A 57,671-nucleotide genomic window follows, 5' to 3' on the forward strand; every position below is an offset into this window, starting at 1 on the left:
CTTCGACCTGCTGCCCTCCTCCATCTCGCTGGCGGCGACCGACCGGGAGCTGCTGCGCCAGCCCAACGGCACGCTGATCCTGCGCGCCAAGATCGCCCAGCTCGCCGGCCAGTACGACTTCGTGGTGCTGGACTGCCCGCCGCATCTGGGCGAGCTGACCGTCTCGGTGCTGAACGCCGCCGACCAGCTGCTGATTCCGACCCAGACGGAGATGCTGTCGATGATGGGCATCCCGCAGCTGTTCGAGACCATCGCCGGCGTGCGCGAGCTGGTGAATCCGCGGCTGCAGATCCTCGGCGTCCTGCCGACCATGTACAGCCCGCGCCGCCTCCAGGACGAGACGGTGATGAGGGAGCTGCGCGAGCTTGCCGCGGCGGAGCAACTCCACCTCTTCTCCCCGGTGAAGCGGGCCGCCGACTACTCCAAGAGCGTGATGGCCGGGCGTCCCGGCCTCGCCTACAACCCGAACTCCGCGGGCGCGGAGAGCTACCGCGAGATCGCCGACGCCCTGCTGGCCCTCGCCGGGGAGGAGATGCGCCATGGCGCGTAAGCTCGACACCTCCAACGCCGGCCTGTTCAAGCGGGCGCTCAGCCGCACCGGCAGCGGCGGGGGCAGCAACGCCGCCCTGTTCGGCCTGTCCGGCAAGATGCGCCACCGCGAGATTCCGCTGGAGCAGGTGGAGCCCAACCCCGACCAGCCGCGGCGCAACGCCCGCGGGGCCGACATCGCCGCACTGGCCGCCTCGATCGCCGAGCGTGGGCTGCTGCAGCCGATCAACGTGCGGGAGGTCGCCCCCGACCGCTTCCAGATCGTGGCGGGAGAGCGGCGCTACTGGGCCTTCCGCACCTTGGAGCGGGAGACCATCCCGGCGCTGATCATCGACACCGACGATGTGCAGGCGCTGGCGCTGATCGAGAACGCCCAGCGCGTCGACCTGCACCCCATCGACCTCGCTTTGACGCTCGCCAGGCTGATCGGCGACAAGGGGCTGACCCAGGAGCAGGCCGCCGTCCTGATCGGCAAGTCGCAGGAGTATGTGGCCCGCCTGCTGGGCATCCTGCGCCTGCCCACCCGCATCCTGGAGGAGGCTCCGGACCGGCCCGCCGTCTCCGTCTCCCTCCTCATGGAGCTGGCCGAGCTGCCCGACGAGGCGATCCAGCTCGCGCTCTGGAAACGGGCCGGCGACGGCCTGACCGTCAAGGACGTGCGCAACGCCAAGCAGGAGCGCAAGGCGGCCCTTCCGGCCACCCCGTCCGCGGCCCCCGCATTACGGGCGCTCCGCAGCAACGTTGACAAAATCCACAGCCTGCGCGCGTCGGGCCATGCGCTGGCCGAGGATCAGCGGAGGGAGCTGCGCGATCTGCGCGACGCCATCGACGCGCTGCTGCGCGAGTGAGGGGCAAAGGAAAAATCACCTGAACGGGAGAATTTTTATCACACCCCCGCTCCGATAGCGGTCATTGGACAGAATTCGACTCTTGCGCGATGCTTGGCGGTGTTCCGCCATCCGTCTCCAGAAGGGTGCAACCATGTCCGATACCGCTGTCGCCAATCCGACCGCCTCCACCGCCCAATTGCCGGCCGTCCAGGCGCCCGCGGCTCCATCCGCGCCGCCGCCGAGCGGTGCCGCCGTCATCCAGAACGAGCAGGGCAAGGCGAACTCCCTGCTGAACACCATCGCGGACAAGCTGGACCGGCTGGTCACGCTGACGGTGGTGACCGCGATCGCCGACATCGACGTGGTGCAGGATGACCCCAATCAGGTGGGCTTCACCTGCCGTCCGAAGTCCGGCACGACCATCGAGGCGTTCCAGACCCAGGTCAATCTGGTCACCGGCGACATCGAGAACCTGATCAGCCGCGATTTCGCGACCAACACCGCCTACCACAGCCTGACCGAGTTCCACCTCGCCCAGGTGACCAAGAGCAGCGACATCGTCAGCACCAACCTGAAGGCGATCCGCGATCTGGCCGTCCAGATCTCAGGCCGCCCGAGCTGACCCGCCGGCGGTCCGGCGGGGGGCGTTCCTTCCCCCGCCGCAGCCCGCCCCCACGCCCTTCCCGAACCAGCAAGGTGGCCGATGTCCCAGTTCGTCGATCTGGCGCGCAACCTTCTCGCGCTCGAAATCAACACCGTGCTGAAGACCGGCATCTCGGCGGAGAAGATGCCGCTGGCGGGAGACGCCCTGATCGATCTGGCGCAGGAATATTATGTCTTCCTGTGCGAGCAGCTGGACACCTTCGGCAGCCGCGAGACGGCGATCCTCGCCCCTTGGGCCGGCCGGATCTCGGAAACCTTCCATTGGGGGCTGGCGCCGTTCGTCCCGCCGTCCGACGCCGCCCGGCCCGACCGCTACGACCCCTTCTTCTTCAGCCGCGACCTGCCGGGCAACGACCCGGCGCGCGGCACGACGCTGAAGGTCTTCGACGACCTGCGCGAGGTGGCGAGCTGGTTGCGCGAGATGACCGACCGCACCCTGGACGCCGCCCGGCAACCCGGCGCCGGCGCCGACGTGGTGTCCGCCGCGGCGACCATCGACCAGGACGCGCCGCCGATCCTGATGCGCATCCAGCGCAACTCCGACCAGATCAACGACGTGCTGCGGCGGCGCGGCCTGGACACCGTCAGCTATCTGCGCGGGATGGACGAGGAGATCCGCCGCATGCCGGCGCTGAAGACCGCGGACGTGGTGACCATCCGCAAGGCGTGGGACGTGGGGACCGAGCTGGTGGTCATGCAGTCGACGATCCAGATCGACGGCGATGTGGTCACCCGCCTGCTGAAGGGGCGGGACAACGCCGGCAACAGCGTCATGATCGGCGTCCACAAGGACGCGGTGGACGTCTCCTTCCGCTATTGGAGCTTCCTGATCGACGCGCTGGGGCGTTTCGCCGGAAAAGCCGTGAACACGCTGGTGGGAGACACGGGGTAGCCCGCTGCGCCGGCGCCTCCTGGGCGACCTTCCGCACGGACTCACCTGGCGGCGCGACGCCCTGGCCGAGCTGGCGGGACGGTTGCGCCGGGGCAAGGCCGGGCTGATCCCGCGGCGCGGGCATGGAATCGCCCTGGCTCTTCAGTTCTTCGCCCAGGGCGGACGGACGATCGGCCTGCGCGTGCCGCTGGCCCCGCCCTCGCCCGGCAACGGGGGCGGGCGCGACGGCAGCGGGAGCGGCCTGCGCACCGTTCCGGTCCGCGTGTCGATCCAGCCCGACGGCGACGTCCTGGTCGCCCTGCCCCGCGACGCGGTCGACAGCGGGCGGTTCGACGCCGTATCCGCGGCACACCTGACCGCACAGTTGCGCCGGCTGGTCGGCCGGGTCACCACGGCGAACCCGCTGTGGGAGATCGACGCGCTCCAGGCGCTGGGGGAGGCCGTGACCGCCGTGGCCGGGCTGTGCAGCGGCGCGGTCCTTCTGTGCAACGGGTTCGAGCAGATGACCGCCGGCCAATGGGCGCACAGCGGTGCGACGCTCGTCCTGCTGGCGGCGCCGGCGGCTCTGGCGAAGCTGCGGCCCTGGCTTCTGGGGGCGGTGGCGCCCAGGCTGTTCCCGCTCGCGCTCAAGGCCGGCGGACGAATCCTGCGGATTTGAGCCGAATCCGACTGGCTACCCCGCTTGGTGCGTTGCAGTAAGGCTCTGAAAACTCATTTCTTATTGACATTCCTGTGAAAAATCGCACCCGCTCGCATCTGCGATGTTGCAGCGCATTGGCCCGGAGGCGGACTTGTTCTATGTTATGCCTGCCGCCGCGGTTGATGGGCACCCCGCAGGGACCATCGGCACGACAGCATCCGTAACAAGAAGCAACCCCTTTGCTTCTGCGGTTCACCAGCGGGCTTGCCTCACCAGGAGCTGGCCGTTTCTATTACTGGAGCGATTGTAATGTCTCAGAAGATCGCGCTCGTCACCGGTGCCATGGGCGGTCTCGGCACCGCCATCTGCCAGGCCCTGGCCAAGGACGGTTACATCGTGGCGGCGAACTGCCTGCCGAACTTCGAGCCGGCCGCCGCCTGGCTGGGCCAGCAGGAAGCCCTCGGCTTCAAGTTCTACGTGGCCGAAGGCGACGTTTCCGACTTCGAAAGCTGCAAGGCGATGGTCGCCAAGATCGAAGCCGACCTGGGCCCGGTGGACATCCTGGTGAACAACGCCGGCATCACCCGCGACAAGTTCTTCGCGAAGATGGAAAAGGCGCAGTGGGATGCGGTGATCGCCACCAACCTGAGCAGCCTGTTCAACGTCACCCAGCAGGTGTCGCCGAAGATGGCCGAGCGCGGCTGGGGCCGCATCATCAACATTTCCTCGGTGAACGGCGTGAAGGGCCAGGCCGGCCAGACCAACTACTCGGCCGCCAAGGCCGGCGTGATCGGCTTCACCAAGGCGCTGGCCGCCGAGCTGGCGACCAAGGGCGTCACCGTCAACGCCATCGCGCCGGGCTACATCGGCACCGATATGGTCATGGCGATCCGCGAGGACATCCGTCAGGCCATCACCGACAGCGTCCCGATGAAGCGCCTGGGCCGTCCGGACGAGATCGGCGGCGCGGTGTCCTACCTCGCCTCGGAGATCGCCGGCTACGTCACCGGCTCGACCCTGAACATCAACGGCGGCCTGAACTACCAGTAAGCCACTGGCAGCAAACGGCTCGTTGAACCACACGGCCCGTTCCCGGTTGCTACGCCGGGAGCGGGCCGTGTGCCATTCGCTCTTCGGAGCATCCCTTCAAAGTAAAACGCCCGGGATCGGATGGACCGTTCGCGCCGCACACCTCCCCTTTGTGCCATGGCTTCGGTAACGGCCGGTCATCTGAACAGTATACTCCCGCAGATGTCCTGTTGAATCCGTTCGGGCCCCTGTATCCGCGCCCACCAGCGAGTATGCTCCGCAGCAGCACGCAAGTTGCGTCCTGAGGCCGCATCGCGCTCGTCTTCCGGAATCAACAGACGTCGAGAACCTGCACGTGGGCGCATCCCATGCAGGAAGGGAGGAATCGTGCCTGAAACGCCGATAACGCACACTCTGCCAGGAGACGGGCACGCCCGTCGGATGTCCGGGGCCGATTACGTCTATGGGATCGACATGGTCCGGTTCGCCGCGGCCCTGCTGGTCACCGGCTTCCACCTGACCTGGCGCGACCCCGCGGTCGCCGACGCCATGTGGTCCGGCTGGGCCGGGGTGCAGGTCTTCTTCGTGGTGTCGGGCTTCGTCATCGCCAATTCGGCCAACAACGCCACCCCGGTCGCCTTCATCCGGTCGCGCCTGCTGCGCCTCTACCCGGCGGCCTGGGTCTGCACCATCCTGTGCCTCGTCGCCCTTGTGCTCATGCCCGGTCCCGACCCGGATCTGGCGCGGCGCTTCATCGCCTCCTTCACGCTGGCGCCCGCCGGCCCCTTCATCGCGTCGGCCTATTGGACGCTGCCGGTCGAGATCGCCTTCTACGGCGCGGTCTTCCTGCTGCTGCTCAGCGGCAATTTCCACCGGCTGCCGCAGTTCGCCCTGGCGCTCACCGCCGCCAGCTCGGCTTATCTCGGCGTCTACAGCCTGCACGTCTTCGGCGTCGTCCACCTGCCGTTCCTGGAGTTCGAGTACGGCATGCTGAACATGACGCTGCTGCGCCACGGCGTGTTCTTCGCGCTGGGCATCTTCCTGTGGCTGTGGTCGCGCGGCAAGCTGACCCGGTCGGGCATGGCCGCCGCCCTGCTGGCGCTGGTCGCCGCCCCGCTGGAGATCACCGCCCGGTCGGTGGAGTTCGTGGAACGCTCGCCCGTCCCGCTGAACCTCGCCGATCTGTGGATGAACCCGCTGCTGATCTGGGGCGTGTCGCTTCTCGCCATCGCCGCCTCGGCGCGCTGGCGGGCGGAGATCGCCGCGCTGCCGCAATCCCTGCTGTCCCTGCTGCGCGTGGTCGGGCTGGCCACCTACCCGCTCTACCTGCTGCACGAGGTGATCGGCGGCTCGGCCAAGACGCTGGCGATTCAGGCCGGGGCCTCCTCCATGGCCGGGGCGGTGACCGGCGGTGCCCTGTCCATCGCCGTCGCCCTGCTGGTCGCCGCAATCCTCGAACCGGCGGTGCGCGACCGGCTGCGCCGCCTGCTCGACATCCCGCAGGCCGCCTTCTCGGCCCGCCCCGCCTTCAGCACCTTCTACCGCTCCGGCGGAACCGTCTGAAAACAGACGCCTGACCGTTACCAAACGCTTCCACAAAAACGATCGCCGTGAATTCCAGGGGAGAATCCTGAATGTACACCGACGCGCTTGGTGGCGATGTCCTGTGCCCCGCGTCCTCCATCGAGATCGACCGGGTCGATCGAAGCGGCTGGTACGCCATCCTCGATTCCTTCGACGACGCCAACATCTTCCAAACCTGGGATTATGGCCGCATCGCCCACGCCGGGCGGGAGCTGAGCCACCTGGTCGTGCGGCGCGACGGACGCCCGGTGGCCGCGGTGCAGGTCCTGCTGCGCCGCGTGCCGGGCATCGGCGGCCTGGCGCTGGTCATGTGGGGGCCGATGTGGCACCCGCGCGGCCAGGAGCCGGACCACGCCGCCCTGATGACCGCCCTGCACGCGCTGAAGGCGGAATACACGGACCGGCGGGGCCTGCTGCTGCGCCTTCTGCCCCATGTCTCGCAGGCGGACGGCGCGGCGGTGACGGAGGCCCTGGCCGCGCTGGGGATGCGGTTCCGGGAGGAGAAGGCCCCCTACCGCACCTTCATCACCGACCTGAACGCCGACGAGGCGGGTCTGCGCTCCAACCTGTCCCACCACTGGCGGCGCGGCCTGAACAAGGCCGAGCGGATGGGCATCGAAGTCGTCGAGGGTTCCCACGCCGAACTGCTCGAGACCATCGACGACATCTTCGTCGAGACGCAGCGCCGCAAGGGCTTCAAGGCCTATGACAGCCGCACCTTCACCCGCATCAACGAGGCGCTGCCGCCGCGGCGCAAGATGCGCGCCTTCCTCGCCATGCATGAGGGGCGGCCGGTGGCCGGGGTCGTCGTGTCGCTGTTCGGCACCACCGGCCAGATGCAGAACTCCGCCACGCTGGAGGCCGGGTTGCGGGTCAACGCCGCCTATCTGCTGCAATGGCGGGCGCTGCTGTGGATCAAGGCGAACGGCGGGCTGCGCTACGACCTGCACGGGGTGAACGCCCAGACCAACCCCGGCGTCTACCAGTTCAAGCGCGGCCTCGCCGGCAAGCATCCGGTCGAGACGCTTCACATCGGGACCTTCGAGACGCCCGGCCCCCTGCCCAGCCGCCTGCTGGTCCAGGGCGGCGAGTCGATGCGCACCCACGCCGACCGCTGGAAGACCCAGGCCGGCGCGATGGTCAGCCGGCTGCGCAACTGGAAGCCGACCCAGGCCGAACCCACCCCGGCGGAAGAGATGGACCCCGCCGACGCCGCCGTCCTGGCGAAGGCCCCGACCGGCCCCGCCTGAGGCGGCCCCACCGCAAGGTTGTCCCACCGTGAGATTGAGGGGGAGGGCGTGTTATGATCGGCCTGGAACGGAGGCCGCCCCATGACCAGCGCTCCCCTGATGATGCAGGAGGCCGCAGCCGCGCCCGCGGCGGTGCGTCTCCTGCTCAACTCCGACACCGCGGCGGTGACCGCCCTCGCCGAGCGGCTGCGGGCCGTGCCGCCGCCCTTCGCGATGACCATCGCGCGGGGCAGCAGCGACCACGCCGCCGGCTACGCCCGCTACCTGTTCGAGACGGCGCTGGGGCTGGTCACCGCCTCGGCGGCGCCCTCGGTGGTCACGGCCTATGGGGCAGTGCTGCGGGTGAAGGACGCCTTCGTCCTGGCCATCTCCCAATCGGGCCAGAGCCCCGACCTGCTGCGCGTCGCGGACGCGGCGCGGGCCGGCGGCGCCCTGACGGCGGCGCTGGTCAACGCCGGGGACTCGCCGCTCGCGGAGCGCGTCGCTCATCCCCTGCCCCTTCACGCCGGGCCGGAATTGAGCGTCGCCGCGACCAAGAGCTTCGTCGCCAGCCTCGCCGCCATCGCCCGGCTGACCGCCCTCTGGACGGATGACCGGACGCTTCTCGACGCCCTTCCCCGGCTGCCCGATTGGCTGGAGCGGGCCGGCGCCGCCGACTGGTCGGCGGCGCAGCCAGTGCTGGAGACGGTGTCCAGCCTGCTGATCGTCGCGCGGGGGCGCAGCTATCCCATCGCGCAGGAAATGGCGCTGAAATTCAAGGAGACCGCCGCCGCCCACGCCGAGCCCTTCAGCGCGGCGGAGGTGATGCACGGCCCGATGGCGCTGGTCGAGCCGGGTTTCCCCGTGCTGGTGGTCGCGGTGCGGGACGAGACGCTGGACGGCGTGCTGGACACCGCCCGCGCGCTGAAGCGGGCCGGCGCCCATCTGCTGGTCGCCTCCGCCGATGAGCGGGCGCTCGCCCTGGCCGACACGCCCTTGGCCCTGCCGCCGCCGCTGCACCCGGTGCTGGACCCCATCGCGGCGATCCAGGCCTTCTACCCCTTCATGGCCCGGCTGGCGCTGGCGCGCGGCTTCGACCCCGACCGCCCCCGCCATCTGCGCAAGGTCACCCGGACAGTTTAGGAACGGCCGCGAATCCGCGGCGGTCTTTTCGGCGCCGCCTGCTGCGCGCCATCGCTCCATCACCCCGCACCGCTGCCGGATTGTGAGCCGTCTCCCAAACGAGACGGCATTCTCGTGGCACGACCGAATAATGCAATTAGGAATCACTTGCAACTTCAATTCCAGATTGGCAAAAACTGATATCATCAACCAAATCGGATTGGCGCCCCATGATTGGAAACGCATCGATAGCGGAAACCGTCCTGCACGCGCTGGCTTTGGCTGCGACCGTGGTCGGAATCGTCGGGTTCTACCTTTCGGCTCCGCGCCAGCAATGGCTGAGCCATCCGCTGGCCGGCCGGCGCAGCCGCATGATTGGAGCGCTCGCTCTGCTGGAAGGGTGGCTGCTGTGGTCGGTGGCGATGCATCCGGTGACCGCGCTGTTCACCAGCCTCACCGTCGCGATGCTGCTCCTCACCATCCTGCCCTTCGCCGCTGCCGCCCGCGGAGCCGTGCTCGCGCGCCGGGAGGGCTGAGCGATGACCGACACCTCCTCCACCCGCAACCCGCAGGCCCCGATCCGCGCTGACTGGTGGAGCAAGAGTGTGGCCGGGGTGGTCCTGGGATTCGCGCTCGCCATAGCCCTGTCGGGGCTGTTCGCCTGGATCGGCCCCGGCGGGCCGGCGGCGGTGAACAAGCTGCAATTCGTCATGTGGCTCGTCGTTCCGATCTGGCTGGGGGTGGTCAGCCTCTGCTTCCTGTTCCGCAGCGGGCGTCAGGCCTGGCTGTGGCTGGGCGGCGCCACCGTCCTGGCCCACACGGCGCTGCTCGCCGCGCGCAGCCCGCTGCTGAACTGACTCTCCGCCCCCTCTCCCGCCCTCACAGCCGCGAGCCGAGCCATGGCCATCCGCACCGACGTCGTGCGCCTCTACCGACAGGTCCACACCTGGACCGGCATCCTGACCGGGCTGATCCTGTTCGTCTGCTTCTATGCCGGCGCCCTCACCATGTTCAAGGAACCGCTGGAACGCTGGATCACACCGCCGGCGGCGGTGACGCCGGCAACGCTCGACCGGGCGGAGGATCTGGTCGCCGCCACGCGCGCCTTGCGGCCGGAGGTGCGGGACTTCACCCTGGCGGTGGAACCGGCGCTGGCCGGGGAGGCGCCGCTGCGCCTGACCTGGACGGAGGAACGCTTCGATCCCGCCCCCTGGGCCGCCACCCTGGCGCCGGACGGCAGCGTGACGGTGGAGCAGCTCAACCCGTCCGGCATCGGGCTTCTGGTGGATTTCCTGCACCGCACCGCGGGCGTTCCCGGCGATCTCGACATCGGCACGACGGTGACCGGCATCGCCAGCGCGCTCTACGTCGTGGCCCTGGTGTCGGGCGTCATCATCCTGCTGCCGTCGCTGGTCAAGGATTTCCTGATCCTGCGCGTCACCCGGAACGTGAAGCGGATGTGGCTGGACGCCCACAACCTGCTGGGGTTGATCAGCCTGCCCTTCCACCTCGTCATCGCCCTGTCGGCGGTGGTGTTCGGGCTGCACGACCACATCTACGACACGCTGGACCGCGTGGTCTATGGCGGGCAGATGCGCGCCGTGGCGGCGGCCAGCAGCCCCTTCCGCACCGTGTCGAAGGACATGGGCCCGGCGGGCATGCTGCCGCCGAAGGAGTTCCTGACGCGCGTCCACAGTCTCGCCCCCGGTTTCCGGCCGGTCAGCCTGGAGTATCACGACGCCGGCACGGGGGCCGCCACCGTGCGCGTCTGGGGCCATGATCCGCGCTACCTCGTGCGACGGGAGGGCTTCGTGCTGATGGGGGCGGTGGACGGTCGGATCATCGACACCGAATACATGCCGGGGCACCAGAACGGATGGTCGGCCACCGTCTCCGCCTTCTTCGCGCTGCATTTCGGCAGCTTCGGCGGCGGCATTGTGCGCTGGTCCTACTTCCTGCTCGGGCTGGCCGGGGCGGCGCTGTTCTACACCGGCAACCTGCTGTGGATCGAATCGCGGCGGCGGACGGAGCGGCAGGCGAAGGGCCCGGTCGAGCAGAGCCGCGCCACCCGCCTGCTGGCCGCCGGGACGGTCGGGGTCTGCCTGGGCTGCGTGATCGGCCTGTCGCTGACCATCGCCGCCGGGAAGTGGCTGAGCGGGCTGGTGGACGACCTGCACGCCTGGCATTGGGGCATCTATTACGCAACCTTCCTGGGCGCCTGCGCCTGGGCCTTCCTGCGTGGGGCGTCGCGCGCGGGGGCGGAGCTTCTGTGGGCCAGCGCCGCGGCCAGCGCCGCCATCCCGGCGACCTCGCTGCTCGGGCTCGTCCTGCCGGGCCTATGGCTGTCGGATGGGCTGATCGGAGTCGATCTGGTGGCGCTGGCCGGTGCGCTGGTCTTCGCCGCGATGGCCCGCAGCGCGGAACGGCGCGCCCTGACCGGCTCACGGGACAGCGTCTGGGCCGCCCCGGTTGAGCACCAAGGCTCTGCGATGGGCATCCAGCCGCTGGCCCACCCGGCGGAGTGATTCCCCGCCGACGGCCTGCCCGCTGGGGTGGGAGGCGCCCCGCCCGAAAAACAACCCCGCCGAGTCATAGCCCTTGCAGCGAGAAGGGATATGCCCTAACAATCGAAAGGCGTAATTGAGAATGAATCTCATTATCAATTACTGATTTGCCTAATCAGGGGATATGAGCATGACCAGTCGCACATCGGGGGCGTGTGCAGAGGAAGGAGCGGCGGCGGGCCGTTCCGTGACGTCGATGAAATCCGCAACCATGGTGGGTGCGGCTCTGGCGGCCGCGCTGGCGGGGGGAACGCCGGCGCTGGCCCAGCAGGCCGCCACGGAGGGGACGACCGCCGGGGTCCAGACTTTGGGGCCGGTGACGGTCACCGCGACCGGCACGCCGCAAAGCACGCTGACCGCCCCCGCCTTCACCACCGTCATCACCTCGGAGGATTTGAAGAAGGAGGGCGTCGCCTCCTCCGGCCTGCCGGAGATCCTGAGCCGCTCGGTGGGCGTGAACGACCGCACCGACGCCACCGGCCGTGACGAGGTGGTGATCCGCGGCATGGGCGCCAACTATTCGCTGGTGCTGGTGAACGGGCGCCGGGTGTCCACCTCCGACGCGCTGTGGCGCGGCGGCGACTTCGATTACCACTCGATCCCGATGTCGGCCATCGAGCGGGTGGAGGTCGTGCGCGGCCCGTTGTCGTCGCTCTACGGATCGGACGCCATCGGCGGCGTGGTCAACATCATCACCAAGAAGCCGACCGACAAGTGGTCGGGCGAGATCAACGGCGACTACCGCGTCGTCGAGCCGGGCCGCGGCGGCACCCAGTACCGCACCGGCCTCTACGCCGCCGGCCCGATCGTGGACAAGGTCTCGGCCTCGGTCTCCGCCGAATACTTCAACCGGCAGGCCTGGTACGACGATTCCCGCTATAACGGCGTCGTTCCGGTCCTGGAAAAGAAGAACCTGGCGAACCTGCTGACCACGCTGGCCTTCGACGTGACGGAGAACCAGACGCTGGAGGCCAACTACGGCCTGAACCGCGACAACCGGCCCCGCGGCTATTACGACCGCTGGCTCTCCTCCCAGAAGCAGGAGATCGTCCGCAACACCTTCGGCGCCGCCCACCGCGGCAACTGGGGCTGGGGCGACACGCTGGTGGAGGCCAACTACGAAGACGGCCGCATCGACGACTTCAACTCGTCCTTCAACGCGCCGCAGCAGCGGCACCTGAAGGAGAAGAACCTGTTCCTGCACGGCCGCTCCAACTTCCGGCTCGGCTTCAACCGGCTGACGGCGGGCGCGGAATACCGCAAGCAGACGGTGGAGGACCCCAACACCTTCCTGCAGTCCGGCAAGTCGGAGATCGGGCAGAAGGCGGTCTACCTCCAGGACCAGATCGGGCTGATCGACGGGCTGACCCTGACGGTCGGCACCCGCTACGACCACCACGAGATCTTCGGCGGCGAGTTCACCAGCCGCGCCAACGTCGTCTACGCGCTGACCGACGCGCTGTCGCTGAAGGCCGGCGTCAGCCAGGGCTACAAGGCGCCGGACGCCTACCAGCTCAGCCGCGAATACCGGATCGTGAGCTGCGGCGGCCGCTGCTTCCTGTCGGGCAACCCGGACCTCGAGCCGGAGACCAGCACCAACTACGAGATCGGCCTGGAAACCCGCTATGACCGCTGGGACGGCAGCGTCGTGCTGTTCCACAACAAGGTCAAGGACATGATCCAGGCGGTCTACAACGCCGGGCCGCCGCCCTCCCGCAATTGGAGCAACATCAACAACGTCGACATCTCGGGCGTCGAGGTGACCGGCTCCGTCAGCCTGACTCCGAAGCTGCTGCTGTCGGGCAACTACACCTACCTCTACACCGAGCAGAGCAACGGTGCGGAGTTGGACTACCGTCCGCGCCACAAGATCAACGCCTCCCTGACGTGGCAGGCGCTGGACAATTTCAGCACGTCGGTGTCGACCAGCTACACCGGCCCGCAGTTGCAGGGCACCAGCAAGATGCCCGGCTATACCCTGCTGAACTGGGGCGTCAGCGCCGACGTCACCGAGGCGCTGACCGTCGGGGCCGGCGTCAAGAACATCACCGACGTCATCCTCAGCGAGAAGAACGTCAACTTCACGTCGGTGGAGGTGGGGCGCAACTACTACGTCTCCGCCAACTACCGCTTCTGATCCGCCGCCGCCCGTCCCCGGCTTGCGCCAGGGGCGGGCGCGCCCGCTTATCAAAGACGCCTTCGGTCCCGTTGCCGCGGGCGCCGGTGCCGGAAAGGCCCGCTCTATGACCCTGTCGAACCTTTTCGTCGATGTCAGCCTCCTGAAGACCAACCCCGATTTCCGCCGCGTGCTGATCGCCCGGACGATTTCGCTGATGGCGCTCGGCCTGCTGGCGGTGGCGGTGCCGCTCCAGGTCTACGCCCTCACCGGGTCGAGCCTTCAGGTCGGGATCGCCGCCGCCTGCGACGGCACGGGCATGTTCCTGGGGCTGCTGCTGGGCGGCGTGCTGGCCGACCGGATGGACCGCCGCCGGCTGATCCTCTTCGCCCGCAGCGTCTGCGGCCTGGGCTTCCTCGGGCTGGCGGCCAACGCGGCGCTGCCCTCCCCGTCCCTTCCGGCGATCTACGCCCTGTCCTTCTGGGATGGCTTCTTCGGAGCCATCGGCGTCAACGCGCTGCTGGCGGCGATGCCGCATCTCGTCGGGCGCGCCAATCTGGTGCAGGCCCGCGCGCTGGGCATGCTGTCGATGCGCGTCGCCACCATCCTGTCGCCGGCGCTGGGCGGCCTGCTGATCGCCGGGCTGGGCGTCGGCTGGGTCTATTTCCTCACCGCGCTGGGCACCGGGCTGACCGTTCTGACGCTGCTCGGCCTGCCCCGGATGATGCCGCAGGGCGAGGTCGGGGAGAATCCGCTGCGCGCCATGGCACAGGCCTTCGCCTTCCTCGCCGGCCACAAGGTGATTTTGAGCGTGGTCGCTCTCGGTTGCCTGACCACGGTCGCCACCTCCATCCGCATCCTCTTCCCCGCTCTGGTCGAGGAGGTGTTCGGCGGAGGCGCTTTCGAAACCGGGCTGATGTACAGCGCCGTTCCCATCGGGGCGACGCTGGGCGCCGCGCTCAGCGGCTGGGCCGCGCGGCTGGAGCGTCCGGGACTGGTGATGGGCGGCGCCTGCATGGGCGCCTTCGCCTGCGTCGCCCTGATCGGGGCGGCCGGAAGCCTGTATGTGGCGCTGCCCGTGCTGGTGCTGTTCGGCTACGCCACCTCCATCGCCTCGCTTCTGGAATACAGCATGGTCCAGGGCCACACGCCCGACCGGCTGCTGGGCCGCGTCAACAGCCTGTGGACCGCGCAGGACGTCTTCGGCGACAGCGCCGGCACCATCGGCATGGGCCTGCTGGCGACGCTGCTGAGCCCCGCCGTGGGAATCCTGGCGCTGGGCCTGGGCGCGTTGGCGCTCGCCGCCGCCGTGACCGCCACCGCCACCACAATGCGCGGAGCGCCGATGAGCGATCCCGCCCTGGAAGGAACCGGATGATGGGGAACCGGATGATGACCCGCGCCATGCCGATCCTGCTGACCGCTGCCTTGCTCGCCGCTGCCTATCCCGCCACCGCCCAGACGCGGGTGAAGGTGACGGCAGTGGTCGCCGCCCCCGTCCGCCAGACGCTGCATCTGCCCGGCACGCTGGTGTCGCCGCAGAGCAGCGCCCTGTCCGCCCAGGTCGAAGGCCGGGTGGACGACCTGCTGGTCGAGGCCGGCGACCGGGTTGAGGCCGGGCAACCCCTGCTGCGGCTGGACGACACCGTCGCCCGGCTGGAACTGGAGCGGCTGGAGCATTCCCTGGCCGAGGCCGAGCACCTGCAGCGCGACGCCCTGCGGCTGGCCCGCGAGGCCGAGGCGCTGGCCGGCGTGCAGAGCGTCTCGCAGTCCCGCTACCGCACGCAGCTCGCCCAGGCCGCCATCGAAGAGGCCAAGGTCCGCCAGCTCCGCGCCGCCGTCGCCATCCAGCGGGAGCAGGTGGCGCGTCACGGGCTGACCGCACCCTTCGCCGGGGTGGTCACCGAACGGCGCACCGAACGCGGGCAATGGGTGGGGTCCGGCGGCTCGGTGCTTCAGCTCGCCGCCACCGACCCGTTGCGCGTCGTCGTCGATGTGCCGGAGCGCCAGCACGGGCGCATCGCCGCCGGCACGCCGGTCACCGTTCTGGTCGCCGACGCGCCGGACGGAGTCGGCATCGCCGCGACGGTCGAGCGGGTGGTGCCCGCCGCCGATCCGGTCAGCCGCAGCTTCCGCGTTCATATCGCGCTTCCCAACCCCGAGGGGCGGCTGATGCCCGGCATGTCGGCGCGCGTCGGCGTTGCGCTCGGCCCGGCGCCGGGAACGGCGGAGATCGCGCTCCAGGTTCCGGCGGACGCGGTGCAGCGTCATCCCGACGGCAGCGCCCGCGTCTGGGTGGTGCAGCGTGGTGACGACGGGGCGGTGGCCCGCCCGGTGGCGGTGCGCACGGGCCGCCATTCCGGCGACCATGTGGAGGTTCTCAGCCCCGAGCTTCGCCCCGACGATCTGGTGGTCGTCCAGGGCAACGAGGGCCTGCGCCCCGAGCAGCCGGTGGTCCCGGACATGGTGGGGTGAGGAGTTCAGCCCTCTCCCCTCCGGGGAGAGGGTGCCCGCGAAGCGGGCGGTGAGGGGGTTGCGCTCGGCGGAACGTCCGGCACAAGCGCATCCCCCTCACCCTAACCCTCTCCCCAGAGGGGAGAGGGAAAAAAACGCAAGTATCCTACCCGGAGTCGCGATGACCCGCCTGATCCTGCGCAACCCGCTGGCCGCCTTGGTGTCGGTCCTGATCCTGTGCCTGCTGGGCGCGGTGTCGGTCTTCCGCATTCCGGTGCAGATGATCCCCGACATCAGCCCGCGCCGGATCATGGTGGAAACCAACTGGCCCGGCGCCACCCCGCAGGACGTCGAACAGGAAATCCTGATCGAGCAGGAGAAATACCTGCGCGCCATCCCCGGCCTCGTCCGCCTGTCCTCCAGCGCCGAGTTCGGCGGCGGTCAGGTGGAGTTGGAGTTCCCCTCCGGCACCTCCGTCGACGAGGCGCTGATCCACATCGACAACGCGCTGTCCCAGGTCACCGACTATCCGGAAACGGTGGACCGCCCGCGCATCGTCGCCGAATCCGCGACGGCCGAGCCCTTCCTGTTCTTCGGCGTCGAGCGGCTGGACGGCTCCACCGAGGCAGAATCCATCCAGCGCGAGACCAACTGGATCGAGAACGTCCTGCGCCCGCGGCTGGAGCGTGTGGCCGGCGTGGCGAAGGCCGAGGTGATCGGCGGAGCGGCGCAGGAAATCCACATCCTGCTCGACCCGCTGAAACTCTCCGCCCGCAACCTGAATGTGGGGACAGTGCGCGACGCCGTGCGGGCGCGCAACCGCGACGTCTCCGGCGGCGACCGCGACTTCGGCAAGCGCCGCTATTTCCTGCGCACCATCGGGCGCTTCGCCGACCTGGAGGATCTGGCCGACCTGATCGTCGCGCGCGAGAACGGCACGGCCATCCGCCTGCGCGACGTCGGCTCGGTGACCATGGCGACCCAGGAGGCGCGCAGCGTCGCCTTCGCCGACGGGCGCCCCACCCTGCTCGTCACCATCGGCAAGCGGGCCGGCGCCAACGTCATCGCCGTCAAGGAAGCGGTGACCGAAGCGGTGGAGGAGTTGAATCGCCACGCCCTGAAGGAGCGCGGTCTGTCCATGCGGCTGCTGTCGGAGGACGTGCGCTACATGGAGCGGTCCATCGACAATGTGCTGAGCAACCTGATCGCCGGCAGCGTCCTGGCCGCGGTGGTGCTCCTGCTGTTCCTGCGCTCCATCCCGGCAACCGCGGCGGCGGCGGCGAGCATGCCGGTCTGCACGCTGGCGACCCTGCTGGTCCTGGCCGCCGCCGGGCGCAGCATCAACGTGATCTCGCTGTCCGGCGTCGCCTTCGCCATCGGCATGACGCTGGACAACAGCGTGGTCGCGCTGGACGCCATCGCCCGCCATCTGCGCATGGGCAAGTCGAAGGCCGCCGCGACCGAGGACGGCATCGCCGAGGTGTGGCCGGCGATCCTGTCCTCCACCCTGACCACCGTCCTGGTCTTCCTGCCGGTGCTGTTCATCACGGCGGAGGCCGGGCAGCTCTATTCCGACATCGCCATCGCCATCACCGGCGCCGTCGTCATGTCGATGTTCGCCGCCCTGGTCCTGGTCCCCGTCGTCGCCGGGCGCTGGTCGGTGGCGTCCGCCGCCCCCTCGCACGGGCCGGCCAGGGAGGGCGCTCTGGGCGTCGCGGTGCGCTGGATGCTGCGCAGCGCCCGGCGGGAGCTGGCGATCCTCGCCGCCTCCGCCGCGGCCATGATCGCCGTCATGCTCACCATGGTGCCGCCCGCCGAATATCTGCCGGAGGGCGAGGAGGCCACCGTCTTCAGCTTCATGTCCGCCCCGCCCGGCTACAGCATGGACTCGATGCAGGAGGTCTGGCGGCAGATCGACCCGCTGCTGAGCCGTCAGGTGGGCGCTTCGGACACCGACGCCGAGACCGGCATCCCGCCGCTGCGCGTCAATCTGAGCTTCATCCGGCCCGGCTTCATCCGCTTCGTGACGGAGCCGCTGGACCCCGCCGACACCGACGCGCTGATCGCCAACGTCACCAAGCGGATGCGGGCGATTCCCGGCATGCGCGGCTTCGCCGCGCGCGGGTCGATCTTCTCCGGCAACAGCGGCGGCGCCCGCGCCATCCGGCTGGAGCTGAGCGGCGGCGACCTGACCACGCTCTACGCCACGGCGCTGACGGTGCTCGACCGCGCAGGCGATCTTTTCCCCGACGGGCAGGTCAACAGCGATCCCTCCCCGCCCACGCTGGCCATGTCGCAGCCCTTCCTGGAACTGCATCCGAACTGGGAGCGCGCGGGCGAGATGGGCATCGGGCTGGCCGAGCTTGGCTACACGCTGCGCGCCTATTCGGACGGCGCCTTCGCCGACGAGTATCTGCTGAACGACGAGACGCTGGACATCCAGCTGCGGGTGGCCGGGGGCCTGGGCCGCGACCGCCAGAGCTTCGCCGATCTGGTGCTCCACACCGGCCGCGGCGCCCCGGTGCCGTTGTCCAGCCTCGCCGAGCTTAGGGAAACCGTGGGCTCCTCCAGCATCGCGCGGATCGACGGGTTCCGGACGGTCACCCTGACCATCATCCCGCCGCGGTCGGTGGCGCTGGAATCCGGCATCGCCGCGGTGCGGACCGATCTGGTGGACCGGCTGCGCGCCGAGGGCGTGATTCCCGACGGGATGAGCACCCGCATCACCGGGGCCGGCGGATCGCTGGACGAGCTGCGCTCCGCCCTGACCGGCGGGTTCCTGCTGGCGCTCGCCATCACCTATCTGGTTCTGGTCGCCGTCTTCTCGCACTGGGGCTATCCGCTGATCATCATGGCGGTGGTGCCCACGGGGATCGGCGGCGGGCTGGTCGGGTTGTGGCTCTACAACCTCGTCGCCGGCCTGCCCGGAGGCTTCGGCCCGCCGCAGCCCTTCGACGTTCTGACCATGATGGGCTTCCTGGTGCTGGTCGGGACGGTGGTGAACAACCCCATCCTGATCGTCGAACAGGCCGCCGTGAACCGACGGACGCACGGCATGTCCGGGGCGGAGGCCATCGCCGACGCCTTGCAGAGCCGGTTGCGCCCCATCCTGATCACCACGGTGACGACCATCGCCGGCCTGATCCCGATGGTGGCGGTGTCCAGCGCCGGGACGGAGCTGTACCGCGGGCTGGGGCTGGTCGTGCTGTGCGGCCTGCTGATCTCCAGTCTGGTGACGGTGACGGTCCTGCCCGTCGTGCTGTCCCTGGTCTTCCGCCTGTCCGACCGCTTGGGCGCCAGAACGCACGACCGGAGGGTGGCGGAAGCGGGCGATTAATTCCGAGAGCGAAAAATCCCGCGTCGGTTGCAGAAAGCGCTTGCGTGGGATCGGACATACCCCTATATTGCGAATGAGAATTATTCGCATTTCTTTGTATGCGGACGCCGCTCACGGCCCCGGCAGAACGCCGGTGGTGATTCCCGCGCCCACACGGACCGATGGCGGCGCGCCCTTTTTCCGAACATGTCAACGTCGTCCGCCCTGGCGGATGGACAGTGGAGGCTCGTGTTTCCATGGACGTTCTACCCCTGCCCGCCGGGGAGCGGCCGCTCGGCGGCCGTTCCGACCCGGATTTCGCCTTCGCCTCGCGCGGCCGCGTCCTGAAAGCCTACGGCGTGGATGAGCGGCTGGACGTGGCCCTCGACGACCGTAGCTTCGCCGATGGCCGGTGGGAGGAGGCGCTGGACCGCGCCTTCCGCCGCCGCAAGGCCCAGGGTGTCGAGAATCCCATCCTGGTCGGCGCCGTCCCCTTCGACGGACGCCAGCACGCCCGCCTGTTCATCCCCGAATATTGCGATTACGAGGACGCCGGCCGCATGGCCGCCGACCCCGACCCCGTCGCGCTGAACGCCATCGAGGAGACGGTGGGGCGCAACGCCTTCGAGGCGGCGGTGGCCCAGGCCATCGACCTGTTCCGCGACACCGCGTTGAAGAAGGTCGTTCTGTCGCGCCCGCTCGACGTGGAGGCGCGCGAGTCCTTCGCGCCGGGCCGCCTGCTGCGCGCCCTGCTGCGGCAGAATCCCGGAGCCTACGTCTTCGCGGCCCCGGTCGCCTACGGACAGACCCTGGTGGGAGCGAGCCCGGAACTGCTGATCCGCAAGACCGGACGGACCGTGGTCAGCAATCCCCTGGCCGGGTCCGCCCCGCGCAGCCCGTCCGCCGCGGTGGAGCGCCAGCGCACCGCCGCCCTGCTCGCGTCCACGAAGGACCGGACGGAACACCGCTACGTCGTCGAGGCGGTGCGCGCGGCGCTCGCCGGCCATTGCAGCCTCTTGTCCGTGCCGGACGCGCCCAGCGTGATCCGCACCCCAACCATGCTGCATCTGTCCACCGAACTGACCGGTGAACTGGTCGATCCCGCGGTGTCGTCATTGCGGCTCGCCCACGCGCTGCACCCCACGCCGGCGATCTGCGGCACGCCGACCGGCCTCGCCCGCGACGCCATCGACCGGCTGGAGGGCTACGCCCGCAACTGGTACGGCGGCATGGTCGGCTGGATGGACAGCCGGGGCAACGGCGAATGGGCGCTGTCCATCCGCTGCGGGCTGGTCCGGGGCCGGCACCTGCGGCTCTACGCCGGGGCCGGCGTCGTCGCGGAGTCCGACCCGGCGGCGGAGTGGGAGGAGACGGCGGCCAAACTGACCACCATGCTGAACTTGTTCGGCGTCGCGTCCGCCCGGCCCTCCAACACCGACCTTCCGGTGGAGCTGGCGTCGTGACCATTCCCTTCACGCCCTGGCCCGCCGCGTTCGCGGAACGTTTCCGCGCCAAGGGCTACTGGACCGGCGACCCGCTGACCGACGTGATCGACCGTCACCGGGGTGCGGCGGCGGAGGGCACCGCGATTCTCTGCGGGGAGCGCCGGTTCCGCTACGCCGACCTGCAGAGCCAGTCGTTCCGTCTGGCGGCGGCCTTCCGCGCCCGCGGCCTGCGTCCCGGCGACACGGCGCTGGTCCGCTTGCCCAACCGCGCGGAGTTCTATCTGGTCTTCTTCGCCCTGCTGCGCTGCGGGGTGGTCCCGGTCAATGCGCTGAACAGCCACGGCGTCTATGAGCTGACCGCCTACGCGCGCCAGATCGAACCGGCGCTGGCCGTCCTGCCAGCGGCGGACCAGGCTTTGGTCACCCTGATGACGCAGACCGTCGGGGCGGAGCGGCTGCTCCTGCTCGGCGCTCCGGCGGACGACGGGATCGGCGGCTTCGCCTGGGCCGACGGCGATGCGCTGGCGGAGGAGGAGGCCGGGCCGGACCCGTCCGCCGACTTGGCCGCCGACCCGTCCGGCGTGGCCTTCTTCCAGCTGTCCGGCGGAAGCACCGGCACGCCGAAGCTGATCCCGCGCACCCACGACGACTATCTCTACAGCGTCCGCCGCAGCGTCGCGATCTGCGGGCTGGACGGATCCTGCCGCTTCCTCTGCGCCCTGCCGGTGCCGCACAACTTCACGCTCAGCTCGCCCGGCGCGCTCGGCGTGTTCCACGCCGGCGGCACGGTGGTGATGGCCGGCGATCCCAGCCCGGCGACCTGCTTCCCGCTGATCGCGCGTCACCGCGTCACCTGGGCGGCGCTGGTCCCGCCGATGCTGTCGGTCTGGCTGGAGGCCGCCGGCGGCGGCGAGGACCTGTCCAGCCTGGAGGTCGTCCAGGTGGGCGGCGCCAAGCTCAGCCCGGCCGTCGCCGAGCGGGTGCCGGAGGGGCTGGGCTGCCGCCTCCAGCAGGTCTTCGGGATGGCGGAGGGGCTGGTGAACTACACGCGGCTCGACGACGATCCCTGGACGGTGGTCAACACCCAAGGCCGGCCGATGAGCCCCGACGACGAGATCCGCATCCTCGACGCCGCCGGCCACCCGGTCCCACCCGGCGCGGTGGGGGAGCTGTGGACCCGCGGCCCCTACACCTTTCGCGGTTACTACAAGGCCGACGCGCACAACGCCCGCGTCTTCGACGCCGAGGGCTTCTATTGCAGCGGCGATCTGGTCAGCCTGGCGCCGGGCGGCAACCTCGTCGTCTGCGGGCGCAACAAGGACCAGATCAACCGCGGCGGCGAGAAGATCGACGCGCAGGAGGTCGAGGACCTGCTGGCCGCCCACCCCGCGGTGGGCCATGCCGCCGTCGTCGCCATGCCCGACGCGCTGATGGGCGAGCGGTCCTGCGCCTTCGTGATCGCCCCGCCCGGCACCAAACCGTCGGAGCTGCGCCGCTTCCTGCGCGGCCAGGGGCTGGCCGACTTCAAGCTGCCCGACCGCTTCGTCTTCGTCCCGGACCTGCCCAAGACCGCCGTCGGCAAGGTCGACAAGCAGACCCTGCGCGAGCGGGCGCGCCAAGACAACGCTCTCATGGAAACGACCGCATCATGACCATCCGATCCATCGCTCCCTACGCCCTGCCCACCGCGGCGGAGCTGCCGCAGGACAAGCTGTCCTGGAGCGTCGACCCCGCCCGCGCGGTCCTGCTGATCCACGACATGCAGGACTATTTCGTCGGCTTCTACGGTGCGGCAAACCCGGCCATCGTCGGTTGCATCGACCGGATCGTCCGGCTGAAGCGCCATCTGAAGGCGCTGGGCGTGCCGGTCGTCTACACGGCCCAGCCGCCGGTGCAGACCGACGCCGACCGCGGCCTGCTGAACGACCTGTGGGGGCCGGGCCTGACGGCCAAGCCGGACCTCGCCGGCATCGTCGCCCCGCTGGCTCCGGACGCCGACGACCGGGTGCTGACCAAATGGCGCTACAGCGCCTTCTTCCGCGCCCCGCTGGCCGAGATGATGGCGGAGGCCGGGCGCGACCAGCTCCTGATCGGCGGGATCTACGCGCACATCGGCGTGATGCAGACGGCGCTGGACGCCTTCATGCGCGGCATCAAGCCCTTCCTGGTCGCCGACGCCATCGCCGACTTTTCGCGCGAGGATCACATGATGGCGCTGCGCTACGTCGCGCGCAACGCCGGGCGGACGATCCATTCCGACAGCCTGCTGGCCGCCCCCGCGGCGGTGCTGAGCAAGGACGGGCTGCGGCGCATTCTGCTCGCCTCGCTCGACGAGGTGCCGGGGGACGACGACAACCTGATGGATTTCGGCCTCGACTCCATCGCGGTGATGCAGGTGGTGGACCGCTGGAAGGCAGCGGGCGTCGAGATCGGCTTCGCCGAACTGGCCGCGCAGCCGAGCATCAACGGCTGGTGGGCGCTGATCGAGCCCCGGCTGGCCGCGTCCGGGCGCGTGGCGGCATGACGGACTTCGCGGGCCGGACCGCCTGGGTGACCGGCGCCGGGCAAGGCATCGGGCGGGCCGTGGCCGACCTGTTCCACGCCCGCGGCGCCACCGTCGTCGCCTTCGACCGCCATTGGCACGACAGCGGCGAGCGGCCCTACCGCGCCGTGACGCTGGACATCGCCGACGCCGACGCGGTGGCCGGAGCCTGCGAGGCCTTGTTCGCCGAGGGCACGCGGATCGACGTCCTGGCCAACGTCGCCGGCATTCTGCGCATGGGACCGGTGGAGGCGACGACCGACGCCGATTGGCGCGACAGCTTCGCCGTCAACGTGGCCGGTCCCTTCCACATGATGCGGGCGGTGATCCCGGCCTTCAAAAGCGGCGGGAACGGCGGCGCCATCGTCAGCGTGTCGTCCAACGCCGCCCATGTGCCGCGGATCGGCATGGCCGCCTACGGCGCGTCGAAGGCCGCGCTGACCAGCCTGACCATGACGGTGGGGCTGGAACTGGCGCCCTACGGCGTGCGCTGCAACGTCGTCTCCCCCGGTTCCACCGACACGCCCATGCAGCGCGCGCTGTGGAGCGGGCCGGACGGCGCGGCGCAGACCATCCAGGGCAATCCCGGCCAGCACAAGCTTGGCATCCCGCTCGGCAAGCTCGCCACGCCGCGCGACGTGGCGGAGACGGTGGTCTTCCTCGCCTCGCCCGCCGCCGGCCACATCACGCTGGCCGATCTGCTGGTGGACGGCGGGGCGACGCTGGGGCGCTAGCCTTTTCATTTCAGGGACGTACCCGATGACCAACGACCAGTATGTGAACCCCTTCGACGACGAGAGTCACGACTTCCTGGCGCTGGCGAACGACGCCGGCCAGTTCAGCCTGTGGCCGTGCTTCGCCGCGGTGCCGGAGGGCTGGACCGCCGTCTTCGGCCCCGCCGGGCGCGCCGCCTGCCTCGACCATATCGAGGCCGCCTGGACCGACCTCACCCCCGCCGCCGCCTGACGGCTTTTCAAAGCACTTATGAGGACAGGGCCATGCGCATCATCCCCCTGCTGGGCACGCAACTGGGCATCTGGCTGGCGGATCAGGTCGCGGCCCGGAAGAACGCCTATGTCATCGCCCATGCCATCGAGCTGAACGGCGCCATCGACGCCGCGCGCCTGTCCCAGGCCATCCAAGACGGGCTGGCAGAGGCCGACACGGTGACCGCGCGCTTCGCCGAGCGGGACGGCCGCGTCGTCCAGATTCTGGGCGGCGATGCGGTGGCCGAGCCGGAGCGTCTGGACCTGACCACCGCAGCCGACCCAGAGGCTGCGGCGCGCGCCGTCATGGCCGACGATCTGGCCGGCGACCTGCCCGCCGACGGCGAGCGCCCGCTGTGCCGCCAGATCCTGTTCGACGTCACCGGGGCGGACGGGGCGCCCCGCTGGATCTGGTACCAGCGCTATCACCACATCATGCTGGACGGTTACAGCTTCAACGCGCTGACTCGCCGCATCGCGGATTTGTACGGCGCATCCAGGCAGGGGCGGGCGCCGGCCCCTTGCCCCTTCGTCTCCGTCGCCGCGGTGGCGGAGGAGGAAGCGGCGTATCTCGAATCCGACGCGCTGCCTCGCGACCGCGCCTATTGGAGCGGGCTGTGCCAGGATTTTCCGGCGCCGCTGACCCTCTCGGTCCGGGGCACCAAGCCGGCCGAACAGCAGGCCACGTCGGAGGTGGTGGCCCACACCGCCGCCCTGCCCGACCCGCTGGCCCGCGCGCTTGGCACGCTGGCGGAGACGTGCGGCGTGTCGGTCGCCGATCTGGCGATGGCCGGCATCGCCATCTATCTGTACCGGCTGTCCGGCGATCCCCGCCCGGTGGTGGGCGTGCCCTTCATGCGGCGCATGGGCTCCGCCGCCGTCCATTCCGTGGCTCCGGTGGTCAACGTGCTGCCGGTGCGCATCGACCTGACCGGGGCCGGCACGCTGGCCGAGGCCGCCGGACGGGTGCGGGCCGCGCTGCGGGAGGCGCGCCGGCACCAGCGCTACGACGCGGAGCGCATCCCCCGCGATCTGGGTCAGGTCGGGTCGGGAAAGGCGCTCTACGGCCCGGTGGTCAATTACCGCCTGTTCGATTACGACCTCGACTTCGCGGGTGTGGAGGCGATCACCCACCATCTGGCGACGGGTCCGGTGGACGACTTCGAGTTCGGCCTGATGACCCGCGGCGGTGGCATCGCGCTGGAGCTGCGCGCCGACCGCACGCGCTACGACGCCGCCGAACTGGCCCGCCACGCCCGGCGCTTGGCCCGGCTGCTCGATGCCGCGGCGGCCGGCGCTCCGCTGGACGGCCTGTCGGTGATGGACGCCGACGAGGAAGCGGCCATCGCCGCTTGGTCCAGTGGTCCCGTCTTCGCCGCGCCGGAGCGCCCGGCGACCCTGGTGGAGGTCCTGGACCGCCAGTCCGCCGAGACGCCGGAGGCCACGGCGCTGGTGTTCGGCGACACCCGCATCACCTTCGCGGAGCTGTCGGGGGCGGTGTCGCGGCTGGCCCGGTTGCTGATCGCGCGCGGCGTCGGCCCCGGCGACGTGGTGGCGGTGGCGGTGCCGCGCTCCGCCGACGCGGTGGTTGCCATGCTGGCGGTTCTGGCGAGCGGCGCCACCCATCTGCCGCTGGACCTCGACTATCCCAGCGAACGGCTGGCGATGATGTGCGAGGACGCCGGTCCGCGCTGCGCGCTGACCTGGACCACGGTGGCCGGGCGGCTGCCCGCCGGGCTGGAGGCGCTGTGCCTGGACGACGCCGACCTGCCGGCCGTCTGCGCCGCCCTGCCCGGTGGACCCGTCGCGGCGGCGGAACGCAAGGCGCACCTGACGCCGGCCCACGTCGCCACCATCATCTTCACTTCCGGCTCCACCGGGCGCCCGAAAGGGGTGATGAACACCCACGGCGCGCTGCTGAACCTGCTGCTGTCCCACACGGCAACAGTCTACGGGCCGGCGCTGGAGGCCGTCCGGCGCCGCCACGGCGCGCGTGCCTTGAGGGCCGCGCACACCCACTCCTTCGCCTTCGATTCCTCCTGGCTGCAAATCTTCTGGATGCTGCTGGGGCAGGAGCTTCACGTCTTCGACGAGGAGATGCGGCGCGACGCCCACGCGTTGGTGCAGGAGGTGCGGGGCCGGCGCATCGACGCCATGGACCTGCCGCCCTCGTTCTGCGCGCAGATGCTCGCCTGCGGCCTGATGGAGCCGGGGCACCACCAGCCGACGCTGATCCTGATCGGCGGCGAGGCGGCCTCCCCCGCCCTGTGGACGGACCTCCGCGGCCATGCCGGCCTGATGGCGGTCAACCTCTACGGCCCGACCGAGAACACGGTGGACACGCTGCGCGCGTCCGTCACGGTGGCGGAGCGACCGGTGGTCGGGCGCCCGGTCGGCAATGCGCGGGTCCATGTGCTGGACACCCGGCTGCGCCCGGTGCCGGTGGGCACGGTGGGGGAGCTCTACATCGGCGGCGCCGGTCTGGCCGCGGGCTATGTGGGCCGTCCGGGGCTGACCGCCCAGCGCTTCGTCGCCGATCCCTTCGGATCGGGCGGACGTCTTTACCGGACCGGCGATCTGGTGCGCTGGACCGACGACGGGCAGATCGACTTCATCGGGCGCGCCGACCACCAGATCAAGGTCCGCGGCTACCGCATCGAGATCCCGGAGGTGGAGGCTGCCCTGCACCGCCTGCCCGGCGTGTCCGGCGCGCTGGTGGTGGCGGAGGCGGTGAACGGCAGCCACCGGCTGATCGCCTACTGCACCCTCGCCGAAGGGGCGGATCGGACGTCCCGTGACCTGCTGCATGGATTGCGCGAGCGGCTGCCCGACTACATGGTGCCCTCGGCGCTGGTGGTGCTGGACGCCTTCCCGCTGACCGTCAACGGCAAGGTGGACCGCGCCCGTCTGCCAGCCCCGGCGGCGGAGACCGGTGGCGCGGTTCCCGCCACCCCGGCCGAGGCGCTGCTCTGCCGCGCCATGGCGACGGTTCTGCAGTTACCGTCGGTGGGCGCGGATGCCGATTTCTTCGCGCTGGGCGGCGACAGCATCAGCGCCATCGCGCTGGGCAGCGCGCTGCGCGCCCATGGGTTCGAGCTGCGTCCCCGCGACGTCTTCGCCGGGCGCGACCCGCGGCGCATGGCGCTCGCTCTGAAGGCGCTGGTTCCGGAACGCCGGACCGCCACGGCGCCGCCCGCCGTCGATCCGACGGCGCTGGAGGCCCGTAACGGCCCGGTCGCGGCGGCGGTGCCGCTGCTGCCCCTGCAGAAGGGCATGCTGTTCCAGAGCCAGCTTGGCGGAAAGGCCAGCGCCTACAACGCCTTCACCGCGCTCAACCTCGACGGGCCGCTGGACGCGGAGCGGCTGGAACGGGCCTTCGACGCGGTGCTGCGCCGTCACCCACAGCTTGCCGGGCTGTTCGACCATGACGCCAACGGCGAGCCGCTGCTGGTCGTCCCCGCCCTGCCGGACGGCGGTGCCGGGCTGTGGCCCTTCGAGCAGCACGACCTGTCGGACGAAGCGCCGGAAGCCCGAGCCACAGAGTTGGCCCGCATCGAGGCCGCGGCGGCGGAGCGCGCCAACCCGACCGACCGCTTCCTGGGTCTGGTGAAGGCCATCCTCATCCGCACCACGCCGGACCGTCATCGGCTGCTGATCGCCGTGCATCATCTGGTGGTGGACGGCTGGTCGACGCCGTTGCTGCTGCGCGACCTGCTGACCGCCTATGGACAGGGTCCCGGCGCGCTGACGCCCCTGGCCATCGGCTATCCGGCGGTGGTCCACGGCCTGCTGGCCCGTGACCTGTCCGCAAGCCGGGACGCCTGGGGCGCGGCGCTGGCCGGGGCTACCCCGACCGTCCTGTTTGACCCGGCCCGGTCCGGTGGCGACGCGCCGATGGAGGAATCGGAACTGGCCCTGCCGGCGGAGCTGACCGACGCCCTCCTCTCCCGGCTGCGGGCGGAGGGGCTGACCCTGAACGCGCTGATGCAAGCGGTGTGGGGATTGGTTCTCGGCAATCTGGCGGGGCGCGACGACGTGCTGTTCGGCACGCCGGTCTCCGGACGCTCCGCCGCCGTTCCCGGCCTGGAGGAGCAGGTCGGCCTGTTCCTGAACACGGTGCCGGTGCGGGTGGCGCTGGACCCGGCGCGGCCGCTGTGGGAACAGCTTCCGGCCATCCAGGAGCGCCACATCGCGCTGATGGAGCATGACGGGTTGGGCCTGTCGGAGCTTCAGGCGATGGCGGGCGGCGCCGCGCTGTTCGACACGCTGCTGGTCGTGGAGAACTACCCGGACAGCGGATGCGAATCCCTCGACCTCGGCGGCGTCCGCGTCTCCACCGTCCACAACCGCGGTTACAGCCACTACCCGCTCGCCCTGCTGGTCCTGCCGGGCCGGGAACTGACCCTGCTGGTGGAGAACCGCAGCGCAGTGCCCGACGCGAGGGCGCTGGCGGAGCGGGTCCGCGGCTTGCTGGCCACGCTGGCCCGCCATTCCGAGACGCCAGTCGCCGCCTTGCCGACCCTGACGGAGGGGGAGCGGCGGCACCTCGCCGCGGTGAACGCCACCACGCGGCCGGTGCCCCGGACCACGCTGCGCGACCTCCTCGTTGCGCAGGCGGCGCGCACGCCGGACGCCCTCGCCCTGGTCGACGAACGGGAGAGCCTGACTTTCCGCGCCGTTCGGCGGCGGGTGACCGCTCTGGCCGGACGGCTGCGCGCCCTGGGGGTGCGTCCCGGCGACGTGGTGGCGGTGGGCGTACCGCGCTCCGCGTCCCTCAGCCTGTCGATCCTCGCGGCCATCGAGGCGGGAGCGGCCTATCTGCCGCTCGACCTCGGCTATCCGGCGGAGCGGCTGGCCTTCATGCTGTCCGACGCCCGCCCGCGGGTGCTGATGACCGACGCGGCCTCGCGCCCGCTGTTCGGCGACGCGGTGCCGGTGCTGTCCGTCGATGAGGACGGCGGGGCGGTGGACGAGACGCCTGTTCCCGCGGACGGGCTGACGCCGGAGCACCCGGCCTACATCATCTACACCAGCGGCACCACCGGACGACCCAAGGGCGTGGCGGTGTCGCACGGCGCCATCGTCAACCGCATCCTGTGGATGCAGAACGAGTATCCCCTGGGACCGGACGACGCGATCCTGCAGAAGACGCCCTGCGGCTTCGACGTGTCGGTGTGGGAATTCTTCTGGTCCTTCCTGGTCGGGGCAAGGCTGGTCATGGCGCCGCCCGAGGCCCACCGCGACCCGGCGGCGCTGGTCCGGCTGATCGAGGATCACCGCATCACCACGATCCATTTCGTGCCGTCGATGCTGGCCCTGTTCACCGCCAGCGTGATCGAAAGCCACGGCCCCGAAACGCCCGTCTGCACCAGCCTGACCCGCGTCTTCTGCAGCGGGGAGGCGCTGGGGCGGGGTCTGTCGCGCGCCTTCACCGGCCGCTTCAGCGCGGAATTGCACAACCTCTACGGCCCGACCGAGGCGGCGGTGGACGTCACCCATTGCCCAGCCTCCGGCGCCGGGATCGAGGGGGACGGCGGCGTCCCCATCGGCCGGCCGGTGTGGAACACGCAGCTCCGCATCCTCGACCACGCCCTGCGCCCGGTGCCGCCGGGCGCGGTGGGGGAGCTGTATCTGTGCGGCGACCAACTCGCCATCGGCTATCTGGGGCGGCCCGGCCTGACCGCGTCGCGCTTCGTCGCCGATCCCTTCGATCACGGGCGGCGCATGTACCGCACGGGCGACCTCGCCCGCTGGCTGCCGGACGGCGCGGTCGAGTATCTGGGCCGCACCGACCATCAGGTGAAGATCCGCGGCCAGCGCATCGAGCTGGGCGAGATCGAAAGCGCGCTGGGCGCCCTGCCCGGCGTCGCCCAGGCGGTGGTGACCGCCGCGGAGCTGGGCGGAGGCGCGTCAGACCCCGGCATGGACCGGCGCCAGCTCGTCGCCTATCTCGTCCCGGCGGCGGACCATGCGCTGGACGAGGCGGCCCTCCGCGCCGCCCTGCGGGACACGCTGCCCTCGCACATGCTGCCCGCCGCCTACGTGACGCTGGCCGCCCTGCCCCTGTCGCCGAACGGCAAGCTTGACCGCAAGGCGCTGCCCCTGCCCGCGGTGGGTGCCCAGGCCGCCGCCGCGGGCCGTCCACCGGCGCCAGGACTGGAAAGCCGTCTGGCCGCCATCTTCGCCGAACTGCTGGAGTTGGAGCGGATCGGCGTGGACGACGATTTCTTCGCCATCGGCGGCCATTCGCTGTTGGCGATGCGGCTGGCGGCGCGCATCCGCAGCGACCTGGGCCAGCCGGTGGCGGTCAGCCAGATCATGGTCGCACCCACCGTCGCCCGGCTGGCCGCCCTGTTGTCCGAAGCGGGCGGGCGGGACGAGCCGGAGAATCTCGGTTTCGCGCCGGTGATCCGCCTGCGCGACGGGTCGGGGCCGCCGCTGGTCTGCCTCTATCCGGGCTCGGGCCTGTCCTGGCAGTACAGCGTGCTGTCGCGCTATCTGGGCGGCGACCGGCCCATCATCGGGCTGCAATCCCCCCGCCCCAACGGCCCGCTGGCGCTCAGCGCCGACCTCGACGAGTTGTGCGACCGCCAGCTCGCCATCCTGCGCGAGGTCCAGCCGCAGGGCCCCTACCATCTGCTGGGCTATTCGCTTGGCGGCACGGTTGCCTATGGGCTGGCGGTGCGTCTGCGACGGCTGGGCGAGCGGGTGGACTTCCTCGGCCTGCTCGACACCTACCCAGCGGAAGCCCACGACTGGAGCGGGCTTGGCCGCGCCGACGCCGACCAAGCGGCGGAACGGGAACAGGAACAGTTCCTCGGCGACGCCCTGGCCGATGTGATGGACGAGGCTCTGCGGCGGGAAAAGGTGGAAATGTTCAGCCACATCTTCGGCAACTACAAGGACGCTGTGCGGGTCCTGTCCAAGGCCGTCACCCCGACCTACGACGGCGAACTGACGCTGTTCGTGGCGGAAAGATCCATCCCACCGGAGATCGACCCGGAGGGAAGCTGGGCGGGCCGCGTCGGGCGCCTGTCCGTCCATCGCCTGTCCCATTGCTCGCACGAGGACATCATCGCCCCGGCCTCGCTTCGGATCGTCGGGCCTCTGCTCGACCGGGTGATTGCGGCGGCCACCACCGCCGATGCGGAACCGGTCCATGCTGCGGTGGGCGTGCGAAGCGCCTGATGCTCATGGAACACATGAAGCGCCTGATGCTGCTGGGGATGGTCATGATGATTCCGAACGGCTGCGCGGGGATGCCGGACCGCTCCCCGCTCGTCGTGGACGTTCCCATCTCCGGGACGGAGCGCGACGCCGTGCATTCGCTGGCTCTCGATGACGGCGACTATGTGGAAGGCACGCTTGATTCGGGAACGGACGCCGCGGATCTGCGGCTGATCGACACGGAGGGGCGCCCCATCCGATTGCTGCTGAACGGCACGGCGGGGCGGGAGGTCTTCCGTTTCGTCGCCGGGCCCGGCATGGCGGCGCTGCGGGTCACGCTGCGCGGGGCCGGCGGCTATCGGCTGGCGCTGACCCGGCGCATCGCCGTGGCCGACCAGCGCCCTGTCCCCCCGGGGCATCTGAGCCCGACCATCGCCGCCCTGGCGGAAACGGTGACGCGCGGCGGCGGCACCGAGGCCTTCTGGCAGGACATGGCCCGGCGCGGCACACCGTTGATCGAGCCGGTGACCGACGCTGCGGAATCGGAGCGGGTCACGATGACCTTTCTGGCACGGGGGGCGCGCCGCAATGTGCGCCTGCTCGGCGGCCCGAACTCCCGCCATGAGAATCTTGAACGCCTCGGCGGCAGCGACGTCTGGTTCAAGAGCTACGTCGTCCCCGCCGCTACCCGGCTGTCCTACCAGATCGCGCCGGACGTGCCGGACGTTCCCGGCACCTGTCGTGAATGCCGGATGGCGATCCTGTCGCAGCTTCAGGCCGATCCGCTGAACCACCGGCCCTGGCCGGTCGACGCTCCCGACCGCTACAACCAGGTCTCCCTGGTCGAGTTGCCCGGCGCCCCACCCCAGCCCGGCCTGGAAGGCGGCTGGGCCGAACCGGCGGGACGGCTGGTCGGCGAGCGGTTCGCCAGCCGCATCCTGGGCAACACGCGTGATATCGCGCTCTACACGCCGCCCGGCGTTGATCCGAAGGGGAAGGACACGGTCCTGCTGCTGCTGTTCGACGGGCCGGACTATCTCGACCGGCAGGCGCCGGTTCCGACCATGCTCGACCGGCTGACCGGCGATGGCCGCCTGCCGCCGACCGTCGCCGTCTTCATCGCCAACCCAACGTCCGAGGCGCGGGAACGCGAATTGCCGGCCAATCCCGCCTTCGCCGCGATGCTCGCCGACGAGCTTCTTCCTTGGTTGGGGGAGCGGATGGGCATCCGGTTCCGGCCCGACCGCACCGTTCTGGCCGGGTCCAGCTATGGCGGGCTGGCCGCGGTGTCCGCGGCGCTGGCCCACCCGGACCGGTTCGGAAACGCGCTTTCCCTGTCCGGCTCCTTCTGGTGGCATCCGGCCGACGCGCCGCCGGATCGTCCGGAGCATATGGCCGGCCTCGTGGCGTCGCGCGAACGGCGTCCGGTGCGCTTTTTCCTCAGCGCCGGCCTGTTCGAGGGCGGGAGCGACGGTGACATCGGCATCCTCGAAAGCTCCCGCCATCTGCGGGACGTTCTGGAGGCCAAGGGCTACGAGGTCACCTACCGCGACTATGCCGCCGGGCACGACCGGTTCGCTTGGCGCGGCGCGCTGGGCGACGGGCTAATGGCGCTGTTCGGGCACTGATCCGAGACCTCCGCCGCTGTGCGCCACGCCGTCGACCGAGGTGAACTGGTCCCCGGCTTGGCACCGGGCGCCTTGCCCAGCGCTCCGACGCCCAATTCCAATTTCATCGGAACACCCCTTGACCCTCTAGTGGCTACAGGGTCCATCTTAGGGAACGGAAAGCGCATCCGCAGACCTGAAAACCCGCGGACGCCCATTGTCCGTTGGAGTCCGTCATGCAGGAACCCGTCCCCGCCCCTGGTCTTGGACACGATCCGGCCGAACCTGAGCGACCGGGTGGCTGGCAAGGCGCGGTCACCGACCTTCCGGACCTGCACGCCTTCGGCGGCGCTGGCCGACGTTCAATCCAGCTGATGTCGGAATCACCGGCGGCGAAATCCCGATGCCGCCCCCCTCATTCCCCCTGCAACCGAACCCGCGAGAAGACCATGCGCACCGTCATCCGCCTGCGCGGCGCCCTGACAACCGCTTTTGGCGCCTTCGGCATCCTGATGATCGCCGCCACCGCCGCGGCGCAGACCCCCGCGGTGCCGTCCTCGGCGACGAGCCCCCGCGTGCTCGGCAGCCCGGACGCCCCGGTCGAGGTGATCGAATACGCCTCCCTCACCTGCCATCACTGCGCCGCCTTCCACAACGAGGTGCTGCCGCAGGTGAAGAAGGAACTGATTGATACGGGCAAGATCCGCATCGTCTTCCGCGACTTCCCGCTCGACCGCGCCGCCTTCGAGGCGGCGGTGCTGGCGCGCTGCGTCGAGCCCGGCCGCTATTTCCCCGTGCTGTCGGTGCTGTTCGCCAAACAGGACGACTGGTCGCACGCCCAGGTCCCGACCGAGCAACTGACCCGCTACGGCATGCTGGCCGGTCTGGCCAAGGAAACCTACCAGGCGTGCCTGAACGACAAGGCGCTCGGCGATTCCATCCTCCAGTCGCGCCTGGAGGGGTCGGAGAAGCATCAGGTCGACTCGACCCCGTCCTTCGTGATCGGCGGCAAGACGCACAAGGGCGTGCCGAGCTACGAGGCGTTCCTCAAGGCCGTGCAGCCGCTGCTGCCGCCGTCCTGATGACGGGGCCCCATTCCACCCGACCGCAACCCGGTCAGACACACGGCATTCCGGCTGGACACATGGCACACGATCACACCCCCCGGACGACGGGGCATGGGGCGCACGGCGGCTCCGGACACGACCACCGGCACGGGCACGGGCACGACCATGGCGACGCGGGCCACAGCCACGGCATCCCGGCGGTGACCGCGGGCAGCGAGCGCAAGGTCTTCTGGGTGATGCTGCTGACCGGCGGCTTCATGCTGGCCGAGGTGGCGGGCGGCATCGTCTCGGGCTCGCTGGCCCTGCTTGCGGACGCCGGGCACATGCTGACCGACTTCGCGGCGCTGGCGCTTGCCTGGTTCGCCTTCCGCCTGGGCCGCCGCCCGGCCGATCCGCAACGCTCCTACGGCTACCACCGCTTCCAGGTGGTGGCCGCCTACACCAACGGGATCAGCCTGTTCGCCATCGCGCTGTGGATCGTCGTCGAAGCGATCGGGCGCGTCTTCGATCCGGTCGAGGTGATGGGTCCCCAGATGCTGGTCATCGCCACGCTGGGGCTGCTGGTCAACATCCTCGCCTTCTGGATATTGAGCCGCGGCGAACAGGGGAACCTCAACGTCCGCGCGGCCGCCGTCCACGTCCTCGGCGATCTTCTCGGCTCGGTCGGCGCCATCGCCGCCGCGCTGGTCATCCTGTGGACCGGCTGGATGCCCATCGACCCGATCCTGTCCGTGGTGGTCGCCCTGCTCATCCTGCGCAGCGCCTGGAGGATCACCAAGGAGGCCGGGCACATCCTCCTCGAAGGCACCCCGCCGGGCATCGACGCCGCCGCGGTCGGCGCCGCCCTGCGCGAGGTTTCCGGGGTGCTGGACGTCCACCATGTCCATGTCTGGTCGCTCAGCACCGAACGCCCCTTGCTGACCATGCACGCGGTCGTCGGGGACGGGGCCGACCGGGACCGCGTGCTGCGCGACGTCAACCGGGTCCTGGCGGAGCGCTTCGGGATCGGCCACGCCACGGTCCAGTTGGAGCAGCGCGGGTGTGTTCACGCCGACCAGGAGCATCCGTGACGGTGAGGGAGGCGCCGCTTGACCGACATCAACGCGGGCGGCACGAGGTGGTGTAGGCTGACGATGGCGTTGCGGTCCCCGTCGGGGGCGAGGGGCTCGGGGGCGAAAGGCGGAGGGGCATGGCGGGAGCGTTCCGGGCAAGTCTGCGGTGTGTGGCGGTTGGCCTGCTCGTTCTGGCCATGCTGATCGTGCCGTTCACCGCCTCGACCGCCTCGGTTCCGGCCGGCGTCCTTTCCGGCCCATGCGGTTGCGGTGCGGGAACGGCCGGTGCCGAGCCGGCGACAGCGGATGGAGCGATGGAGCGGACCTGCTGCCCCGGCCCGGACGGAGCGTCGGCCCCCGGTGGCGGCTGCATGGCCCCGGGCTGCCACGCCATGCCCGTCAGCCTGCCCGTGGGCGCTCCGCCGCTCCCCGTCGATCCGACACCGGCCTCGATCGCGATGCCCGCCCCTGGCCTGCCCGATGGCATCGCCGTCGATCCGGCGCTGAAGCCGCCGCGCTTCTCCATCTGACCGCCCGGCTTGCCGACCGCTCGGCTTGGCCTGGCCATGTCCCGTCGCCATGCGCGCGGGCAGGAACGCGCGCGTCTTCCGGCGCGCCACGGCACCACGAATCACGCCTGGCGACGTCCAGGCCGGCATCCGCCCCGCGCGAATGCGGATGCCACCCACGAGGAAAATGAACCATGTCCATGAAGCCCAAGAAAACCGCGGCCGTCCTTGCCCTCGGCGCCGTCCTGGCCGGGGGAGCCGCCATCGGTGGCAACGTCCTGTTCGCCGGCAGTCCCGCGGTGGCGGCGCCGATCGTCGAGGTGTGGAAGTCCCGGTCCTGCGAATGCTGCGTCGGCTGGGTCACGCACATGATCGCCGCCGGGTTCGATGTGAAGGTCCACGAGGTCGAGGATATCGAGCCGGTCAAGACCGCGAACGGCATCCCCGAAGCCCTGGAGTCCTGCCATACGTCCCTGGTCGACGGCTACGCGATCGAGGGGCATGTCCCGGCGGAGGACGTGAGGCGGCTGCTTGCCGAGCGTCCGCAGGCCAAGGGACTGTCGGCTCCCGGCATGCCGCAGGACGCGCCGGGCATGGACATGAAGACGGGCGAGCCCTACCAGGTCGTCCTCTTCGGCACCCCGGACGGCAAGATGTGGGTCTACGCGAACCACTGAGCGCAACACCACGGACGGCAACACCACGGACAATGGAGGCGCGGTCGCGGCGTTTCTCGCAATGGGCGATGAGACGCCGCACCGTCACGGGGCGACCCCTGCCGTTCGACGTGGACAAGCGGGAACGTCATGCCGTTCAGACGACTTCCGCGCCCGGTTTCGGCGTCTTACTCTGTCGCACCGTCATCATTTCGCCGCGATCGTCCCATGTCCAGGCGCATCAACCAAAGCATCTCCCTCACCCCGGAACTCGGCCGTTTCGTCCGGTCCCTGGTGGCGTCCGGACGCTACCAGACGGCCAGCGAAGTGGTGCGCGAGGGGTTGCGCCTGCTTCAGGAGCGTGTTGCGCTGCCGCCGGCCCCGCTTGCCCAGCCTCCTGCACCGAACGGCGGCCATGATTCCTGACGTCGTCGGCGCACCCCCCGGCTGGCCCATGGGCGGCGGAGCCATGGGGGCATTGATCCGGACCCACGATTGGACCGCCACCCCACTCGGACCGAAGGCGAACTGGCCACTGTCCTTGCGGGTGGCCGTCGACCTGGTCCTCGGTTCCCCGCTCGGCATGATCGTCCTCTGGGGTCCCGATCTCATCCAGATCTACAACGATCGCTACGCCGAGGTCACCGCCGGGAAGCACCCCCGCGCCCTCGGCCAGCCCACACGCGACTGCTGGCCGGAGGTCTGGGATTTCAACGGGCCGATCTATCAGTCCGTGCTGCGCGGCGAATCCCGCCGGTTCGACGACCAGAAGCTGATCCTCGAACGCAACGGCGTTCCGGAGGAAACCTGGTTCGATCTCACCTACAGCCCGGTCCGCGACGATGCCGGGCGCGTCGCCGGCGTCCTGGTGACGGTGCATGAGGTGACCAACCGCAAGCGGGCCGAGCTTGCGATGCGCGACAGCGAAAACCGCTTCCGTGCTCTGGTGACCGCGTCCTCTCTCGCCGTCTACCATATGAACGCCGACTGGACGGAGATGCGACGGCTCGACGGGCACGGCTTCCTCACCGACACGACGGGCGGCAACAGGGCATGGCTTGAAGACTACATCCATCCGGATGACCAGCCGCAGGTTCTCGGCGCCATCCGGGACGCCATCCGCACCAAGAGCGTGTTCGATCTGGAACACCGGGTCCGGCAGGCCGACGGAACACTGGGATGGACGCATTCGCGGGCGGTGCCGCTCCTGGCTGCGGATGGCGAGATCTGCGAGTGGTTCGGGACCGCCGGCAACATCACCGCCCGCAGGAGCACCGACGAAGCGTTGCGGCGCAGCGAGACGCAGCTGTCCGTCCTCTTCGCCCGCGCGGCGGTCGGCCTGTCGGTGCTCACGTTGGATGGCCGCTTTCTCCGCGTGAATGACGAACTCTGCCGCATTGTCGGGCGTCCGCGGGAGGAGGTGGTGGGCTTGTCCGTTGCCGACGTCACCCACCCCGACGATATGGCGGCGAGCCGCACCGCCATCGAACAGGCTTTGCGGACCGGCGAGACCGTGGCGCTCGACAAGCGCTACCGGCGGCCCGACGGGACGGACGTCTGGGCGAACAGCGGCATCACGATCGTGCCCGGCGACGACGCAGACAAGCGCCACTTTCTGGCGGTCACGGCCGATCTGACCGCCCGGCATGAAGCCGAAGCGGCCCTGCGCGAGAGCGAGGCGCGGTTTCGGCTGATGGCGGACGCCGTGCCGCAGATCGTCTGGATCACCGACGCCGAAGGGCGGGTCGAATTCTTCAACCGCCAATGGGCCGACTACACCGGCGTGGCGTACGACTCCCGGACGGGGCCGGCCACGGTGTCGGACGTCATCGCCGAGTTCATCCATCCGGACGATGCAGCGATGACGGCCGAGCGCTTCCAGGAGGCGCAGCGGACGGGCAGCCTCTTTCTCGTCGAGCATCGTCTCCGTTCAAGAACCGGAGACTACCGTTGGTTCCTGGTCCGGGGTTTGCCTTACCGCAATCCGCACAGCGGCGTCATCGTCCGATGGTTCGGCACCTCGACCGACATCCACGACCACAAGCACGCCGAAGCCCTGCTGCAGTCGGCACGCGACACGGCCGAGGCGGCAAGCCGGGAGAAATCGAACTTCCTCGCCTCGGTCAGCCATGATCTGCGCCAGCCGGTGCAGGCCGCCAACCTGTTCCTCGAACTTCTGCGGCGGCAGCCGCTGGACCAGAAGGCGCGCGAGCTGCTGAAGCCGTTGTCGGACAGCATGACCAGCTTGACGGGCATGCTGAACGGACTTCTGGAAGTGGCGCGGCTCGATGCCGGCCTGCTCACGGTGCAGGCGCGCGCCTTCGACCTCGACGAGTTGCTGAAACGTCTCTACGGCGAGTTCCAGGGACCGGCGCGCGAGGCGAAGCTGCGGCTGCACATGCCGCCGGCCGGGCGATCGGTCCGGTCCGACCCGTTGCTGGTGGAATTGGTGCTGCGCAATCTCATCTCCAACGCCGTCAAATACACCGAACAGGGCGGCGTCACGGTGGAGACACGGGTCGAAGGCGATCGATTGGCGATCGACGTGACCGACACCGGTCGTGGCATCGTCCCGGAGGAGGTGGAGCGCATTTTCGAGCCCTATTATCAGATCGGCAACGCCGCCCGCGAGCATGCGCGCGGCTTCGGCATCGGCCTTGCCACCGTGCGGCGGGTGGCCGATCTGCTGGAGACGCGGGTGACCGTCCACTCCGAACCCGGAAAGGGGTCGACCTTCAGCCTGACGCTTCCTCTGGCGGTGGAGGCGGTTCAGACACCGACCGACGGAGGGGACTCGCCCGGCAGGGCGCTGCGGGATCGGACGGCCCTGGTGGTGGACGACGAACCGATGGTGCTCAAGGCGCTGGAGGTCACCTTGCGGAGTTGGGGGGTGTCCGTGCATGTCGCCCGCACGCCGGCGCAGGCCAAAGCCATATTGGACCGGCTTGAGACCCCGCCGGACATCGTCATCGCCGACCACTCCCTGGGCGGGGGGGAAACCGGCGCCACCATCATCACCGAAGCCCGCCGGCACGGCACGCCGGTCACGGTCCTGGTGACCGGCGACACCTCGGCCGAACGGCTGGCCGACGCCGGGCGGACCGGCATCCGCATGCTGCACAAGCCGATCGATCCCGCGACGCTGGAGACTCTGCTTGTGGAGGAACTGGCGGGCCGATAGGTGCGACCCCCCGCAGCCGTTTTCCGGGATCGACGGGGCAGCCCGCACTCCGCATGGCCGAGGGAAATTGCGGCGACCCGCATCCGCGCGGTCAGTTCCCGGGTGTGGGCGCTGCTCCGGCAAAATCGCCGAACTCCGCGTCACAGCCTGCATCTACACACCGCCCGCCATGGAGCGCTTGGCCGATTCTGATAGGCGCTTTGTCCGGAATTGCCCTGCACCGCTTGTTGAGTCAACGAACGGTATGCGGTGCAATGTATACCACGGCAGCGCCGAAGCGGAACGTCCGGATCTCCTCGGCCATCTGCGCAGGCGAAGGCTGCCGTTTGCAACCTGAAGCAACGGAGCATCGCCATGCGACCGATTCCGGTGACCGTGCTGACCGGATTTCTCGGGGCCGGCAAGACGACCCTGCTCAACCGCATCCTGGCGGAGCGTGGCGGCGAGCGGACCGCCGTCATCGTCAACGAATATGGAGAGCTTGGCATCGACGGGCTGCTCGTGACGGCGACGGACGAGACGATCGTCGAACTCAACAACGGCTGTGTCTGCTGCATCGTCCGCGGTGATCTGATCGAGGCGTTGGTAAGGCTGGCCGAGGGCGAGCGCGGATTCGACCGGGTGGTGATCGAGACGAGCGGCCTTGCCGACCCAGCCCCCGTCATTCAATCCTTCGTGCTGGACGAAGGGCTGCGTGGCCGCTTCGCGCTGGACGCCATCATCACCGTGGCCGACGCCCGCCACCTGCCCTTGCAACTTGGCCATGACGAAGCGCGCGAACAGGTTGCCTTCGCCGACGTGATCCTGCTGAACAAGATCGACCTGGAGCCCGCCGCGGCGCTCGACACCGTGGAACGCGAGATCCGCCGACTCAACCCGCTGGCCCGCATCCACCGCACCGAGGAATGCGCCCTGCCGCTCTCGGAGATCCTCGGCATCGGCGCCTTCGACCTGCAGAACATCCTGCGCCTCGACCCCGACATCCTCGATGAGCATGAGCACGAACACGACGCCGGCATCGGCTGCGTGGCCTTTCGCGAGCCCGGACGGCTCGACCCGGCGGCCGTCGACCGCTGGCTCAACCAGCTTGTCCAGGACAAGGGGCGCGACCTGCTGCGCGCCAAGGGCGTGCTGGACCTCGACGGCCAGGGACGCCGCTTCGTCTTTCACGGCGTCCACATGACGCTGGACGGGCGGCCGGGCCGGCCTTGGAAACCCGGCGAGGAACGGCTGAACCAGCTCGTCTTCATCGGCCGCAACCTCGATGCCGAAAGGCTGCTGGAGGGGCTTCGCGGCTGCGCCGTCGCGGCGGACGCCGCCGCCCTCTGACGCTTCTGTTTCCGTTCCCGATTTCAGGAAGCACCCAATGAAGCTGCAACATTACCTCGGGGGCCTGGAGGGTCTCGGCCCCATCACCATCGAAACGCGCGTCTTCGTCGAGGAGTGGGAGAAGCGCATCTTCGGCATTCACACGGCGATGATGGCGCTCAGCCCGCAACTGCCGCTTCCCCCCACGCCGAGCGCCTTCCACACCGTCTGGACCTGGGCCCATCTGCGCACCGGAGCCGAAGGGCTCAACCCCTTCGACTATTTCAAATACCGCTACTACGAGAAGTGGCTGGGCGGCATCAGCGGCTACTTCATCGAGAACGGCTACATCACGGAGGAGGAGCTGGAGGCCCGCACGGCGGAGTATCTGGCCGATCCGGACAAGCCTCTGCCGCAAGGCGGCGCGCCGGAGATCGACCAGCGTGTCGAGCGCTATCTGGCGGAAGGGGACTCCCCGAAGCGCGACGTCGCGGCCCTGCCCGACTTCCGGGAAGGCGACACGGTGACGGTCAGGAACGTGCCGACGCTCGAGCACACCCGCCTGCCCGGGTTCCTGCGCAACCACAGCGGCGTGGTCGAGACGGTCTATCCGGGCGCCTACGGCTATCTGACCGACACCGGGACGGACGGCGTCGGCGCGCCGATGCCCGTCTATTGCGTGCGCTTCGAGGCCAAGGACCTGTGGCCCGGCAACACGGAGCCGAACGTCACGCTCTACGCCGACCTCTACGCCGCCTACGTCACCAAGCCCACCGCCTGAACCGGAGCCATCGCGAATGACCGATCGTTTCCACCATCCCGACGACCGCGAGGCCCGGAGCGCCGCGCGCGTCCGTGCCCTCGAAGCGCTGCTCATCGAAAAGGGCGTCATCACCAGCAAGACCGTGGACACGGTGCTGAACGTGTTCGAAACGAAGATGGGTCCGTTCAACGGCGCCAGGATCGTCGCCCGCGCCTGGGTCGATCCGGCCTTCAAGCAACGGCTGGTCGCGGATGCGCCGGCCGCCATCGCCGAGATGACGGATCTGCCGGAGGGCATGGCCGGTGCCGAGGGCGAGCACATGCGCGCCGTGGCGAACGGCGAGGGCGTTCACAATCTGGTCATCTGCACGCTTTGCTCCTGCTATCCCTGGCCGGTGCTGGGGCTGCCCCCCTATTGGTACAAGGACCCGACGTTCCGCAGCCGCGCCGCCCGCGAGCCGCGCGCCGTGCTGAAGGAGTTCGGGCTGACCGTGCCCGAGAGCACGGAGGTCAAGGTCTGGGACAGCAGCGCGCAGATCCGCTGGTTCGTCATTCCCGAGCGCCCCGCCGGGACCGAGGGCATGAGCGAGGACCAGCTCGCCGCCCTGGTCACGCCGGAAGCCATGATGGGCGTGGCGGTGGCGGCGTCCGCCTGATCCCCGAACCAGCCCCCCAGAACCGTCAGGAGGAACGGGCATGCTGACCCGCTTCGAACATTTCGCCCTGACCAGCATGGCCGGGGCCGAGGATTCCCCGCCCCGCGCCAACGGCACCCTCTGCTTCGCGGAGGAGTGGGAGCGGTCGGCCTTCGGGGTGGCGCTCGCCCTGGCCCGGGAGGGCCATTTCGAATGGGAGGATTTCCGCCGCAACCTGATCGCCGCCATCGGCGACTGGGAACGGACCCAGGCCCCCGACGGTCCCTCCTGGAACTACTATGAACAGTGGTTGAGCGCCCTGGAGGCGACGATCCTGCAATCCGGCCTCGCGACGCCCGACGAGTTGTCGGCCCGCCTCGCCACCGCCACTGCCGACACGCGGTCGGCCTGATACCACCATCCGAACATCGGGAGACGTCCATGCACATCGAACCCGGCATGCTGTCCGCCGCGAAGATCGTCGGCGCCAACGCGGCCGCGCTCAGCCTTCTCGCCTCGCACACTCCGGCCTTCCTGCGCCGGCCCCTCGAATGGGGCAAGGCGCTCCTGGCGGCTGTCTTCTTCTCGGTCTTCATGGAATTCTGGCACCAGCCGGTCGGCCCGTCGGAACTGCATTTCATCGGCGCCTCGGCCATCTATTTCATCTTCGGATTTCCCGCGACCCTGTTCGGGTTCGGCATTGGCCTGACGCTTCAGGCCCTTCTGTTCGAGCCGCAGGATCTCGCGCATCTCGCCGTGAATTCGCTGTCGCTGATGGTGCCGCTGGTTGCCGCACACGCCATGGGTGGAAAGCGCCTGCTGGAATCCGGTGGACTGGCCGCGATCCGCTGGTCGTCGGTGCTGCGCTTCGACGCCGTTTATTACAGCGGCGTGGTTGCCATGGTCGGCTTCTGGCTGATGCTGGGCGAGCGGGCGACGCCGTTCGCGGACTGGGCGGTCTTCGCCGCCGCCTATCTGCCGGTCGTGCTGTGCGAACCGGCGATCAGCTGCGGGCTTCTGCGGGCGCTGGGCCGGCTGGACGCCGGCAACCCGCTGCTTCGCGTCACCACGCTCCGCAGCCGGGCTCTTGCCTGACGGCTGGCATGCCAAATACAATCGGGCGGCGATGCCTTATGGCCGCCCGATTGCAGGAAGAGCGTCTTTCATGCGGATTGTGCTTCTCGCCCCTCCCGGGGTTCAGGCGTTGGATGTGGTGGGTCCGGCGGAGGTGTTCTGGGAAGCGGCGCGCCGTCTCGGCGATCCAAAGGCCTACGAGGTGCAGGTGATGGGCACCGCGGAGGGGCCGGTTTGCGGGACCGGCAGCCTGCGGTTCCTTGCCGACCGGACCATCCACGACCCCGATCAACCGATCGACACTCTGTTGATCGCCGGGGACCCGTCGTTCAGCGCCATCGATCCGGCAGTGATCGACTGGCTCAGGCGCCGCGCGCCCGAAGCCCGCCGCTACGGGTCGATCTGCACGGGCGTGTTCCTGCTCGCGGCCACCGGGCTGCTCGATGGCCGCCGCGTCACCACCCATTGGGAATGCGCCGACAAGCTTCGCGCCGAGTTCCCGACGCTGACGGTCGATGCGGACCAGATCTTCATTCGCGACGGCAACATCTCCACCGCCGCCGGCGTCACCTCCGGCATCGACCTGGCGCTCTCCCTGCTGGAGGAGGATCACGGGCGGGAGCTGGCGCTGCTGGTCGCGCGCTACATGGTGATGTTTCTGAAGCGGCCGGGCGGGCAGTCGCAATTCAGCGCCCATCTCGCGGCCCAGGCGTCGAGCCGGACCGGAATCCAGAGGATTCAGGAGTATGTGCTGGACAACCTTTCCGCCGATCTCTCCGTGGAGTCCTTGGCCTCCCAGGCCGGCATGAGTTCGCGGAATTTCGCGCGGGTGTTCAAGCGCGACGTCGGCCGTCCTCCGGCCGATTTCGTGGAAGCGGCGCGGCTTGACGCGGCGCGCCGGATGCTGGTCGACTCATCCACGCCGCTCCAGCGGGTGGCGCATCTCTGTGGATTTGGTGACGCCAGCTCCATGAGGCGCGCGTTTGTCCGCAATCTCGGCATCAATCCGGGTGACTACCGGAAGCGCTTCCGCACGACGACCGCCGCCTGATCGCGAACCGGCATCCGTCGAGGCGTCCGACACGGCCAGACTTCACTCGGGCAACCCAGCCAGTCTCAGACCCTCCGCAAACCGCGTAAGATCTTCGGGACGGTGGATCGGCAGCCACTCCCGGAGAGTGGAGACGCGCAAGGACGGGTCGAGCGCGCGCAACCGCTGCATCGCCTGCCGCGCCTCCTCCGTCCGCCTGGCGAGCGCGTGGCTCGCCGCCGTCAGGGCGATGGCGACCAGGAGCCCGGGCAGGTTCCCCAACGCCTTGTCCGCCCAGGTTGCGGCGCAGTCGTAGCGTCCGGCGAAGAAATGCGCGAGCGCCGTCCCCGCCTGCATCCGGTACATCTCCGGGTCCAGCGGGCTCAGGCGGGCGGCATGGGCGAAATGAGCGCTCGCGCTTTCCGTTTCACCGCGGAAGGCGCGCAGGTAGCCGCCGAGGAACCAGGCGGGGGCGAAATTGGGGTTGAGCAGCACGGCCCGGTCGATGAGCGCGATGCCGCCATCGAGATCGCCGACGAAGTGACCGAGCGCGTGGCCGGCTCTGGTCAGCGCCACGGCGTCGTCGCGGCCGAACTCCACCGCCAGCCGCGCCAGCCGTACCCCCTCGGCGACCTCCCGGGGGCGGTCGGTCATCCAGCCGTTCACCTTGCGCCAGAGATGGCACCAGGCCGCCCCGCCATAGGCCGACGCGAACTCCGGGTCGAGGTCCGTCGCCCTTTGGAACAGGGGCAGCGCCGCGTCGATCGCCTCGCGGGTTCCGCTGTGCAGCTTCGCCATGCCGCGGAGATAGTAATCGTAGGCGTCCAGACTTTCCGTCGGCTTGCGCTTGGCGCGCTCAATCTCCGCCCGCTCGAGCTGCGGCGCGATCGCGCCGACGACGCTTTCGGCGATCCGGTCCTGCAACTCGAAAAGGTCGTCGAGCATGCCTTCGAAGCGCTCGGCCCAGAGATGCGTCCCGCTCGTCGCGTCGATGAGCTGCCCGGTGATGCGCACGCGGTTCCCGGCCTTGCGGATGCTGCCTTCGAGCACGTAACGGACGCCCAGCTCACGTCCGATGTCCGTCACATCCACCGCCCGGCCCTTGTAGGCGAAGCTCGAGTTGCGCGCGATGACGAACAGCCAGCGGAGGCGCGACAGGGCGGCGATGATGTCCTCCACCACGCCGTCGGCGAAATAGTCCTGCTCCGGGTCGCCGCTCAGGTTCTGGAACGGCAGCACGGTGATCGAGGGCTTGCCTGGCAGGACCGGCCCGGACGGCGTCTCCCCGATCGTGCCGACCTCGGCCGCCCCGACGTCGATTGCACTAACTTCAATTGTCCCGCCTTCGATCGCGCCGCCTTCGATGGCGCCGACGAAGCGGAAACCCTTGCGCGGGACCGTGCGGACCAGGCGCTGCTCCCCGCCGCTGTCGCCGATGGCCTTGCGGACCGCGTTGATGTGGCTGGTGATGGTCGATTCCGAGACGATCCGTCCGTTCCACACCGCCTCCAGAAGGTCGTCCTTGCTGACGACGCGGTCGCGGTTGCGGACGAGATGCAGCAAAAGGTCGAAGACCTGCGGGCCGACGCCCACGACCTGTCCGCGCAGGGTCAGTTCCCGGCGCTCCTGATCGAGCACACACTCTCCGAAACGGAACGGCAAGCCCCTCACCTCCCTGAACCGAACGCCCGTCGCGTCCCTGTCCGGGGCGACAGGCGGACGATGCCGCCCTTGATAGCACGGCGGCGCGCAGGCGGCTGCACCGTATGGCGTTCTTGGACGGAAATCCAAGCGCCCTTGGAGGTCAATTCAAGCCCGCCGCAAGGACTTCCCCGGCGCGTGCGGGCACTCTCCCGTCCATCGACGGCGCTGGTTTCCGTCGAGAAGCGGAGAACCCCCATGAAGATCGTCGTCATCGGAGGCACCGGCCTCATCGGATCGAAGCTGGTGCAGACCCTCCGCGAGCGCGGGCACGATGCGCTCGCAGCCTCGCCAAAGACGGGCGTGAACACCTTCACCCGCGAGGGCTTGGCCCAGGCGATGGACGGAGCCGCTGTCGTCGTCGATGTGGCGAACGCGCCGGTTTGGGAGGACAAGGCCGTCCTCGATTTCTTCGAAACCTCGGGCCGCAACCTGCTGGCCGCCGAAGCGGCCGCCGGTGTCCGCCACCACGTCGCCCTCTCGATCGTCGGCAGCGAACGGCTTCCCGGCAACGGTTACTTCCGGGCGAAGGTCGCCCAGGAAAATCTCATCAAGGCGTCCGGCATTCCCCACACCATCCTGCGGGCCACGCAGTTCTTTGAATTCGTCGGCGGGATTGCGCAGGCGGCCACGGTCGGCGGGGAAATCCGCCTGTCGCCGGCGCTGATCCAGCCGATCGCCTCCGACGACGTGGTGGCGGCCCTCGCCGAGGTCACCCTCGCGCCGCCGGTCAACGGCACGCTCGAAGTCGCCGGTCCGGAAGCGATCCCGCTCGACGAGCTGGTCCGGCGCCTCCTGCAGGCGACGAAGGACACGCGCAAGGTCGTGCCGGACATCCACGCACGCTACTTCGGCGACGTTCTCAACGATCAATCGCTGACCCCCGGCCGGAACCCCCGCCTCGGCGCCATCCGGTTCGAGGACTGGCTCTCCCGGCAAACCGCGCGCTGAAGGACGTCGAAGGCACCCGGCGGCGGTCAGGACCGGGGAAGGGGGACCCGCAATCCGTTTTTGTCAGGAAAGGCAAAGAACATGGCACGTTTGACTTGGCATGAGGTCGCACCCGATGGTGCGAAGGCTCTGTTCGGCGTTCATCATTACGTCACGAAGCGCACCAACCTGCCCGAGGAACTCATCCACCTCGTGTTCCTCAGGGTCTCGCAGATCAACGGCTGCGCTCACTGCATCGATCTGCACAGCCGCGACCTCCGGAAGACCATGTCGGTCGACAAGGTCACGCTGGTGCCGGTGTGGGAGGAGGTCCCGCACCTGTTCTCCGACATGGAGCGCGCGGCTCTGGCCTGGGCCGAGGAGGTGACCCGCGTCAGCGAAACCCACGCGTCCGACGCCGCCTACGCGGCGGCATCGTCGGCGTTCGAGCCGAAGGATCTGGTCGATCTCACCATCGCCATCGCTGCGATGAACGCCTTCAACCGGCTGGGCGCCCCCTTCCGTCTCCCGGTGGCCGCCAAGGCCTGAGCCGGCGCGGGGGAGCCGCGGCGATCGGCGTCGCCGCGGCATGCCTCAGCGAAAGAAAGACGGCGGTGCCGCTGTGCCTCGCTGCCCTCCCGCCCTTGCGGGCGGGCAGCGCGCGTCTGGCGGGCGAGCGAACTGGCCGGCAGGCACCGCGGCGTCGCGCGTCATCGGAACGCGACGCCGTTCCTTCGGATCGGTGCGGAAATGCCGCGTGCCCATCCCGACCCCCTGAAGCCGGTAAGCCTCTGTACTGACACAAGAGTTTCACTTCCGGATAGAAACCGCCGCCCTTGGCCAGAAAGCGCCATAAGATGGCTTATGGAAAACTGCCACGTTTGTCGTTACCGGTGGCCTTGCCGGCACGCCGTTGCTGATCCAACGGGGCACGGGGAAATGATCTCTCTCAAAGCGTGATGATAACGTTGTCATTGTGACAAAACCGCTGTATGGTAACGTTGTCATCGAACGTTCCGATGCCTCGTCCTCATCTGGCTGATCAGGATTGCCGCCCATGAGCCTGTTTCTCGATGCCCTGCTCGACAGCAGTTTAGACGACAGCATCCGTGGGGTGCCGCCGGGGACGGCGCCGTTGCGGCTGCGCGACGTCGGTGCCCAGGGCTGGCGGCCGGCCGCCGGCGACATGGCGCTGCCGGTGCTGACGCTCGACGAGGACGCCTTTGCCGCCAACCGCGACCTGATCTTTGCCTATGCACGCCATCACGGTGTGGCGCTCGCCCCGCACGCCAAGACGCCGATGGCCCCGCAGATCGCGTCCGGATTGGTGGAGTCCGGGGCCTGGGGCGCCACCGTCGCCAACCTGCAGCAGGCCGCCGTCCTGCTGCGCGCGGGCGTGACCCGGCTGATCCTCGGCAACGAGATCGGCGGCCTCGCCAGCGGCCGGCGGCTCGGTGCGTTGCTTGCCGCCCACCCCGACGCCGACCTGCGCGCCTTCGCCGACTCTCCGGCCGCCGTCGAGACGCTCGCCGCCGCCGCCCAGGCTGCCGGCCGTCCGCTGGCTGTCCTGATCGAGGTCGGGGCCGGTCGTGGCGGCGCCCGCGACCGCGCGGCGGTGGACGCGATCCTCGCCACGGTTCTCAAGCATCCGGGCCTGCTGGTGCTCGACGGCGTCGCCACCTATGAAGGGGCGGTCGCAACGTCCGACCCGGCCGAGACCGCCGCCAACATCGCCGCCCTGATGGACCGGACGGCGGAGGCCTTCGCCCTGGTGCGCGCGCTGGCGCCGGAACGGCCGCTGCTGCTCACCGCCGGCGGCTCGGCCTTCTTCGACATGGTGGTCGCCGGCCTGGCGACGGTCGCGAAAGCCGACGGCAACGCCACGCTGGTGCTGCGCAGCGGAGCCATCTTCTTCCACGACCACGGCACCTACGAACGCGCGCTCGGCGCGCTCGACGCCCGGCGGGGTTTCGCCTGCGGCGGCGCCACGGCCGCCGACTTCCGCCCGGCTCTTCGCCTGTGGGCGGAAGTGCTGACCCGGCCGGAGCCGGGCTTGGCCATCTGCGGCTTCGGGATGCGCGATTCCTCCTTCGACCAGGACCTCCCCCGCCCCCTGCGGATCCATCGCGACGGCGTGGCGCGGTCCGCCGACGGGCTGCGGGTGACCCGGCTGAACGACCAGCACGCCTTCATCGCCGTGCCGGTCGGCCATGATCTCGCGGTTGGCGACATCGTCGAGTTCGGCATCTCGCATCCCTGCACCTGCATCGACCGTTGGCGGGTGCTGTTCGGCCTTGGCGCCGACGGGCGGGTCCGCAGCGCCTACCGCACCTTCTTCGGCTGACCAGAGGCGGCCAGTTTCCCCATGCAGACATTGAATTTCCAGCAGCTCTGGCGCTACCAGGACCAGCTGATCGACGGTACGCTGCACACGCTGCTGCTGACCCTGGTCGCGGCGGTGATCGGCACCGCCATCGGCGTCGCCGCCGCAGCGGCGGTGCGCAGCGGGCCGCGCCCGGTGCGTTGGGCGATCCGCGGCTATGTCGAGCTGATCCGCAACACGCCGTCGCTGATCCAGCTCTTCGTGGTCTTCTTCGTGCTGCCGGGCTTCGGCCTGCGGATGGGGGCCTTCGAGGCGGCGGCGATCGCGCTCGGCCTCTATTTCGGCGCCTACTGCACCGAGATCGTCCGCGCCGGGCTCGACGCCATTCCCGGCAGCCAGGTCGAGGCCGGCCAGTGCCTGGGGCTCACCCGCTGGCAGGTGTTCCGCCACGTCGTGCTGCCGCCGGCCCTGCGCAGCGTCTATCCCGCCTTCACCAGCCAGTTCGTCCTGCTTCTGCTCGGCACCTCGCTGGCCTCGCAGATCTCGGCGGAGGAGCTGTTCCACACCGGCGGCTTCATCGAGACGCGCACCTACCGCAGCTTCGAGGTCTATGCCGTGATCTGCGGCATCTACTTCGCCCTGGTGATGACCTTCAAACTGCTGTTCGCCGCGGTGGGGCGCCTCGCCTTCCGCTGGCCGGTGCGGCGCTGACGGAGACACCGGCCATGCGTTCCTTCTCCCTCCCCGACTTCCTGTCGCTGCTCAGCGCGCTGCAATGGACGGCCGTCCTCGTCGTCATCGCGCTCGGCTTCGGCGCTCCGCTGGCCTTGGCGCTCGCCCTGATGCGGACCAGCGCCAGCCGGGCGCTGCGCTGGACCGCCACCGCCTTCCTCCAGCTCGTCCAGGGCGTGCCCTTGCTCGGCCTGCTGATGTTCTTCTATTTCGGCATGCCGGTCTTCCTCGGCATCGAGATGCCGCCGCTGGTCGCCGTCGGCATCGCCATGACCGTCTACACCGCCTCCTTCCTCGGCGAGATCTGGCGCGGCGGCATCGAGGCGGTGAAGCACGAGCAGTGGGAGGCCGCCGCCTGCCTCGGCCTGTCGACCTGGCATCAGTTCCGCTACGTCATCGCGCCGCAGGCCTTTCGCATGGCGCTGCCGCCGACCGTCGGCTTCCTGGTCCAGCTGATCAAGGGGACCTCGCTGGCCTCCATCGTCGGCTTCGTCGAACTCGCCCGCGCCGGCCAGCTGGTCAGCGCCGCCACCTTCCAGCCCCTGCTGGTCTACTCGATCGTCGCGGCGATCTACTTCGCCGCCTGCCTGCCGCTCACCCTGTGGGCCCATTCCCTGGAGGTCCGTCTCAATGGCGCTCGTTGACATCCGAAACGTTACCAAGAGCTACGGTTCCACCCAGGTGCTCAAGGGGGTGTCGCTCGACATCAAGGAAGGCGAGATCGTCACCATCATCGGCAAGTCGGGCTCCGGCAAATCGACGCTGCTGCGCTGCATCAACGCGCTGGAGCGCATCGACGGCGGCGAGATCACGGTGGAGGGCCAGACGGTGCGCACCGACATGCCGAATCTGCGCGACTTCCGCCAGCGCGTCGGCATCGTCTTCCAGGCCTTCAACCTGTTCCCGCACATGACGGTGGAGCGCAACATCACGCTGGCGCCGGTCCTCAACAAGCGGATCGCCAAGGCGGAAGGCCGAGCGCTGGCGCTGGACGTGCTGGAGCGCGTCGGGCTGGCCGACAAGATCGACGCCTATCCGGCCCAGCTCTCCGGCGGCCAGCAGCAGCGCGTCGCCATCGCCCGCTGCCTCGCCATGCGCCCGCACCTGATGCTGTTCGACGAGGTGACCTCGGCCCTCGACCCCGAGCTGGTCGGCGAGGTGCTGAAGGTGATGGAGGACATGGCGCGCCAGGGCATGACCATGGTCCTGGTCACCCACGAGATGGGCTTCGCCCGCAACGCCGCCTCCAAGATCGTCTTCATGCACCAGGGCCGCGTCTGGGAAGAGGGGCCGCCGGCGGACCTCTTCGCCAACCCCCGCACCCCCGAACTGCAGAGCTTCATCGCCTCCGTCCGCTGAGGCGCGCCGAACCAACCACCGGTTCCTCCCGAGAACCGGACAACGACCTGAACAGAGGAGCAATGTCATGAGACTCTTCCGGACCCTCGCCGCCGCCGTGGCGGTCTGCGCCACCGTCGCCCTGACCGCCGCCTCGCCCTCCGCCGCGAAGGCGGATGTCCTGCAGAACGTTCTGTCGGCCGGCAAGCTGCGCGTCGGCGTGTTGACGGACGCGGCCCCCTGGGGCTTCAAGGACGCCAAGGGCGAGGCCGCCGGCCTCGACATCGAGCTGGCGAAGCTGATGGCCGCCGACATGGGCGTGAAGCTGGATCTGGTCCAGGTGACCGGCGCCAACCGCATTCCCAGCCTGCTCGCCAACAAAGTCGACGTGCTGATCGCCGCCGCCGGCGCCACGCCGGAGCGCGCCCAGCAGGTGACCTTCACCCAGCCCTACGCCGCGGTCAATCTCGGCGTCTATGGGCCGAAGTCGATGGCCGCCGCCACCGATCCGGAGGGTCTGAAGGGCCGCAGCATCGGCGTCGCCAAGGGCTCGACGCTCGACATCTGGCTGACCGACAACGCCCCCGGCGCCAAGCTGGTGCGCTTCGAGGACACCCCCGGCGCCATCGCCGCCTATCTGGCCGGGCAGGTCGAGACCTTCGCCGAGAACAGCGCCATCGCGCTGAAGGTGTCGGAGGACAATCCCGGCAAGGAGGTCGAGCAGAAGTTCCTGATCCGCCAGTCGCCGGCCCATGTGGCCGTCCGCCACGGCGAGCAGGACATGGTCAACTGGATCAACACCTTCCTGTTCTACAACCGCCTGAACGGCAAGCTGGGCGCCCTGCAGATGAAGTGGTTCAAGGAAAAGCAGACCCTTCCGCAGATGTAATCCGCCGTTCGGCATCCAAGAGAGGTTTTATTCGATGATCACGAGGTTCCAGGTCGGTTCGCGCATGAGCCAGGCCGTCGTCTGCCAGGGCATGGTCCACATCGCGGGTCAGGTCGCCAACAACCGCACCGGCTCGATCAAGGAGCAGACCCGGGATGTGCTGGCCAAGATCGACGCCCTGCTGGAGGAGGCCGGCACCGACAAGTCCAAGCTGGTCGCGGTCAACGTCTTCCTGCCGCACATCACCGACTTCGACGCCATGAACGAGGTCTACGACGCCTGGATCGACCCGGCCAACCCGCCGGCCCGCGCCTGCACCGAGGCGCGGCTGGCCGACCCCGACCTGCGCGTCGAAATGACGGCGCTCGCCGCCCTGTAAGCGGGCTTCTTCGGCGAACCGGAGGAGGCGTCGGGCGACCGCTGCCCTGCCAAACCCTGCCACGGCACAGGCTGCCAAGGCGCCCCTCCGCCAGAAGGTTTTTGGAATGCACACTGGCCTCTACCACGCGCTCGACTTCGCCGCCGATGGCAAGTCACTGGATTTCCTCAGCATCCCGTTCTCGGTGGACCGGTCCCCCTATTATCAGGTGAAGGTCCCGGTCTGCCGCGTGCGCAACGGGACGGGTCCGCGCGTGCTGCTGATGGCGGGCAACCACGGCGACGAGTACGAAGGCGAACTGCTGCTGGGCCGGCTGTTCCGCCGCCTCGATCCCGCGCGCATCCGCGGCGAGGTGACGATCCTGCCGGCCACCAACGCGCCGGCGGTGATGGCGGCGCGGCGCCGGTCGCCGCTGGACGATGGCAACCTCAACCGTGCCTTCCCCGGCGACCCCGCCGGCACCCCGACCTTCCGGCTGGCGCATTTCCTCGAACACGAGCTGTTCCCGCGCCATGACGTGGTGTTCGACATCCATTCCGGCGGCACCTCGATGGCTCACCTGCCCTGTGCGCTGATCGAACGGCAGGGCACGCCCGACCGTCTCGCCCGCGCCCTGGAGTTGATGCGGGCTTTGGACATGCCCTACGGCTTCGTGGCGGAGAACGGCGCCGCCGCTCCGACCTCGATGGCCGCCGCCGCGCGGGCCGGCGTCATCGGCATCAGCGGCGAGTTCGGCGGCGGCGGCACGGTGACTCCGGAAACCATCGCCTACACCGCCCGCGCGATCGACAATCTGCTGATCGCCGTCGGGCTGACCGATGCGCCGGTGCTCTCGGGTCCGACGCCCGCTGCGGCGCCCGCTGCGGCGCCCATTGCGACGCCGATGCAGCTTCTTCAGCTTGACAGCCACCGGCAGGCGATCTACGCGCTGCGGCGCGGCTGGTTCGAACCGGCGGTCGATGTCGGGGCGCGGGTTTCCGCCGGCGACCTCGCCGGCTGGTTCCACGACCTGACGCGGCTCGACCAGCCGGAGGAGGAACTGCGCTTCCAGGAGGCCGGGATCGTCATCTCGCGCCGCCTGCACAGCGACAGCGAGGCCGGCGATTGCCTGATCCAGGTGGCTCGTCCGGTCGAGGAGGCGGGCATCCTGGGGCGTGCGGCCTGACCGCGGATCATCAGACGGGGAGACGGGCGGCATGAGTGACACCGGTGCGGCGAAGCGTCCGCCGACCATCGACGACGTCCTCCGCCTCCGGGCAGCGGAGCCGCTGCCTTCCAGCGACGGAAGAACGGAGGATGGGGCGGCCCGCGACGGGGCCGCTCCGCCGCGCATCGTCGAGATCGCCCGGCTTGCCGGGGTCTCGCCGATCACCGTCTCGCGCGCCCTGCGCCAGCCGGAGAAGGTGGCCGAGGCCAAGCGCCGCAAGATCCTGGAGATCGTCGAGCGCACCGGCTACGCCACCAACCCGCACGCCCGCGCGCTGAGGTCGGGCCACTCGAACATCGTCGCCGCCTTCGTTTCCAACCTTCAAAGCCAGCAGTTCTGCCTTGCCGTGCAGGGCTGCGGCGAGGTGCTGGAGCCGCAGGGCTACCAGCTGATGATCGGGCAGACCTCCTACTCCTACGCCAAGGAAACGACGATGATCCAGTCGCTGCGCGAGATGCGCCCGGCGGCGGTCATGTTCACCGGCGTCATCGAGATCGAGGAGAACCGGCGGGCCCTGCGGGCGCTCGGGATTCCGATCATGGAGACCTGGGCCTATCCCCGCGACCCGATCGACATGCTGGTCGGCTTCTCGAACATCGACAGCGGCCGCTTCGCGGCGGAGCATTTCGCCGGGCGGGGCTATCGCCGCGTCGCCTTCATCGGCCGCCGCAGCGGCCGCGGCGCCCTTCGCCTCAACGGTTTCCGCGAGGGGGCCCGCGCCGCCGGGCTCGACATCGTCGCCGAGCTTTCGGTCGACAGGGTCACCAGCATGGTCGACGGCCGTCGCGCGCTCGCCGAGCTGCTGTCCGGCAACGCCGCGATCGAGGCGGTGTTCTGCGCCAACGATCTGCTGGCGACCGGCGCGCTGCTGGAGGCGCGCCGGTTGGGTCTGCGCCTCCCCGAAGACATCGCCATCCTCGGCTTCGGTCACAGTGACGTTGCCGAAGAGCTGCCGCCCGGACTGACCACCATCGGGATCGACAGCCGCGACCTTGGCCGCCAAGCCGGATCGATGATCCTGCAGCGGATGCGCGGAGACATGCCAGCGGAGCCGATCCGTGCCATCGATCTGACACTGACCCATCGCGGAAGCAGCTGAGGCGGCACCGTCAACCCGGCGCCGTCATGAAACGCCACACCCGCCGCGCTTTCGCCGTGTCAAAGTGACAGCTCAGCCGCGGTCGACGGAGCGGCGGGTCATCATTTCGGTGAACCGCTGGTTCTCCCGCATCGGCGGAGGCGGGAACATGAGGACGCTCATACCGCCTCAGGGCGCCGCAATCCGGCAGGAACGGCGATCTGGGTGCGGTGCATGCGGCGGCGCTGGTGCTCGGGAAAGGGATCGCGGCGGTGCATGGTCCAGCGGTTGTCCCACATCACGAGATCGCCGACCCGCCATTGGTGGTGCCAGGACAGCTCCGGACGCACCGCCGCCTCCCACACCGCATCGAGCAGGGCTTCGCTCTCCGCCGGCGGCAGGCCGGGAATGCAGGCATGCGGGCGGCGACCCAGAAGCAGCGCCTTGCGCCCGCTCACCGGGTGGATGATGACCAGCGGATGCACGGTGCCCGGCGATGTGGCGAGGTCGGTCGGAGGCGCGAAGCCCTGCCGCAGATAGCCGCCGCTGTTGGTGGTGCTGTCGTGCTTGATCGACAGCCCGTCGATCCGCCGCTTCAGTTCCTCGGGCAGGGCGTCGTAGGCGGCGAACATGCTGATGAATCCGGTGTCCCCACCCTCCTCCGGCACCTCCAGCGCGTAGAGGCTGCTGGCGTAGGGCGGGGTCTCCAGATAGGTCATGTCGGCGTGCCAGACCGACTCCCCCGCCCCCAGCGCGCCGATGGGGCGGCCCTGCTCGGTGACGTTGGAGATGACGTAGACCTCCTCGAAGCCCGGCGCGTGCAACCGGCCATGCTCGGTGATCGGCGCCTTGTCGAGCGGGCCGAAATGGCCGGACACCCGGACGAGGTCAGCGTCGGACAGCGTCTGGTCGCGGAACACCAGCACCAGATGGCGGTCCAGCGCCGCGGCCAGCGCAGCGGCGCTGGCGCCATCCAGCGGCCGCGACAGGTCGATGCCGCGGATTTCGGCCCCCAGCGTGGGGGAGACCGGATGGGTGGTGAAGGTGGGGTGGGTCATGAAAACGCCCTCAGCTTCCGGTGCGGTCGTGGATGTCGGCGAAGAACAGGTCGCGCCAGTCGGCGGGCCGGTTGCGGATCGAGCCGATGCGCGCCATGAAGTCGGTGAAGATGCCAATGCCGCGCGGGGCGAGGTCGTAGGACACCTCCGGATGGGCGATCATCGCCGCCACCTCCTCCTCGCCCAGCTTGGACTTTTCGATGCGGATGTAGGCGCGGGCGGCCTCCCTGGGGTCGGCCTTGATGAGGGCCACCGCGTCCTCCAGCGCCGCCAGCACCGCCTTGGTCAGCCGCGGGTTGGCCTCATGGAAGGCGGCGGAGGTCCACAGCGCGCTGAAGGACGCCGGCCCGCCCAGCACGTCGTAGCTGCTCAGCACCTTGTGGATCTTCGGGTCGCGGAGCTGCTGGTCCTGGAAGGGCGGGCTGGTGAAGTGGGCGGTGATCTCCGTCCGGCCGGACAGCAGGGCGGCGGTGCCGTCGGGATGGGCCAGCGACACGGTCAGAGGGTCCAGCCGCGCGTGCTGGCCGGGGCCGAAGACCTGCTCGGCGGCGATCTGGAGCACGATGGCCTGATAGGAGGCGCGGACCGACGGCACGACAATGCGGTCCTTGTCCGTGAAGTCCGTCAGGCCCTTCACCCCGGGCCGGTTGGTGTTGAGGTAGGCCGGCTGGGCGTTCAGCGCGGCCAGCCCGCGCAGGTTGGCGTTTCCCTTCGTTTTATCCCAGGCGATGATGAAGGCCGGCACACCCGCCGCCCCGAAATCGGCGTTGCCGGACAGGGTGGCCTCGGTGATCGTCGTCGGGTTGCCGAGCGGGGTGTAGCGGACCGTCACCGCGCCCAGCCCGGCGGCGCGGGCGTGCGTCTCCACCAGCCCCTTGTCCTCCATGACGTAAAGCGGCAGGTAGCCGAGGCCGAGGTTGCGGGCGAAGCGGACCTCTGTCGCCTCGGCCTGCGCGGGGACCGGCGACAGGCCGGCGAAGCCGGCGGCGAGCAGAAGGGCGGCGCCGAGAAGCGTCCGGCGCGGAACGGAAACGCGCATGGAAAAGGGCGTGGTCATGGTGTGTCCCGTGAAAAAGCCGGTCAGATGACGCGGAAATTGTGGGCGCCGTCGCGCTTCAGCTGGTCCACCAGCTCAAGCTCCCAGTCGATGTAGCCCTGCATGGCGGCGGCGCTGTTGTCGGTGCCCTCGTAGGGGCGCTTGTAGACGTCGTCCGGCTCCGGCCCCAGGCGCTCCAGCCCGGCGCTGAGCGGCAGCCCGGCCGCCACCCAGCCCTGCGTGCCGCCCTCCAGCAGCAGCGGGACCGCTCCCGGAGGGAAATCGGCGGCGGCGTAGCGGGTCAGCGTGCCGTCCCGGCAGGTCAGCACCGGGCGCACGCCCTTCGGCAGGCGGGCGATGGTGCCGCCCAGACGCGCGCGGGTCGAAAAATACGCTCCCGGAATGTGGCCGGCGCGGTAGCGCGGGCTGCGGGCGATGTCGATCACCGCCGCCTCGCCGTTCTCCAGAAGGGCCAGCAGGTCGCGCGGCGCCACCGTCTCCGCGCCGACGTCCGGTACCCGCGGCAGGCGGCGGCGGTCGGGGCCGCTCTCGATGCCCAGAGACGCCACGTCGCCCTCCAGCACATGCACCTCCCAGCCGAGCTGCGCCAGCCAGGAGGCGGTCATGTCGGCGCGCGGGCCGCCGCCGCCCGCCGGATCGTCGGCCAGCACGATGCGGGCGCCGCGCACCGCGACATGCTCGTCCGTCGCCTGGACGAGCTGCCCGCCCGCCGCGTGGCGGAAGCCCGGCAGATGGCCGGCCGCGTACTCCTCCGGCGTGCGCACGTCGAAGAGATGCAGGGTGCGCCGCTCGTCGCCGCGGAAGGCGTCCAGCGCGGCGGGGCCGATGCGCCCGACGCCGGCCCGATCGGCCACCGCGCGGGCGGCCTTGCGGCCCTTGGCGTCGCCCTCCGGCGACACCGCCGGAAAGCGCCCGTCGCGCCCGCGGTCCAGCTCCAGCCCGGCCAGGGTCCAGCCGATGGTGCCGTTGC

Annotated in this window: 49 protein-coding genes (2 of these 49 cut by a window edge); 45 read left to right on the forward strand and 4 right to left on the reverse strand. The window is 69.8% G+C overall.

Annotated elements, in window-relative coordinates; all coding sequences use genetic code 11:
* The 35 genes from FBZ83_RS07340 to FBZ83_RS07515 form a co-directional block, all read left to right on the forward strand.
* Nucleotides 1-550: the 3' portion of an AAA family ATPase gene (locus tag FBZ83_RS07340; protein WP_137105960.1), read on the forward strand. It extends 479 nt beyond the left edge of the window; the window shows 550 of its 1,029 coding nt (coding positions 480-1,029); its start codon lies beyond the left edge, outside the window; its stop codon occupies nt 548-550.
* Entirely contained in the window at nt 540-1,397 is an 858-nt protein-coding gene (locus FBZ83_RS07345; protein WP_145681840.1) for a ParB/RepB/Spo0J family partition protein, read from the forward strand. Before FBZ83_RS07340 ends, FBZ83_RS07345 begins: the two co-directional genes overlap by 11 nt.
* Nucleotides 1,398-1,530: 133 nt before the next feature.
* Nucleotides 1,531-2,001: a hypothetical protein gene (locus tag FBZ83_RS07350; protein ID WP_145681841.1), complete on the forward strand. Its 471-nt coding sequence runs from the start codon at nt 1,531-1,533 to the stop codon at nt 1,999-2,001.
* Nucleotides 2,002-2,082: 81 nt separating this feature from the next.
* Entirely contained in the window at nt 2,083-2,934 is an 852-nt protein-coding gene (locus FBZ83_RS07355) for a hypothetical protein (protein WP_145681842.1), read from the forward strand.
* Nucleotides 2,935-3,016: 82 nt separating this feature from the next.
* A complete protein-coding gene (locus tag FBZ83_RS07360; RefSeq protein ID WP_247888196.1) occupies nt 3,017-3,592 on the forward strand; it encodes a hypothetical protein in 576 nt (191 codons plus the stop codon).
* A 291-nt stretch (nt 3,593-3,883) separates the two neighbouring features.
* Entirely contained in the window at nt 3,884-4,624 is a 741-nt protein-coding gene (locus FBZ83_RS07365) for a beta-ketoacyl-ACP reductase (protein WP_109071327.1), read from the forward strand.
* A 420-nt stretch (nt 4,625-5,044) separates the two neighbouring features.
* The gene (locus tag FBZ83_RS07375; protein WP_247888197.1) at nt 5,045-6,166 is read left to right on the forward strand and encodes an acyltransferase family protein; all 1,122 of its coding nucleotides are present in this window, start codon (nt 5,045-5,047) and stop codon (nt 6,164-6,166) included.
* A 71-nt stretch (nt 6,167-6,237) separates the two neighbouring features.
* Nucleotides 6,238-7,437 (forward strand): lipid II:glycine glycyltransferase FemX, encoded by a 1,200-nt coding sequence (locus tag FBZ83_RS07380; RefSeq protein ID WP_145681846.1) that lies wholly within the window; start codon nt 6,238-6,240, stop codon nt 7,435-7,437.
* Nucleotides 7,438-7,518: 81 nt separating this feature from the next.
* A complete protein-coding gene (locus tag FBZ83_RS07385; RefSeq protein WP_145681847.1) occupies nt 7,519-8,559 on the forward strand; it encodes an SIS domain-containing protein in 1,041 nt (346 codons plus the stop codon).
* 209 nt (nt 8,560-8,768) lie between these two features.
* Nucleotides 8,769-9,074 (forward strand): hypothetical protein, encoded by a 306-nt coding sequence (locus FBZ83_RS07390; protein WP_211111448.1) that lies wholly within the window; start codon nt 8,769-8,771, stop codon nt 9,072-9,074.
* A gap of 3 nt (nt 9,075-9,077) precedes the next feature.
* On the forward strand, nt 9,078-9,395 hold the full coding sequence (locus tag FBZ83_RS07395; RefSeq protein WP_145681848.1) for a hypothetical protein: 318 nt from the start codon (nt 9,078-9,080) through the stop codon (nt 9,393-9,395).
* A 42-nt stretch (nt 9,396-9,437) separates the two neighbouring features.
* A complete protein-coding gene (locus tag FBZ83_RS07400) occupies nt 9,438-11,063 on the forward strand; it encodes a PepSY-associated TM helix domain-containing protein (RefSeq protein ID WP_145681849.1) in 1,626 nt (541 codons plus the stop codon).
* Between the two features lie 235 nt (nt 11,064-11,298).
* On the forward strand, nt 11,299-13,239 hold the full coding sequence (locus FBZ83_RS07405; RefSeq protein WP_247888198.1) for a TonB-dependent receptor domain-containing protein: 1,941 nt from the start codon (nt 11,299-11,301) through the stop codon (nt 13,237-13,239).
* A gap of 106 nt (nt 13,240-13,345) precedes the next feature.
* The gene (gene entS, locus FBZ83_RS07410) at nt 13,346-14,596 is read left to right on the forward strand and encodes an enterobactin transporter EntS (RefSeq protein WP_145681850.1); all 1,251 of its coding nucleotides are present in this window, start codon (nt 13,346-13,348) and stop codon (nt 14,594-14,596) included.
* Nucleotides 14,593-15,693: an efflux RND transporter periplasmic adaptor subunit gene (locus FBZ83_RS07415; RefSeq protein WP_247888199.1), complete on the forward strand. Its 1,101-nt coding sequence runs from the start codon at nt 14,593-14,595 to the stop codon at nt 15,691-15,693. The genes entS and FBZ83_RS07415 overlap by 4 nt, the downstream gene beginning before the upstream one ends.
* A 160-nt stretch (nt 15,694-15,853) precedes the next feature.
* On the forward strand, nt 15,854-19,009 hold the full coding sequence (locus FBZ83_RS07420; RefSeq protein ID WP_145681851.1) for an efflux RND transporter permease subunit: 3,156 nt from the start codon (nt 15,854-15,856) through the stop codon (nt 19,007-19,009).
* Nucleotides 19,010-19,245: 236 nt separating this feature from the next.
* Nucleotides 19,246-20,451 (forward strand): isochorismate synthase, encoded by a 1,206-nt coding sequence (locus FBZ83_RS07425; RefSeq protein ID WP_145681852.1) that lies wholly within the window; start codon nt 19,246-19,248, stop codon nt 20,449-20,451.
* Nucleotides 20,448-22,085, forward strand: coding sequence for a (2,3-dihydroxybenzoyl)adenylate synthase (locus tag FBZ83_RS07430; protein ID WP_145681853.1), 1,638 nt, complete (start codon nt 20,448-20,450; stop codon nt 22,083-22,085). The genes FBZ83_RS07425 and FBZ83_RS07430 overlap by 4 nt, the downstream gene beginning before the upstream one ends.
* The gene (locus FBZ83_RS07435) at nt 22,082-22,957 is read left to right on the forward strand and encodes an isochorismatase family protein (RefSeq protein WP_145681854.1); all 876 of its coding nucleotides are present in this window, start codon (nt 22,082-22,084) and stop codon (nt 22,955-22,957) included. The genes FBZ83_RS07430 and FBZ83_RS07435 overlap by 4 nt, the downstream gene beginning before the upstream one ends.
* The gene (gene dhbA / locus FBZ83_RS07440; RefSeq protein ID WP_145681855.1) at nt 22,954-23,709 is read left to right on the forward strand and encodes a 2,3-dihydro-2,3-dihydroxybenzoate dehydrogenase; all 756 of its coding nucleotides are present in this window, start codon (nt 22,954-22,956) and stop codon (nt 23,707-23,709) included. Before FBZ83_RS07435 ends, dhbA begins: the two co-directional genes overlap by 4 nt.
* Nucleotides 23,710-23,734: 25 nt before the next feature.
* Nucleotides 23,735-23,941, forward strand: a complete 207-nt coding sequence (locus FBZ83_RS07445; RefSeq protein ID WP_145681856.1) for an MbtH family protein — start codon at nt 23,735-23,737, stop codon at nt 23,939-23,941.
* Between the two features lie 32 nt (nt 23,942-23,973).
* On the forward strand, nt 23,974-31,149 hold the full coding sequence (locus FBZ83_RS07450; protein ID WP_145681857.1) for a non-ribosomal peptide synthetase: 7,176 nt from the start codon (nt 23,974-23,976) through the stop codon (nt 31,147-31,149).
* Nucleotides 31,149-32,756 (forward strand): alpha/beta hydrolase-fold protein, encoded by a 1,608-nt coding sequence (locus FBZ83_RS07455; protein WP_247888200.1) that lies wholly within the window; start codon nt 31,149-31,151, stop codon nt 32,754-32,756. Before FBZ83_RS07450 ends, FBZ83_RS07455 begins: the two co-directional genes overlap by 1 nt.
* A 428-nt stretch (nt 32,757-33,184) precedes the next feature.
* A complete protein-coding gene (locus tag FBZ83_RS07460; RefSeq protein ID WP_145681858.1) occupies nt 33,185-33,817 on the forward strand; it encodes a DsbA family protein in 633 nt (210 codons plus the stop codon).
* A 62-nt stretch (nt 33,818-33,879) separates the two neighbouring features.
* Entirely contained in the window at nt 33,880-34,872 is a 993-nt protein-coding gene (locus FBZ83_RS07465; RefSeq protein WP_247888201.1) for a cation diffusion facilitator family transporter, read from the forward strand.
* A 152-nt stretch (nt 34,873-35,024) separates the two neighbouring features.
* Nucleotides 35,025-35,384 carry a hypothetical protein gene (locus FBZ83_RS07470; RefSeq protein WP_145681859.1) on the forward strand — a complete coding sequence of 120 codons (360 nt, stop codon included), beginning with the start codon at nt 35,025-35,027 and terminating at the stop codon, nt 35,382-35,384.
* A 173-nt stretch (nt 35,385-35,557) separates the two neighbouring features.
* A complete protein-coding gene (locus tag FBZ83_RS07475; protein WP_247888202.1) occupies nt 35,558-36,040 on the forward strand; it encodes a DUF411 domain-containing protein in 483 nt (160 codons plus the stop codon).
* A gap of 207 nt (nt 36,041-36,247) precedes the next feature.
* Nucleotides 36,248-36,445, forward strand: a complete 198-nt coding sequence (locus tag FBZ83_RS07480) for a type II toxin-antitoxin system ParD family antitoxin (protein ID WP_145681861.1) — start codon at nt 36,248-36,250, stop codon at nt 36,443-36,445.
* Nucleotides 36,435-39,200: a PAS domain S-box protein gene (locus FBZ83_RS07485; protein WP_247888203.1), complete on the forward strand. Its 2,766-nt coding sequence runs from the start codon at nt 36,435-36,437 to the stop codon at nt 39,198-39,200. Before FBZ83_RS07480 ends, FBZ83_RS07485 begins: the two co-directional genes overlap by 11 nt.
* 354 nt (nt 39,201-39,554) lie before the next feature.
* Complete coding sequence (locus tag FBZ83_RS07490; protein WP_145681862.1) at nt 39,555-40,529, forward strand: CobW family GTP-binding protein; 975 nt, start codon at nt 39,555-39,557, stop codon at nt 40,527-40,529.
* A gap of 37 nt (nt 40,530-40,566) precedes the next feature.
* Entirely contained in the window at nt 40,567-41,289 is a 723-nt protein-coding gene (gene nthB / locus FBZ83_RS07495; RefSeq protein ID WP_145681863.1) for a nitrile hydratase subunit beta, read from the forward strand.
* 16 nt (nt 41,290-41,305) lie between these two features.
* Nucleotides 41,306-41,926, forward strand: a complete 621-nt coding sequence (gene nthA, locus FBZ83_RS07500) for a nitrile hydratase subunit alpha (protein WP_145681864.1) — start codon at nt 41,306-41,308, stop codon at nt 41,924-41,926.
* A gap of 40 nt (nt 41,927-41,966) precedes the next feature.
* Nucleotides 41,967-42,317, forward strand: a complete 351-nt coding sequence (locus tag FBZ83_RS07505) for a nitrile hydratase accessory protein (RefSeq protein WP_145681865.1) — start codon at nt 41,967-41,969, stop codon at nt 42,315-42,317.
* Nucleotides 42,318-42,346: 29 nt separating this feature from the next.
* Entirely contained in the window at nt 42,347-43,000 is a 654-nt protein-coding gene (locus FBZ83_RS07510; RefSeq protein ID WP_145681866.1) for an energy-coupling factor ABC transporter permease, read from the forward strand.
* Between the two features lie 70 nt (nt 43,001-43,070).
* Nucleotides 43,071-44,030 (forward strand): GlxA family transcriptional regulator, encoded by a 960-nt coding sequence (locus tag FBZ83_RS07515; protein WP_145682142.1) that lies wholly within the window; start codon nt 43,071-43,073, stop codon nt 44,028-44,030.
* A 42-nt stretch (nt 44,031-44,072) separates the two neighbouring features.
* Here FBZ83_RS07515 and FBZ83_RS07520 read toward each other — a convergent pair whose 3' ends face one another.
* Nucleotides 44,073-45,647: a winged helix-turn-helix domain-containing tetratricopeptide repeat protein gene (locus FBZ83_RS07520; protein ID WP_247888204.1), complete on the reverse strand. Its 1,575-nt coding sequence runs from the start codon at nt 45,645-45,647 to the stop codon at nt 44,073-44,075.
* Between the two features lie 261 nt (nt 45,648-45,908).
* Here FBZ83_RS07520 and FBZ83_RS07525 point away from each other — a divergent pair, with 261 nt between their 5' ends.
* The 10 genes from FBZ83_RS07525 (at nt 45,909) to FBZ83_RS07570 (ending at nt 54,607) form a co-directional block, all read left to right on the forward strand.
* Nucleotides 45,909-46,661, forward strand: a complete 753-nt coding sequence (locus FBZ83_RS07525; protein ID WP_145681868.1) for an SDR family oxidoreductase — start codon at nt 45,909-45,911, stop codon at nt 46,659-46,661.
* Between the two features lie 81 nt (nt 46,662-46,742).
* Nucleotides 46,743-47,189, forward strand: a complete 447-nt coding sequence (locus FBZ83_RS07530; protein WP_145681869.1) for a carboxymuconolactone decarboxylase family protein — start codon at nt 46,743-46,745, stop codon at nt 47,187-47,189.
* 508 nt (nt 47,190-47,697) lie between these two features.
* Nucleotides 47,698-48,984, forward strand: a complete 1,287-nt coding sequence (locus FBZ83_RS07535) for an alanine racemase (protein WP_145681870.1) — start codon at nt 47,698-47,700, stop codon at nt 48,982-48,984.
* A gap of 21 nt (nt 48,985-49,005) precedes the next feature.
* Nucleotides 49,006-49,674 (forward strand): amino acid ABC transporter permease, encoded by a 669-nt coding sequence (locus tag FBZ83_RS07540; RefSeq protein ID WP_145681871.1) that lies wholly within the window; start codon nt 49,006-49,008, stop codon nt 49,672-49,674.
* Between the two features lie 14 nt (nt 49,675-49,688).
* On the forward strand, nt 49,689-50,339 hold the full coding sequence (locus tag FBZ83_RS07545) for an amino acid ABC transporter permease (RefSeq protein WP_145681872.1): 651 nt from the start codon (nt 49,689-49,691) through the stop codon (nt 50,337-50,339).
* Nucleotides 50,326-51,054 carry an amino acid ABC transporter ATP-binding protein gene (locus FBZ83_RS07550; protein WP_145681873.1) on the forward strand — a complete coding sequence of 243 codons (729 nt, stop codon included), beginning with the start codon at nt 50,326-50,328 and terminating at the stop codon, nt 51,052-51,054. The genes FBZ83_RS07545 and FBZ83_RS07550 overlap by 14 nt, the downstream gene beginning before the upstream one ends.
* Before the next feature lie 67 nt (nt 51,055-51,121).
* A complete protein-coding gene (locus FBZ83_RS07555; protein ID WP_145681874.1) occupies nt 51,122-51,922 on the forward strand; it encodes a transporter substrate-binding domain-containing protein in 801 nt (266 codons plus the stop codon).
* A gap of 34 nt (nt 51,923-51,956) precedes the next feature.
* Complete coding sequence (locus tag FBZ83_RS07560) at nt 51,957-52,301, forward strand: RidA family protein (protein ID WP_145681875.1); 345 nt, start codon at nt 51,957-51,959, stop codon at nt 52,299-52,301.
* A gap of 106 nt (nt 52,302-52,407) precedes the next feature.
* On the forward strand, nt 52,408-53,466 hold the full coding sequence (locus FBZ83_RS07565) for a succinylglutamate desuccinylase/aspartoacylase domain-containing protein (protein WP_145681876.1): 1,059 nt from the start codon (nt 52,408-52,410) through the stop codon (nt 53,464-53,466).
* Between the two features lie 31 nt (nt 53,467-53,497).
* Entirely contained in the window at nt 53,498-54,607 is a 1,110-nt protein-coding gene (locus tag FBZ83_RS07570) for a LacI family DNA-binding transcriptional regulator (protein WP_145681877.1), read from the forward strand.
* A gap of 158 nt (nt 54,608-54,765) precedes the next feature.
* Here FBZ83_RS07570 and FBZ83_RS07575 read toward each other — a convergent pair whose 3' ends face one another.
* The 3 genes in view from FBZ83_RS07575 to FBZ83_RS07585 are tightly spaced (at most 23 nt apart) and all read right to left on the reverse strand, a layout consistent with a single transcriptional unit that may run on beyond the window.
* Nucleotides 54,766-55,644, reverse strand: coding sequence for a TauD/TfdA dioxygenase family protein (locus FBZ83_RS07575; protein WP_145681878.1), 879 nt, complete (start codon nt 55,642-55,644; stop codon nt 54,766-54,768).
* Nucleotides 55,645-55,654: 10 nt separating this feature from the next.
* Nucleotides 55,655-56,701, reverse strand: coding sequence for an ABC transporter substrate-binding protein (locus FBZ83_RS07580; RefSeq protein WP_145681879.1), 1,047 nt, complete (start codon nt 56,699-56,701; stop codon nt 55,655-55,657).
* Nucleotides 56,702-56,724: 23 nt separating this feature from the next.
* Nucleotides 56,725-57,671, reverse strand: the 3' portion of a protein-coding gene (locus FBZ83_RS07585; RefSeq protein ID WP_145681880.1) for a rhodanese-like domain-containing protein. Its footprint extends 673 nt past the window's final position; the window shows 947 of its 1,620 coding nt (coding positions 674-1,620); the start codon falls outside the window, past its right edge; it ends in the stop codon at nt 56,725-56,727.

Source organism: Azospirillum brasilense, assembly GCF_007827815.1.
Taxonomy (GTDB): domain Bacteria; phylum Pseudomonadota; class Alphaproteobacteria; order Azospirillales; family Azospirillaceae; genus Azospirillum; species Azospirillum brasilense_C.

Bases quoted from the DNA above. Each gene is read 5' to 3' on its own strand.
- FBZ83_RS07415 (WP_247888199.1), top strand. From the start codon at position 14,593: ATGATGGGGAACCGGATGATGACCCGCGCCATGCCGATCCTGCTGACC.
- FBZ83_RS07560 (WP_145681875.1), top strand. From the start codon at position 51,957: ATGATCACGAGGTTCCAGGTCGGTTCGCGCATGAGCCAGGCCGTCGTC.
- FBZ83_RS07510 (WP_145681866.1), top strand. From the start codon at position 42,347: ATGCACATCGAACCCGGCATGCTGTCCGCCGCGAAGATCGTCGGCGCC.
- FBZ83_RS07380 (WP_145681846.1), top strand. From the start codon at position 6,238: ATGTACACCGACGCGCTTGGTGGCGATGTCCTGTGCCCCGCGTCCTCC.
- FBZ83_RS07555 (WP_145681874.1), top strand. From the start codon at position 51,122: ATGAGACTCTTCCGGACCCTCGCCGCCGCCGTGGCGGTCTGCGCCACC.
- FBZ83_RS07540 (WP_145681871.1), top strand. From the start codon at position 49,006: ATGCAGACATTGAATTTCCAGCAGCTCTGGCGCTACCAGGACCAGCTG.
- FBZ83_RS07550 (WP_145681873.1), top strand. From the start codon at position 50,326: ATGGCGCTCGTTGACATCCGAAACGTTACCAAGAGCTACGGTTCCACC.
- FBZ83_RS07525 (WP_145681868.1), top strand. From the start codon at position 45,909: ATGAAGATCGTCGTCATCGGAGGCACCGGCCTCATCGGATCGAAGCTG.
- FBZ83_RS07475 (WP_247888202.1), top strand. From the start codon at position 35,558: ATGTCCATGAAGCCCAAGAAAACCGCGGCCGTCCTTGCCCTCGGCGCC.
- FBZ83_RS07565 (WP_145681876.1), top strand. From the start codon at position 52,408: ATGCACACTGGCCTCTACCACGCGCTCGACTTCGCCGCCGATGGCAAG.
- nthB (WP_145681863.1), top strand. From the start codon at position 40,567: ATGAAGCTGCAACATTACCTCGGGGGCCTGGAGGGTCTCGGCCCCATC.
- FBZ83_RS07570 (WP_145681877.1), top strand. From the start codon at position 53,498: ATGAGTGACACCGGTGCGGCGAAGCGTCCGCCGACCATCGACGACGTC.
- FBZ83_RS07355 (WP_145681842.1), top strand. From the start codon at position 2,083: ATGTCCCAGTTCGTCGATCTGGCGCGCAACCTTCTCGCGCTCGAAATC.
- FBZ83_RS07395 (WP_145681848.1), top strand. From the start codon at position 9,078: ATGACCGACACCTCCTCCACCCGCAACCCGCAGGCCCCGATCCGCGCT.
- nthA (WP_145681864.1), top strand. From the start codon at position 41,306: ATGACCGATCGTTTCCACCATCCCGACGACCGCGAGGCCCGGAGCGCC.
- FBZ83_RS07580 (WP_145681879.1), bottom strand. From the start codon at position 56,701: ATGACCACGCCCTTTTCCATGCGCGTTTCCGTTCCGCGCCGGACGCTT.
- FBZ83_RS07490 (WP_145681862.1), top strand. From the start codon at position 39,555: ATGCGACCGATTCCGGTGACCGTGCTGACCGGATTTCTCGGGGCCGGC.
- FBZ83_RS07345 (WP_145681840.1), top strand. From the start codon at position 540: ATGGCGCGTAAGCTCGACACCTCCAACGCCGGCCTGTTCAAGCGGGCG.
- FBZ83_RS07515 (WP_145682142.1), top strand. From the start codon at position 43,071: ATGCGGATTGTGCTTCTCGCCCCTCCCGGGGTTCAGGCGTTGGATGTG.
- FBZ83_RS07505 (WP_145681865.1), top strand. From the start codon at position 41,967: ATGCTGACCCGCTTCGAACATTTCGCCCTGACCAGCATGGCCGGGGCC.
- FBZ83_RS07575 (WP_145681878.1), bottom strand. From the start codon at position 55,644: ATGACCCACCCCACCTTCACCACCCATCCGGTCTCCCCCACGCTGGGG.
- FBZ83_RS07350 (WP_145681841.1), top strand. From the start codon at position 1,531: ATGTCCGATACCGCTGTCGCCAATCCGACCGCCTCCACCGCCCAATTG.
- FBZ83_RS07455 (WP_247888200.1), top strand. From the start codon at position 31,149: ATGCTCATGGAACACATGAAGCGCCTGATGCTGCTGGGGATGGTCATG.
- FBZ83_RS07365 (WP_109071327.1), top strand. From the start codon at position 3,884: ATGTCTCAGAAGATCGCGCTCGTCACCGGTGCCATGGGCGGTCTCGGC.
- FBZ83_RS07435 (WP_145681854.1), top strand. From the start codon at position 22,082: ATGACCATCCGATCCATCGCTCCCTACGCCCTGCCCACCGCGGCGGAG.
- FBZ83_RS07460 (WP_145681858.1), top strand. From the start codon at position 33,185: ATGCGCACCGTCATCCGCCTGCGCGGCGCCCTGACAACCGCTTTTGGC.
- FBZ83_RS07445 (WP_145681856.1), top strand. From the start codon at position 23,735: ATGACCAACGACCAGTATGTGAACCCCTTCGACGACGAGAGTCACGAC.
- FBZ83_RS07480 (WP_145681861.1), top strand. From the start codon at position 36,248: ATGTCCAGGCGCATCAACCAAAGCATCTCCCTCACCCCGGAACTCGGC.
- FBZ83_RS07535 (WP_145681870.1), top strand. From the start codon at position 47,698: ATGAGCCTGTTTCTCGATGCCCTGCTCGACAGCAGTTTAGACGACAGC.
- FBZ83_RS07465 (WP_247888201.1), top strand. From the start codon at position 33,880: ATGGCACACGATCACACCCCCCGGACGACGGGGCATGGGGCGCACGGC.
- FBZ83_RS07450 (WP_145681857.1), top strand. From the start codon at position 23,974: ATGCGCATCATCCCCCTGCTGGGCACGCAACTGGGCATCTGGCTGGCG.
- FBZ83_RS07420 (WP_145681851.1), top strand. From the start codon at position 15,854: ATGACCCGCCTGATCCTGCGCAACCCGCTGGCCGCCTTGGTGTCGGTC.
- dhbA (WP_145681855.1), top strand. From the start codon at position 22,954: ATGACGGACTTCGCGGGCCGGACCGCCTGGGTGACCGGCGCCGGGCAA.
- FBZ83_RS07485 (WP_247888203.1), top strand. From the start codon at position 36,435: ATGATTCCTGACGTCGTCGGCGCACCCCCCGGCTGGCCCATGGGCGGC.
- FBZ83_RS07400 (WP_145681849.1), top strand. From the start codon at position 9,438: ATGGCCATCCGCACCGACGTCGTGCGCCTCTACCGACAGGTCCACACC.
- FBZ83_RS07530 (WP_145681869.1), top strand. From the start codon at position 46,743: ATGGCACGTTTGACTTGGCATGAGGTCGCACCCGATGGTGCGAAGGCT.
- FBZ83_RS07385 (WP_145681847.1), top strand. From the start codon at position 7,519: ATGACCAGCGCTCCCCTGATGATGCAGGAGGCCGCAGCCGCGCCCGCG.
- FBZ83_RS07545 (WP_145681872.1), top strand. From the start codon at position 49,689: ATGCGTTCCTTCTCCCTCCCCGACTTCCTGTCGCTGCTCAGCGCGCTG.
- FBZ83_RS07405 (WP_247888198.1), top strand. From the start codon at position 11,299: ATGAAATCCGCAACCATGGTGGGTGCGGCTCTGGCGGCCGCGCTGGCG.
- FBZ83_RS07375 (WP_247888197.1), top strand. From the start codon at position 5,045: ATGTCCGGGGCCGATTACGTCTATGGGATCGACATGGTCCGGTTCGCC.
- FBZ83_RS07390 (WP_211111448.1), top strand. From the start codon at position 8,769: ATGATTGGAAACGCATCGATAGCGGAAACCGTCCTGCACGCGCTGGCT.
- entS (WP_145681850.1), top strand. From the start codon at position 13,346: ATGACCCTGTCGAACCTTTTCGTCGATGTCAGCCTCCTGAAGACCAAC.
- FBZ83_RS07425 (WP_145681852.1), top strand. From the start codon at position 19,246: ATGGACGTTCTACCCCTGCCCGCCGGGGAGCGGCCGCTCGGCGGCCGT.